The 47,950-nt window shown below is 57.9% G+C and carries 63 protein-coding genes and 3 pseudogenes; 21 read left to right on the top strand and 45 right to left on the bottom strand.

What is annotated here, in order from left to right:
- The 6 genes and pseudogenes from ACIOWA_RS18365 to ACIOWA_RS18340 form a co-directional block, all read left to right on the top strand.
- The coding region (locus ACIOWA_RS18365; RefSeq protein WP_401161175.1) for a hypothetical protein at positions 1–220 on the top strand (220 nt) is incomplete at its 5' end.
- Positions 221–467: 247 nt separating this feature from the next.
- Positions 468–965 (top strand): DUF4406 domain-containing protein, encoded by a 498-nt coding sequence (locus ACIOWA_RS18360; protein ID WP_401161172.1) that lies wholly within the window; start codon positions 468–470, stop codon positions 963–965.
- On the top strand, positions 965–1,630 hold the full coding sequence (locus ACIOWA_RS18355) for a hypothetical protein (RefSeq protein ID WP_401161170.1): 666 nt from the start codon (positions 965–967) through the stop codon (positions 1,628–1,630). The genes ACIOWA_RS18360 and ACIOWA_RS18355 overlap by 1 nt, the downstream gene beginning before the upstream one ends.
- On the top strand, positions 1,627–1,806 hold the full coding sequence (locus ACIOWA_RS18350) for a hypothetical protein (RefSeq protein WP_401161168.1): 180 nt from the start codon (positions 1,627–1,629) through the stop codon (positions 1,804–1,806). The genes ACIOWA_RS18355 and ACIOWA_RS18350 overlap by 4 nt, the downstream gene beginning before the upstream one ends.
- A gap of 46 nt (positions 1,807–1,852) precedes the next feature.
- Positions 1,853–2,416 (top strand): hypothetical protein, encoded by a 564-nt coding sequence (locus tag ACIOWA_RS18345; RefSeq protein ID WP_401161166.1) that lies wholly within the window; start codon positions 1,853–1,855, stop codon positions 2,414–2,416.
- A 332-nt stretch (positions 2,417–2,748) separates the two neighbouring features.
- Positions 2,749–3,651 (top strand): annotated as a pseudogene (locus ACIOWA_RS18340) (tyrosine-type recombinase/integrase); the annotation flags it as partial.
- 304 nt (positions 3,652–3,955) lie between these two features.
- On the opposite strand, the gene ACIOWA_RS18335 reads toward ACIOWA_RS18340, so the two are convergent.
- From ACIOWA_RS18335 to ACIOWA_RS18235, 21 genes and pseudogenes are all read right to left on the bottom strand, one after another.
- Complete coding sequence (locus ACIOWA_RS18335) at positions 3,956–4,459, bottom strand: lysis system i-spanin subunit Rz (RefSeq protein WP_401161164.1); 504 nt, start codon at positions 4,457–4,459, stop codon at positions 3,956–3,958.
- Positions 4,459–4,881, bottom strand: coding sequence for a cell wall hydrolase (locus ACIOWA_RS18330; protein ID WP_401161162.1), 423 nt, complete (start codon positions 4,879–4,881; stop codon positions 4,459–4,461). The genes ACIOWA_RS18335 and ACIOWA_RS18330 overlap by 1 nt, the downstream gene beginning before the upstream one ends.
- A gap of 42 nt (positions 4,882–4,923) precedes the next feature.
- Positions 4,924–5,469 carry a phage tail assembly chaperone gene (locus ACIOWA_RS18325; protein WP_401161160.1) on the bottom strand — a complete coding sequence of 182 codons (546 nt, stop codon included), beginning with the start codon at positions 5,467–5,469 and terminating at the stop codon, positions 4,924–4,926.
- Between the two features lie 7 nt (positions 5,470–5,476).
- Positions 5,477–6,853, bottom strand: coding sequence for a phage tail protein (locus ACIOWA_RS18320; RefSeq protein WP_401161158.1), 1,377 nt, complete (start codon positions 6,851–6,853; stop codon positions 5,477–5,479).
- 26 nt (positions 6,854–6,879) lie between these two features.
- Positions 6,880–7,542: a hypothetical protein gene (locus ACIOWA_RS18315; RefSeq protein WP_401161156.1), complete on the bottom strand. Its 663-nt coding sequence runs from the start codon at positions 7,540–7,542 to the stop codon at positions 6,880–6,882.
- Positions 7,539–7,847, bottom strand: a complete 309-nt coding sequence (locus ACIOWA_RS18310) for a hypothetical protein (RefSeq protein ID WP_401161154.1) — start codon at positions 7,845–7,847, stop codon at positions 7,539–7,541. Before ACIOWA_RS18310 ends, ACIOWA_RS18315 begins: the two co-directional genes overlap by 4 nt.
- A 51-nt stretch (positions 7,848–7,898) precedes the next feature.
- A complete protein-coding gene (locus ACIOWA_RS18305; RefSeq protein ID WP_401161152.1) occupies positions 7,899–11,462 on the bottom strand; it encodes a host specificity protein J in 3,564 nt (1,187 codons plus the stop codon).
- A gap of 420 nt (positions 11,463–11,882) precedes the next feature.
- Entirely contained in the window at positions 11,883–12,476 is a 594-nt protein-coding gene (locus tag ACIOWA_RS18300; RefSeq protein ID WP_401161150.1) for a tail assembly protein, read from the bottom strand.
- Positions 12,477–12,536: 60 nt separating this feature from the next.
- Positions 12,537–12,881 carry a hypothetical protein gene (locus ACIOWA_RS18295; protein WP_401161148.1) on the bottom strand — a complete coding sequence of 115 codons (345 nt, stop codon included), beginning with the start codon at positions 12,879–12,881 and terminating at the stop codon, positions 12,537–12,539.
- A 2-nt stretch (positions 12,882–12,883) separates the two neighbouring features.
- Positions 12,884–13,210 carry a hypothetical protein gene (locus tag ACIOWA_RS18290; RefSeq protein WP_401161146.1) on the bottom strand — a complete coding sequence of 109 codons (327 nt, stop codon included), beginning with the start codon at positions 13,208–13,210 and terminating at the stop codon, positions 12,884–12,886.
- A 377-nt stretch (positions 13,211–13,587) separates the two neighbouring features.
- Positions 13,588–13,986: a hypothetical protein gene (locus ACIOWA_RS18285; protein WP_401161144.1), complete on the bottom strand. Its 399-nt coding sequence runs from the start codon at positions 13,984–13,986 to the stop codon at positions 13,588–13,590.
- A gap of 74 nt (positions 13,987–14,060) precedes the next feature.
- Positions 14,061–14,825: a C40 family peptidase gene (locus ACIOWA_RS18280; protein WP_401161142.1), complete on the bottom strand. Its 765-nt coding sequence runs from the start codon at positions 14,823–14,825 to the stop codon at positions 14,061–14,063.
- Position 14,826: 1 nt separating this feature from the next.
- Entirely contained in the window at positions 14,827–15,576 is a 750-nt protein-coding gene (locus ACIOWA_RS18275; protein ID WP_401161140.1) for a phage minor tail protein L, read from the bottom strand.
- Positions 15,577–15,585: 9 nt separating this feature from the next.
- The gene (locus tag ACIOWA_RS18270; RefSeq protein ID WP_401161138.1) at positions 15,586–15,924 is read right to left on the bottom strand and encodes a phage tail protein; all 339 of its coding nucleotides are present in this window, start codon (positions 15,922–15,924) and stop codon (positions 15,586–15,588) included.
- Positions 15,924–17,024, bottom strand: a pseudogene (locus ACIOWA_RS18265) (phage tail tape measure protein); the annotation flags it as partial. The gene ACIOWA_RS18270 and the pseudogene ACIOWA_RS18265, both read right to left, overlap by 1 nt.
- Before the next feature lie 969 nt (positions 17,025–17,993).
- Positions 17,994–19,082: pseudogene (locus ACIOWA_RS18260) on the bottom strand (phage tail length tape measure family protein); the annotation flags it as partial.
- A 310-nt stretch (positions 19,083–19,392) separates the two neighbouring features.
- The gene (locus ACIOWA_RS18255; protein WP_221729493.1) at positions 19,393–19,686 is read right to left on the bottom strand and encodes a DUF1799 domain-containing protein; all 294 of its coding nucleotides are present in this window, start codon (positions 19,684–19,686) and stop codon (positions 19,393–19,395) included.
- Between the two features lie 17 nt (positions 19,687–19,703).
- Positions 19,704–20,093, bottom strand: a complete 390-nt coding sequence (locus ACIOWA_RS18250; RefSeq protein ID WP_365068885.1) for a phage tail assembly chaperone — start codon at positions 20,091–20,093, stop codon at positions 19,704–19,706.
- Positions 20,094–20,096: 3 nt separating this feature from the next.
- A complete protein-coding gene (locus ACIOWA_RS18245) occupies positions 20,097–20,753 on the bottom strand; it encodes a phage tail protein (RefSeq protein WP_401161136.1) in 657 nt (218 codons plus the stop codon).
- Positions 20,754–20,825: 72 nt separating this feature from the next.
- Positions 20,826–21,245: a phage tail terminator-like protein gene (locus tag ACIOWA_RS18240; protein WP_401161134.1), complete on the bottom strand. Its 420-nt coding sequence runs from the start codon at positions 21,243–21,245 to the stop codon at positions 20,826–20,828.
- Positions 21,242–21,838: a hypothetical protein gene (locus ACIOWA_RS18235; RefSeq protein WP_401161132.1), complete on the bottom strand. Its 597-nt coding sequence runs from the start codon at positions 21,836–21,838 to the stop codon at positions 21,242–21,244. The genes ACIOWA_RS18240 and ACIOWA_RS18235 overlap by 4 nt, the downstream gene beginning before the upstream one ends.
- Before the next feature lie 125 nt (positions 21,839–21,963).
- Between ACIOWA_RS18235 and ACIOWA_RS18230 the strand changes: the two genes are divergently transcribed.
- The gene (locus ACIOWA_RS18230; protein WP_397479707.1) at positions 21,964–22,308 is read left to right on the top strand and encodes a hypothetical protein; all 345 of its coding nucleotides are present in this window, start codon (positions 21,964–21,966) and stop codon (positions 22,306–22,308) included.
- 75 nt (positions 22,309–22,383) lie between these two features.
- Here the strand turns inward: ACIOWA_RS18230 and ACIOWA_RS18225 are convergent, their stop codons facing one another.
- From ACIOWA_RS18225 to ACIOWA_RS18170, 12 genes are all read right to left on the bottom strand, one after another.
- Entirely contained in the window at positions 22,384–22,776 is a 393-nt protein-coding gene (locus ACIOWA_RS18225) for a hypothetical protein (protein ID WP_401161130.1), read from the bottom strand.
- A gap of 2 nt (positions 22,777–22,778) precedes the next feature.
- Positions 22,779–23,156 carry a hypothetical protein gene (locus ACIOWA_RS18220; protein WP_401161128.1) on the bottom strand — a complete coding sequence of 126 codons (378 nt, stop codon included), beginning with the start codon at positions 23,154–23,156 and terminating at the stop codon, positions 22,779–22,781.
- Between the two features lie 10 nt (positions 23,157–23,166).
- Entirely contained in the window at positions 23,167–23,472 is a 306-nt protein-coding gene (locus ACIOWA_RS18215) for a HeH/LEM domain-containing protein (protein WP_401161126.1), read from the bottom strand.
- Positions 23,473–23,527: 55 nt separating this feature from the next.
- Positions 23,528–24,505, bottom strand: coding sequence for a major capsid protein (locus ACIOWA_RS18210; protein ID WP_401161124.1), 978 nt, complete (start codon positions 24,503–24,505; stop codon positions 23,528–23,530).
- A 3-nt stretch (positions 24,506–24,508) separates the two neighbouring features.
- Positions 24,509–25,282: a hypothetical protein gene (locus ACIOWA_RS18205; RefSeq protein WP_401161122.1), complete on the bottom strand. Its 774-nt coding sequence runs from the start codon at positions 25,280–25,282 to the stop codon at positions 24,509–24,511.
- An 82-nt stretch (positions 25,283–25,364) separates the two neighbouring features.
- On the bottom strand, positions 25,365–25,850 hold the full coding sequence (locus ACIOWA_RS18200) for a DnaT-like ssDNA-binding protein (protein ID WP_401161120.1): 486 nt from the start codon (positions 25,848–25,850) through the stop codon (positions 25,365–25,367).
- Between the two features lie 8 nt (positions 25,851–25,858).
- The gene (locus tag ACIOWA_RS18195; RefSeq protein WP_401161118.1) at positions 25,859–26,971 is read right to left on the bottom strand and encodes a minor capsid protein; all 1,113 of its coding nucleotides are present in this window, start codon (positions 26,969–26,971) and stop codon (positions 25,859–25,861) included.
- Positions 26,889–28,349: a DUF4055 domain-containing protein gene (locus ACIOWA_RS18190; RefSeq protein WP_401161116.1), complete on the bottom strand. Its 1,461-nt coding sequence runs from the start codon at positions 28,347–28,349 to the stop codon at positions 26,889–26,891. Before ACIOWA_RS18190 ends, ACIOWA_RS18195 begins: the two co-directional genes overlap by 83 nt.
- Positions 28,349–29,686: a hypothetical protein gene (locus ACIOWA_RS18185; RefSeq protein WP_401161114.1), complete on the bottom strand. Its 1,338-nt coding sequence runs from the start codon at positions 29,684–29,686 to the stop codon at positions 28,349–28,351. The genes ACIOWA_RS18190 and ACIOWA_RS18185 overlap by 1 nt, the downstream gene beginning before the upstream one ends.
- Positions 29,683–30,198 (bottom strand): DUF2280 domain-containing protein, encoded by a 516-nt coding sequence (locus tag ACIOWA_RS18180; RefSeq protein WP_250884707.1) that lies wholly within the window; start codon positions 30,196–30,198, stop codon positions 29,683–29,685. The genes ACIOWA_RS18185 and ACIOWA_RS18180 overlap by 4 nt, the downstream gene beginning before the upstream one ends.
- A gap of 111 nt (positions 30,199–30,309) precedes the next feature.
- Complete coding sequence (locus ACIOWA_RS18175; RefSeq protein WP_401161112.1) at positions 30,310–30,831, bottom strand: NUMOD4 motif-containing HNH endonuclease; 522 nt, start codon at positions 30,829–30,831, stop codon at positions 30,310–30,312.
- Positions 30,831–31,463: a putative metallopeptidase gene (locus tag ACIOWA_RS18170; protein ID WP_401161181.1), complete on the bottom strand. Its 633-nt coding sequence runs from the start codon at positions 31,461–31,463 to the stop codon at positions 30,831–30,833. The genes ACIOWA_RS18175 and ACIOWA_RS18170 overlap by 1 nt, the downstream gene beginning before the upstream one ends.
- A 91-nt stretch (positions 31,464–31,554) precedes the next feature.
- On the opposite strand from ACIOWA_RS18170, the gene ACIOWA_RS18165 reads away from it, so the two are divergent.
- Positions 31,555–31,806, top strand: coding sequence for a hypothetical protein (locus tag ACIOWA_RS18165; RefSeq protein ID WP_401161110.1), 252 nt, complete (start codon positions 31,555–31,557; stop codon positions 31,804–31,806).
- 39 nt (positions 31,807–31,845) lie between these two features.
- On the opposite strand, the gene ACIOWA_RS18160 is transcribed toward ACIOWA_RS18165, so the two are convergent.
- Positions 31,846–31,977, bottom strand: coding sequence for a hypothetical protein (locus tag ACIOWA_RS18160; protein ID WP_401161183.1), 132 nt, complete (start codon positions 31,975–31,977; stop codon positions 31,846–31,848).
- Positions 31,974–32,165 (bottom strand): hypothetical protein, encoded by a 192-nt coding sequence (locus ACIOWA_RS18155; RefSeq protein WP_401161108.1) that lies wholly within the window; start codon positions 32,163–32,165, stop codon positions 31,974–31,976. The genes ACIOWA_RS18160 and ACIOWA_RS18155 overlap by 4 nt, the downstream gene beginning before the upstream one ends.
- Before the next feature lie 114 nt (positions 32,166–32,279).
- Here ACIOWA_RS18155 and ACIOWA_RS18150 point away from each other — a divergent pair, with 114 nt between their 5' ends.
- Positions 32,280–32,627 (top strand): hypothetical protein, encoded by a 348-nt coding sequence (locus ACIOWA_RS18150; RefSeq protein ID WP_401161106.1) that lies wholly within the window; start codon positions 32,280–32,282, stop codon positions 32,625–32,627.
- 32 nt (positions 32,628–32,659) lie between these two features.
- Here ACIOWA_RS18150 and ACIOWA_RS18145 read toward each other — a convergent pair whose 3' ends face one another.
- Positions 32,660–32,992, bottom strand: coding sequence for a phage holin, lambda family (locus ACIOWA_RS18145; protein WP_401161104.1), 333 nt, complete (start codon positions 32,990–32,992; stop codon positions 32,660–32,662).
- A gap of 223 nt (positions 32,993–33,215) precedes the next feature.
- Here ACIOWA_RS18145 and ACIOWA_RS18140 point away from each other — a divergent pair, with 223 nt between their 5' ends.
- Positions 33,216–33,956 carry a hypothetical protein gene (locus tag ACIOWA_RS18140; RefSeq protein ID WP_401161102.1) on the top strand — a complete coding sequence of 247 codons (741 nt, stop codon included), beginning with the start codon at positions 33,216–33,218 and terminating at the stop codon, positions 33,954–33,956.
- Positions 33,957–34,509: 553 nt separating this feature from the next.
- Here ACIOWA_RS18140 and ACIOWA_RS18135 read toward each other — a convergent pair.
- The 8 genes from ACIOWA_RS18135 to ACIOWA_RS18100 form a co-directional block, all read right to left on the bottom strand.
- Entirely contained in the window at positions 34,510–35,187 is a 678-nt protein-coding gene (locus ACIOWA_RS18135; RefSeq protein ID WP_401161100.1) for a hypothetical protein, read from the bottom strand.
- Positions 35,184–35,786, bottom strand: a complete 603-nt coding sequence (locus ACIOWA_RS18130; protein ID WP_401161098.1) for a recombination protein NinG — start codon at positions 35,784–35,786, stop codon at positions 35,184–35,186. The genes ACIOWA_RS18135 and ACIOWA_RS18130 overlap by 4 nt, the downstream gene beginning before the upstream one ends.
- Entirely contained in the window at positions 35,783–36,253 is a 471-nt protein-coding gene (locus ACIOWA_RS18125) for a hypothetical protein (protein WP_401161096.1), read from the bottom strand. The genes ACIOWA_RS18130 and ACIOWA_RS18125 overlap by 4 nt, the downstream gene beginning before the upstream one ends.
- Positions 36,246–36,473, bottom strand: coding sequence for a hypothetical protein (locus ACIOWA_RS18120; protein WP_401161094.1), 228 nt, complete (start codon positions 36,471–36,473; stop codon positions 36,246–36,248). The genes ACIOWA_RS18125 and ACIOWA_RS18120 overlap by 8 nt, the downstream gene beginning before the upstream one ends.
- Positions 36,470–37,267, bottom strand: coding sequence for a hypothetical protein (locus ACIOWA_RS18115; protein WP_401161092.1), 798 nt, complete (start codon positions 37,265–37,267; stop codon positions 36,470–36,472). Before ACIOWA_RS18115 ends, ACIOWA_RS18120 begins: the two co-directional genes overlap by 4 nt.
- Complete coding sequence (locus ACIOWA_RS18110) at positions 37,254–38,180, bottom strand: helix-turn-helix domain-containing protein (RefSeq protein WP_401161090.1); 927 nt, start codon at positions 38,178–38,180, stop codon at positions 37,254–37,256. The genes ACIOWA_RS18115 and ACIOWA_RS18110 overlap by 14 nt, the downstream gene beginning before the upstream one ends.
- A gap of 268 nt (positions 38,181–38,448) precedes the next feature.
- Entirely contained in the window at positions 38,449–38,871 is a 423-nt protein-coding gene (locus ACIOWA_RS18105) for a phage regulatory CII family protein (RefSeq protein WP_401161088.1), read from the bottom strand.
- 81 nt (positions 38,872–38,952) lie between these two features.
- Positions 38,953–39,156 carry a Cro/CI family transcriptional regulator gene (locus tag ACIOWA_RS18100; RefSeq protein WP_095118653.1) on the bottom strand — a complete coding sequence of 68 codons (204 nt, stop codon included), beginning with the start codon at positions 39,154–39,156 and terminating at the stop codon, positions 38,953–38,955.
- 116 nt (positions 39,157–39,272) lie between these two features.
- On the opposite strand from ACIOWA_RS18100, the gene ACIOWA_RS18095 reads away from it, so the two are divergent.
- The 6 genes from ACIOWA_RS18095 (at position 39,273) to ACIOWA_RS18070 (ending at position 43,576) form a co-directional block, all read left to right on the top strand.
- Positions 39,273–40,061 carry a S24 family peptidase gene (locus ACIOWA_RS18095; RefSeq protein WP_401161179.1) on the top strand — a complete coding sequence of 263 codons (789 nt, stop codon included), beginning with the start codon at positions 39,273–39,275 and terminating at the stop codon, positions 40,059–40,061.
- Between the two features lie 30 nt (positions 40,062–40,091).
- Positions 40,092–40,316, top strand: coding sequence for a hypothetical protein (locus ACIOWA_RS18090; protein WP_401161086.1), 225 nt, complete (start codon positions 40,092–40,094; stop codon positions 40,314–40,316).
- A gap of 58 nt (positions 40,317–40,374) precedes the next feature.
- Positions 40,375–40,644 (top strand): hypothetical protein, encoded by a 270-nt coding sequence (locus tag ACIOWA_RS18085; RefSeq protein WP_221729465.1) that lies wholly within the window; start codon positions 40,375–40,377, stop codon positions 40,642–40,644.
- A 471-nt stretch (positions 40,645–41,115) separates the two neighbouring features.
- Positions 41,116–42,681 (top strand): methyl-accepting chemotaxis protein, encoded by a 1,566-nt coding sequence (locus tag ACIOWA_RS18080; RefSeq protein WP_401161177.1) that lies wholly within the window; start codon positions 41,116–41,118, stop codon positions 42,679–42,681.
- A 436-nt stretch (positions 42,682–43,117) separates the two neighbouring features.
- Entirely contained in the window at positions 43,118–43,315 is a 198-nt protein-coding gene (locus tag ACIOWA_RS18075; protein WP_401161084.1) for a hypothetical protein, read from the top strand.
- A 60-nt stretch (positions 43,316–43,375) separates the two neighbouring features.
- Positions 43,376–43,576, top strand: coding sequence for a hypothetical protein (locus ACIOWA_RS18070; protein ID WP_401161082.1), 201 nt, complete (start codon positions 43,376–43,378; stop codon positions 43,574–43,576).
- A 597-nt stretch (positions 43,577–44,173) separates the two neighbouring features.
- Here the strand turns inward: ACIOWA_RS18070 and ACIOWA_RS18065 are convergent.
- Entirely contained in the window at positions 44,174–44,524 is a 351-nt protein-coding gene (locus ACIOWA_RS18065) for a hypothetical protein (RefSeq protein WP_401161080.1), read from the bottom strand.
- A 196-nt stretch (positions 44,525–44,720) separates the two neighbouring features.
- On the opposite strand from ACIOWA_RS18065, the gene ACIOWA_RS18060 reads away from it, so the two are divergent.
- From ACIOWA_RS18060 to ACIOWA_RS18040, 5 genes are all read left to right on the top strand, one after another.
- Positions 44,721–45,125 carry a hypothetical protein gene (locus tag ACIOWA_RS18060; RefSeq protein WP_401161078.1) on the top strand — a complete coding sequence of 135 codons (405 nt, stop codon included), beginning with the start codon at positions 44,721–44,723 and terminating at the stop codon, positions 45,123–45,125.
- Entirely contained in the window at positions 45,122–45,313 is a 192-nt protein-coding gene (locus ACIOWA_RS18055) for a hypothetical protein (protein ID WP_401161077.1), read from the top strand. Before ACIOWA_RS18060 ends, ACIOWA_RS18055 begins: the two co-directional genes overlap by 4 nt.
- Positions 45,310–45,504, top strand: coding sequence for a hypothetical protein (locus ACIOWA_RS18050; RefSeq protein ID WP_401161075.1), 195 nt, complete (start codon positions 45,310–45,312; stop codon positions 45,502–45,504). The genes ACIOWA_RS18055 and ACIOWA_RS18050 overlap by 4 nt, the downstream gene beginning before the upstream one ends.
- 156 nt (positions 45,505–45,660) lie before the next feature.
- Positions 45,661–46,548 carry a recombinase RecT gene (gene recT, locus ACIOWA_RS18045; RefSeq protein WP_401161073.1) on the top strand — a complete coding sequence of 296 codons (888 nt, stop codon included), beginning with the start codon at positions 45,661–45,663 and terminating at the stop codon, positions 46,546–46,548.
- On the top strand, positions 46,545–47,950 hold a 1,406-nt coding region (locus ACIOWA_RS18040), incomplete at its 3' end, for a YqaJ viral recombinase family protein (protein WP_401161071.1). The genes recT and ACIOWA_RS18040, both read left to right, overlap by 4 nt.

The following is a 47,950-nucleotide window of genomic DNA, read 5'->3' as shown; positions in this document are numbered from 1 at the left end:
GGGCATTTCAACCGTATTCATGGCTCAGATGAATGGTGGGTTCAATACCACGGCCGCCAAAAGCATCGAAGATCCGATGACCACGGTGACCAACAAGCCTTTCACTAAGACCCAGCAGGTGCACATGTGCGGCAACAGCGTCAGCCCGCCGCCGATGGCTGCACTGGCTCGGGCCAACGATCCGTGGCGCGCTGTCGAGCAGCAGGCAGCCGCGGCGTAGTCAAAGCCACGGCAACGCCGACAACCAATCAGCTAGGCGCATCAGCATCTGGCTGAGCAGTTCGACGAGTACTTGGTACATCACTTCAGCGATGAGTCGCTTCATTCGGTGGAACTCTGGCTTGTTTGATAGCCAGATCATTCCGTCACGACTCTTCGAAAAGCCGGCTTTATAGGGAATTTTCTAAGCCTGCGATCTTTTCCCTCACCCCTCCACCGCCCGGGCATGCCCCGGCATAGGACGCCCCATGCCCACAGAAAACATCCGCACCGTTGTCACGGAATCACTGATCGGGATGATCTCGGCAGTAACCGATCTGACACCACCAGCGAACGAGCCAATGCCGGCTTTCATTCAAGGCCCGATTGACCGGGCAGTTGCGCGAATCAGTACCGTTGTTGTCCAGGGCGTCACCCTTCAATCAGACCGCACCAACCGCCTGTACCTAACCGGGCCTACGACCGGCATCGAGGACTTCAACTTTCCCGCCTTCAACGATATGGCCGCCAAGCTGCGCGCCCGTGGCTACCGCGTTGAGAATCCTGCCGAGCATGGTGTAGTCGAAGGCGCCGAATGGGGTGACTACATGGCGTACGACCTCACGCGTCTTGGTCTTTGCGGGATGGTCGCTGTTATGCCGGGATGGGATGCATCAAGGGGCGCACGCCTCGAAGTGCACATCGCCCGAGAGCTGGGCATGCCGGTAGTGAATGCCCATGGGCTGGTAACGATGGAGATTGCATGATGCGCAACATACAAACGCGTGAAGGGTTTGAGTTTTGGGACAAGCTGAACGCCCTGCCGCGCTACGCCTTCCTGCTTTCGCCATCCGGCAAGTCGGTGCAGAAGTTCGAAGACCAAGCCATGGGTAACTGGATCGACGTGCACGAAGCGCAGAAGGTCGTAGACCAGGCGCAGGAACGGATCAGCGAGTTGCAGGACGAACTGGAGCACCTGAAGGGCTACGTGGAAATCAATGCCAATTCAGCCCAAGGCAAACATGCGGAAGGTCAGCGGTACCGAGACGAGCGTGACGCCCTGCAGCAGCGCCTGAACGCAGCGGATCAGCGGATTGATGATTTCGCCGGCGGCGATTGTGAATGGAGCCAAGACGGCGAAAGCGGAATCTGGAACACCGGCTGCGGCTCTACGTGGTCATTTCACGATGACGGTCCGGAAGAGAACGGCATGAACTTCTGCCATTCCTGCGGCAAGCACCTGGTGGTTGAGGTGGCTGAACAGGAACAGGATGACGACTGGCACATGAACCCGTGCAACCAAGGTCACCGCGATGTCGGTGCGGCCGGCGGTGTGGCGGCGTGCAACCAGTGCGACGAGAAGATCGAAGCCACCACCACGCAAGAAGCCTTCGAGCGCTGGAACGCGAGCCACCCGGAACCGCAGGCATGAAGCGCTTCGTCCGCCGCAAGTTCGAAGCCTGGCTGATCCTTCTGGCCGCGAAGATACTGAGCGGCCGCAACGTTCAGCGATCCCCAGTTGTGTCCCGACGCGACAACAACCAAATGTTTGAAATTGCCGGTGAGCTCGAAGAAATAGCCCAGCGCATCAGCACCAACTACCCGTAACTCCCTCCCCCTTCAAAGTCAGCCGCTATAGCGGCAAGGACGACTCATGTCTCAAGTTCACCCAGATTTGGCCCGGATGTACAACGTGTTCGGCCTGAGCAGCAATCACTCCTTGTCGACTCTGCTCGCAAACGTCGAGGGGCTCAAGCGAAGTCATGACGAAGATCGCCCGCTTGCTGATCGGTACCGCTTTCTGCGCGAGCCAAAAGCCAGCGCGCCCGTAACGCTCCCGGAAGAACAATGGATTGTCGTTGGTCTGGCCAGCCATGAGGACGTTCTGTTCGGCACCGAACTGGACAAGGCCATCGACAACGCCATGAATTCCAAAAGCTACACCTTCGAGCCTGAGGATGGGCCGCTGCTTTGCTACCAAGTCGGTGATCAAGACTGGGTTGCCGCACAGAACCCGGAACAGGCCCTGGCAGTTTTGGCTGAATACAACGGCGATTGGCTGCGCGAGCACTCCGACGACTACGACGTGGTTCTGACGGGCGATTCGGAGCTCGACCAGCAGTGGCAGGACGAAGACGCACCCGGTACTCCAGCGGGTTCTCTCCGGCAGTGGCTGGCTGAAGCCACGGAGCCTTGCTACCTGAACGGGGTGGAGTGACGCCATGATCACCAAGTGCATAGCCGGCTGCACCCTCTTCTTCTGGCTTCCATTGGTACTGACCATAAAGGCGGTGATCGGATGAGCAAGCGAGCGATTCACCTTTACCCGTGGGACGGCGGCACCGAGGCCGACCAGGATCCGCCCGAAGACGTTTACTGCGGCACCGACGGCGACATGACCGACGACCAGCTCACCAATGACTGGCGGTACGTCACCTGCAAGCGCTGCCTGAAGATTCGGGAAAAAGAACTGGCGGCGCGGGCGGCGGACGACCGAGACCAGAAGGTCAAGCTGTTTGACGAGGCTCAAGCCATCACGATCACGCTCGGTCATCCGAATCATTCGCCGGTTTCCTGGACACATACGAGCGCGACGTGCTCCCGCCGCGCGAACTGGCAAAAGGGACCTTGGGGCTGTATGCAGTCCACTTTCGGCGTTTTCGGAAACACTTCGAAGGCAAGGCCGTGGACCAGATCACGATACGCATGATCGCGGAAATGCTGGACGCCCTCACGCCGCGCACTGCCAACCAGTGCCGCGCCCTGCTGATCGACATATTCAACCACGCAGCAGCCAAAGGCCTGTGCCCGGACAACCCAGCGGCCAGCACCATCAACCGAATCGAGGAGAAGCAACGCAAGCGACACACCATCGAAGGCCTGAAGGCCATCCGGGAGAAATCGCCGTTCTGGCTGCAGAACGCGATTGACCTCGCACTGATCACTGCGCAGCGCCGGACGGACATCTTGAATATGAGGTTCGATGGTGTTCGGGAAGGATTTTTGTATGTGGTGCAGCAGAAGACGGCCAAAGCCAGCGACGCAGCATGGATTCGGTTCAAAGTGACCGAGGAACTCCAGGCAGTGATCAGCCGGTGCCGGGATGACATCGTCTCGCCTTACCTGATCCATCGCCGGCCTGACCGCAAAAAGCAGAAGCAGGCGCAGACGAAGGATCACTGGACTCAGGTTGAAGAACGATATTTGACGCGAGCCTTCAAAGAGGCCCGGGAAGCGGCGGGTTGTTACAAAGGATGGAAGGAAGAGGAAATGCCAGGCTTTCATGAAGTGCGGGCGCTGTCGCTGCACCTGTACCAGAAAGCCGGAAAGGACGGTCAGAAGATCGCCGGACACGCCAGCGAGACAATGACGAAGAACTACCAGAAAGACCACGCCGAAATCGTCTGGTCGGAAGCCATTCCAGACCTGAATATCAGCGAAATCACCGGGTAGTTTTGCGCAAGTTTTGCGCGGGTTTTGCGCAGGCACAAAAAAGCCGATCTAAATAATCGGCTTAAGTGTCTGATTTTACTCAGGAATAATGGTCGGGACGGAGTGATTCGAACACTCGACCCCTAGCACCCCATGCTTGCAGGAGTGCTAAAAAGCTATACGGAACAGTCCTTTGGAACGGCGCCCACTGCAATCGATGCCTAACCGTGACTAGCCGTATTTCACGAATCCCCGCAAAAGTCCCTACAGGCTTTCGACCAGAGAGTCCTTGTCACCCGGCGTCCTGCCGAACGAACACCAATCCCTATTTATTCAATTCCCGGACATACGCCTGACAAGCCTGCAGCGCGATCAGTCCCCGGTCACCTTCGTCGGTGATGGCGACAATTCGTTGAGCATGCGCTGGGTCAAGTCGGGCGCGTACGGCTGCATGATCCACGCTGCCGGGGCCGGAGGCGGCAGACACTGAACAGCCACCGGCTGAATCCGCGTCGATGAGGACTGACAGCCGCAGATCAGCAGTGGCAAGGCGATCGCGCAGGCGATCTTGGTCACGTTGGGCATCTGTCATTTTCCTGAAGTGGGTTTGCTCACTGGCCGCCAGCCGCTGCTCGAGCGCCAGCCGCTTGTCCTGCTCAGCCTGTTGCGCGGTTGCCGCAGCCTGGGTCAGTTGATTGAGGGTTTCGGCGTGCTGCTGGGCCTGCTGGGCCAACTGCTTCCCGTAGCGCCAGTCCTGGAACTGCCAAGCGCTACCAAAGCCGGCGAGAACCAGCGCCAGCACGCCGATCAACTTCCACGGGACGACCATTACGGTACATCCTTAAAGAAGACGTGCCCGCCCAACTTGAGCGTCTGCTTTGCCCTCGCCGCCCAGGCCGGCGCCCTGATGCTGGTCGCATAGTAATGCGTCGCGCCTCCAGTGGGATCAGGCACCTTGCCATCGATCACCTGGTCAGCGGCGATTCGGCATTGCGCCAGCTCGCGGAACGGGATCTGCTTCGCGCCGGACAGGTACGGGGAGTTCGGGTCGGTCTTGTTCCAGCAACTGAACTGGTACTTGGCCTGGCACACGCCGGCGTAGCCTTCCCCCCACCACGAATTGGTCTTTCCGTCGAACACGCGGTTTTTGATCGTCCACGCAACAGCAATCTGGCCGGCGGTACCTTCCCCGCGCGCCTCACCCCACAGAGTGCGTGCAAGCACGTCGCGGTCTTTTTCGGTTGCAGTCATCACGTTTCTCCATGCATAAAAAAACCCCGAATAATCGGGGCTTCACTTGATTTTTTCGGCAAACCACGCGGGCGGTTCTGGTCGCTGCTGGATGGGCGGTTGTGCTGAGGCCGGCCAGTCCCGCAGCGCCTGACGATAGCCGTACAGTTCGACACGCTGTTCAGCGGTTATTGGGTAATCCGGCATAGCCAGAAAATCGCTTTCCGCAATACGAGCGCTTCGCCAGTCGCGCTCAATGGCCAAGGCCTCTGCTGCGACCGCCTCTTCGTCCTGACGCCATTCGGTACCTGTCCAGACAAAGTGGCGGCCAGGCCATGGGAGCGCGGTAAGGGTAGGCGGGAGATCGCCAAGGACGGTGTAATTCTGCTCGGCGCCGGTTTCAACGCTGTACACCACGCCCCGGCTGTCTGCGATCTGCCGTACCTCAGCATCGACCCATGCCCAGACCTTGCCGGCCGCCGGCGGATCAAGCACGAAGTCCAGTGCAACGGCATTGCTTGGCGGTTGAATGCCGATGCCTGGAATTATCGGTAGTTCGACCGGACCGTCGATAGCCCCGCTTGGGTCAATCAGATAGATGTAGCTCATGAACACCTCAGATCATTTTGATTCGGCCGGGCCACGCGATGTTGCGCGGACGGTTTTCTGTCGCCGTTGGCACCTGGCGGGAGGCGTCGAAGTTGACCGATGCGCTGTCGCCGGGGTCAGCACCTAACGATCCAGCCTTGGGAGGCGTGGAGCCGTATTGCGCGATACCCATGGCGCCAGAGGATCCGGCGGCGGCCGGGCGGTAGAGTGCCGAAACACTGCCGGTGATGTTGCGAATGGCGTCCCCCTGAGAGGATCCCGCGACGCGGCTGGTGTCCACCCCACGGGTTTCATCCAGGATGCGAATAAACTCCCCTCGGCCTTCAGGCCCGCGAAAAGTGGCTGATCCATCACCGCTGGTCCATCCGCCCTCGCGGCCGACTCGGGCCGCCTCAGTGGTCAGCATCCCGGACGCCTGCGCGTGGTCCCAAAGCCATGGCCATTCAGACCGCTGAAGCACCGGACCAGCCAAGCCGCCATAACCACCTGGTGGGAATGTCATTGTCGTTTCAAATGACGGACGGCCAAGTGGAGTGGTGTCTGCGCGTGCGATCGGCCACCAGCTGCCCGCGCCATCGCTGCGAAGGTGCCAGAAGTCACCGACCCCCATCAGAACGAAGAACGCATAGCCAGCAGAGTTCAGGTGCGTGTGAAACTTGATCTTGTCCGTGCCGTTCGCCTGGATGGCGAGCCTGTTTCCCGAGTTGTCGACTCGTCGCAGAACCACATCGCGCACGCCAAGTGCGGATGTGGCTGCCGGCAGTGTAATTGTGGTTGCTGCCACCGAAGCACTGGCCAATACCAGCCCCAGTTCTTCTGGCAGCAGTGCCCGGCTGGAGGAAATCGAGACCACCACCTTTTTCACGTCGACCACGTCCGCCTTGCTGGCCTGCAGCTTGCCGAACGCCGCAAGGATCGTATCAGTGGCCACAACTGCAGTTGACTGCGTCAGATCCAGGCCAGTGAGCGGGATCGCCCGCACTCCCGCACTACTCATGTACTTGTTGGTCGCCCCTTCCGGCAGACCGTCTGTGCTGGCGAGGTTGAGGGAGGTTCGGACGCCAGCCTGCGTGGGCACCTCCCCCAGCACTGAAAGCACTCCGCCGAACTGGTTGACCAGCGCTCGCAATGCATCTGCCGAGTCTTTGATGTAACCCTGCATGGGCGCCAGTGCATAGGCCCCTGATGCGTTGGTTACACCTTGATAGGGAGGCGCAATCGACATAGCTCCATCGGCGGCGATGTTGGTCACTTCGTACCAGCCACCATCCGGCCCACGAAAAGCGTCACCTACCCTGCCATTGGAGAGAAAGGCTGTACCCGTGCCAATCACAGCGTTGGAATTTTGGACGACAGAAACCGTCCCGGCCTTGTACCAGGGCATCGTGTATCTCCAGAAAAGAGTGAGGATCAGGCCAGCAATTTGGCGCAGAGAAATGGCCTGTGGCCCTGATCGGTCCAGGCTGTAAAGGCAAGGCTGTACATCATTATTCGCCCGTTTGCGTAATCGACCCCAAGAGCGCAGCCGCCACCAGTGCCGTCGTTGTGACAATTCATCGTGAACGGGTTGAGCGATACGTACTCCCCTACTCCGAGGCTTTTGTTGATACCCCAAAAGTACCGGCGTCCGACGCTTAGCTGCTCGGTTCCGAGGTAAGTCCAGTTGCCGGCGGCGTATGTCACAACAACTGCCGGCGCTCCGCTGTCGTAAACCAGTGCACCATCTGGGCCCCAAAGACGCATTCCGTAAGTAGCCGTCCCCATCGATGCCCACGCCACGACGAAGTACTGACCACTCAAGGTTTCATTGACCCTTGAGGCGTTCATTGAAAAGCCGGTCCAGTTACCCGGGCCACCGGTGAACCACACCGATATCGGCACCTGAATCGCGCCGGTCTGGGTCGGGCGAATGAAAACCAGAGGTGGATCTTGGCTGGTTATCGCCCGTGCAAACGTGCCAGTTGCGGTAGCGACACCTGAATATGTCCCTTTGGTGAGCAGGCAAAGCCTTGGCGCTTCAGAGTCGATCTGCACAAATGAATTGTCATTGATGCTTTGAAATCCATATGTCACGTCGAGTACCTGATCGCGTATCCCTTGGCGACAATCCTCGACTGAGTCGTCCCGCCCGGGGATGAAGGGTTTTTGGGGAGAACAACCACCTGGCCTGCGAATGTCGATACATACGGGTACGACTTGCTGTTCCCTAGCCCGTCCGTTTCAGACGCCTGCACGTCCTGCAGTCTCGTCGGGATGATCATGAACACGCAGTTCGCCGGGTTGAAGCCGGGAATGTTCAGCGTGTAGCTGGGCACGGATCCACTGAAGTCGATCACGCCCTGCCACAGCACCTGATAGGTGAAGCTGTTGGTGTCCATGGCGAGAAATCCATTCTCGTCAAAGACGCGAAGCCCGAATAAAGCCATTGATTACCCCAGATAGCCGAGCCGGACGCGCAATACGTTATTGGCGTCGTAAACCGAGACATTCAGCGAGTTGATCACCAGCCGACCTTGGCCGGGCACGATGCCGTTGATCTCAAGCGTTCCGTCTTTATTGAGAATCCAGCCCTGCTGGCCGGCGATGTAATTGGTCGAGCTGATGTAGCTGCCAATCTTGGCGTTTGTAATCGTGCCGTCAGCGATGAACGCGGAGTTCATAAACACCTGACCACCCTGCACTGCAAACGGAACCGAGATGGCGCCGCCGGCAATGGTGTTGACGATCGCGAAACGGTCAGCGGCGACCAAAAACTGGCTTTGCAAGCCGGCACCAGTGTTTTCGATGCCAAGGCCGATCCCGGCAGCGACGTACTGTCCGTTCGCCGTGATCTGCATCTTCACCGACCACATGGTGCTCAGCTTTCCACTGGTGTCTGCGTAGGCCGTTGAGGTCTCCTGAATGGCGGCAGTGTTTTCGCCGACCTTCACATTGACCTGGGTGATCGCTTCCGCTGTTGCGGCCTTATCGGTCACCACTACCTGGCGCAGATCAGTGACTGCCGCAGAGTTCTCACCGACCTCTGCCGTCACCTGCTTCAGTGTTTGCGCCGTTGCGAGGTTTTCCGAAGAGCGGACCCGATCCTCGCTCGCGATGGCCGCTGTACTGCCCCATTCCTTGAGCGCTCCGTCCAGGTCACCCTGGCCATCGTCATCACGCCAGGCCGCGCGCAGGGCCTGGAACGCCGTGGCTTGTGCCGTGACCACGCCGTCGAGCTCGGTGATCTCGGCGGTGTTGGTCGCGACCTGCTGGGCCAGTCCATTGGCCGTCTGCACGGTCTGGCCAACATCCAGCCAGTAGGCAGGATTTGGCGGCGGCGTATCTTTCGGTACCGGGCCGGCGGCCTGATAGATCCGCTTACCCACCACAACAAGGTCGTACTCCTCGTAGGTGTCGTCCGGGTTGTAGGTCTTCAAGCCGTCCAGCGCGTCGATCTGGGCCTGCAATCCCGGAATCTTGTCGATCTCGTCGAGGATATCCTTGCCCAGCTCCGTGCGGCCGATCTCGCCAGCGATCATTTCCAGAATCGCCGCCGCGTCGGCGCTCGACTGCCCCTGCACACCGATTCCGATCGGATACCACGGCCCGATGTTGCCGATCTTGTCGACGATCCGGCCCCAGAAGTAGAGCGTCACGCCGGCGCGCAGGCCGAGCATCGAAAAGTCACTCTGCGGGTAGGCCAGATCCGTCAGCTTGGTGGCAGCCTCAAGGCTTGTCGTAGGGCCGTACCAGATTTCAGTCCGCTGACTGTCCTCGGCACCGGCCGGGAATCCCCATTTCAGGTAGATGCCGAACAGCAGAGGCGTGGCCGTCAGATAGCTGAGCGCCGGCGGCAAGCCCTGCTTACCGCTGAGATTGGTCAGGATCGAGTTGCGCCAGATCGACGTGATGTCATACGCGCTTACGGCCCGGACGCGGGCCACGTAGGCACCAGCGTAAATCCCGACCACGTCCACGTTGGTCATGCCGGTCCGTTGCAGTTTGATCCAGTTGCCACTGTCCTTACGCCATTCCACGTCATAACCGATAGCTCCGTCCACGGCTGGCCAGCTGATGGTCATGGTGGCCACGGACAGGCCTTGAATGACCGAAGACGCCGAGGCGACAGTCACACTCGCCGGTGCCGGCACCACGGTGATCGGAATCACGCTGATTGGCCGCTCTTCCAAGCGAGCCCCGGTATCGATGTAGGCGAATTTGCTCGGTTCGTACTGCAACGCGCTGATCTCGAAGTCGCCCTCGGTCGTCCGCTTGGTCCGGAGCACACGGTAAAGCGGGATCGCCAGATCATCCGCATCAAGCGCCCATTGCAGTTGCGCGATCGGCGGCTCGCTGTAGTTGGTCGTGACCGTCACAGCGCGGCCGTTGACGCTCTGCACGGTGCGCCCCTCGGCGCGACCACCGGGCAAGTTGATGATCAGCCGGTCACCGGCCTTGGCCTGGGTGTCGCGATCAAGCGTGACGACGCGGCCAGCTGCTGACGAGATCCGTCCGCCGACCTCCCGCCCAGCCAGCAGCGAATCCGCCACCGGAATGATGTGGCCCGGCAGCGGAATCACGCCCTCCATGCCGGTCTTGAACGACACGGTGCGGTCTTGATTGTTGCTCAAGATCGCCCACTTGCCGCGGCGCTGGGCCTCGGAGGCGCGGGTACAGCCAATGGCGCTCAGCTCGGTCGGCCGGTCGCCATACCGGCGCTGCAGATCCAGATCCGCGAACGGGATGACGTCGGTGTCGTAGTTGTTGGCGGGGTTGTCGTAGCTGACCAGCGCCCGGGTGTATCGGGTTTTCGCCGAGGCACTGCCGTACGAAAATTTGCCGTCGATGACGTTGGCCCGGGTGAAGACGTAGTCGAAATCCTGCGCGCGCGGCATGTCGGCCTGCATTACCAGCTGGCCCTGAGCCCAGTAGGTCATGCCCCGATAAATCGCCGAGATATCGCGCAACAGCGACCAAGCGTCAGCCTTGCCTTGTAGGTTCATGTCGCAGAGGAAGCGTGGTTCCTGACCGCCGAGGCCGTTCGGCACCAACTGATCGCAGTACTGGGCGATCCGGTACAGCTCCCACTTGTCGACCATGAACGGCTTGATGCGCTTGCCCAGGCCGAAACGGTCTTCGGTGCAAATGCCGTAGGTGATCCACGCCGGGTTGTTGGTCCAGGCCGATTTCATCGAGCCGTCCCACGTCCCGGTGTAGGTGCGCAGAATCGGGTCGTAATTGCTCGGCACCATCCAGCGCCGGGCCTTGCACTTCACGGTCACCGCCGGGATGTTGGTGAACTGCTCGGCGTCGAACTCGATGTAGAGCAGCGCGGTGTTTGGGTAGCGCAGCTTGGCGTCGATGACTTCGGTGTAACCGGCCATCAGCATGGTGTCGGCGACCTTGTTGCTGTTCTGGTTCGGTGTCAGGCGGCGAACGCGGATCTGCCAGCCAGTGGTGGCGTCCGGCAGATCGATACGGCGCGAGCGCTCGTAGCGCGTAGTGGTCTTGCCGTCGACAGCATCCACCAGCACCTGCTGATAGGCGCCGCCATCGGTGGCCACGTCAATTGCGTACTCAATGCGGTAGCCGCCGACATTACCCTGGTCATCAGAGCGCTGCAGCGCTGGCCAAGCCAAACGCATACGCACCGCCGACAATTGGGTGTTGGTGACCGAGCGCACCCACGGCGAATCGCTGCGCAACTCGATATTCAGCGACGTCTCGTTCTCCACCGACGGAATGCCGGGGATGTACGTCTGATCCACAGAGCCCGGGCGCCAGTCCCACTTCACGTTCGGGAAGTTGTAGTTGCCGCTGGCATCACGGATCGGCGTGTTGTCCAGGTAGATGTCGTATTCGGTCGGAACGCTGTCGAACTCGCCCTCGCCCACCGCGATCAGCAGCTTGGCCAGGTTGGTCGAGCGCAGGCTGTCGCTGGCTTCGGTCGGCGACTTCGGCTTGCTGCTGCCGCCCTTCTCGCCGTGGATATCGATCTGTGCTGCTGCGCCCATGCTTTCCTCCAGGCATAAAAAAACCGCCTCTTGGGCGGCCTAATGGCATTTCTGTAAAAGTCGTGATGATAGAATTCGCATGCTAAGCCCTCCTACGATAAGGCGCTCGACTCAGTCATCAAGGAAATAAGTGCTGATGAAAAAAGCTCCAATTTGGCTACGAACAACCTTTTCGCTTCCGGTGTACGCAATTTCAGCCGTGTTGTGGATTTTCACTGCATACACAATCATCACATCTTCGGTAAAAATGCTCTCCAGATATGTAACGCCCCAACAGATTGGTCAGGGATTGGCCGAATTGCTTTTCGCTCTAGTGTTTGCCGCAGTTGGTAGCGGACTATGGATGCTTGCTAGATACATTCGGACGTCAAACTTTAAGAAGCAACCGCGCCCTTCCGTCTCCCCCCAGCCATAAACTTTTTACACTTTGTCTTCAGCCAAGATCGAGGCCGAGATGATCATCCCGCCCCACCGGCGCTCGCCGATGCAGATCGGTACCGGATTGCCGCTGGCTGTCGTGTTCTTCGCGCTGCCGAAGGCGTAGGACGGGGCGTTTTCGGGGGAGGCGCTCTGCTTCAATCCCGTCGCCTGCGGACTGAGAAGCTGCACTACACCACCGATCGTCAGACCAACGCCGGCTGAAAAGAGACTCGGCCCAGCACCGCCTGCAAAGAAAGAAGCAGCGATCAGCACCACTCCAATAATCGTTTGGAGTACTCCGGCGCGCTTGCTTCCCGTAATTACCGGGACGATACGGATTTCCTGTGTGCCCCCCAAAGAGAAATCCTTTTCGCCGACGTTCTTTCTGTTGCGGAAAATCGCGAAGCGCATGCCACGCAGATCTAAATCTTTGATCGCCTGCTCAAATCCATCGAGCGTGCATTTCAAAGCTTTGAAGGCCTCGCCAACTGACTTGGTTCCGAGCTCTCGGTAATGAGTTCGCCCGAACAGTTTTGCCAGCGGCCCAGATAGTAGGATGGTTGTCATTAATGGATTCGAAGCTGTCGCCGCCATTACGCTTTTTCTCCTGACGAAAAAAAACCGCCAAATGGCGGTTTGATTGAATTGATTGTGTCACAAACACTCGCGGACAGCGGCTTCCAGCGCGCCTCGCCCCCACATCTTAGACCAAGGCATCCGCTGGTATAACGCGACCTTGCTACCGGATCCAGCGCTGGAGATCTCGAGAACCTCATCGGTCATCATGTCGGTGGCAATCACCAAGCGAAATCCATTTTCGGTTTCAGAAATTGTCGCCGTCGAGCGCTGCTCTTGCCATTTTGGGAAGACGCAAAGTGCGTACTTCTTGGCCGACTTAGCAGTTGATGTGCTGATTGTCGGCTCATTCTTCTTTACGTCGCCGGGCGAGGCACACCCCGCCAACAGCGCTACCGCCAGCGCTCCTATCACAACCCGCATATTTACTCCTTATGGTCTCGCACGCTGAAGGTGCAGAAATAGAACGAAATTTTTTCGTCCTCGATATCCCTTAGCTCGTAACGGATTCTATCCAGACCGCGGTCGATGCGAGTTACGACGAGGTCCATGAATTGGGTTAGTCCGCCACCGAAGCCGCTTAGATTCAGTGAGCTGACATCATGAAATACAGCCGTCACACCCTTGGTTTCTGGATCCTCCGAGGAAGACATAGTCAGGCTGAGGTTGTACTTGAAATCCATCATTTCGAGCTTCATCGCAGCTACGCAATTGTGCTCGAAAAAGAGTTCGTTTAAGCGAAACAGCTCCATTTACGGCTCCGACTGCAGATCGGCTGAAGCACGCAGCGCTACTGCTCCAATACCAATTACAGTTGCGCTTGTGGTTTCGAGTCAGGGATCGACCTTCTCATCGAAAACTATTTGATACTGTTTTCTACCAGTGCCCTCAAGCAGGTCCTTCAGAGCTTGGGCTCGACGATCTAAGCAAGCTTTAAAACCTGAGCTTTCAGGGGGGCCGAAATCTAAGCAAGGGTCACGATTATCGAGTGGTTGCCTCTTTGGAGAACACCCCAACAAGAGCGCTATCGCCAACGCTCCTACGATGAATTTCATTCAAATCACTCCTGTGAAAATGCTGGCAATGTAACCTCCGCTGGAAGCGTGCAAAAATTTGTGCACTGAAAGGGTCAGGGTGCTGCTGTCTGCGCATGAGGGCTCGCAGGAACCGACTCCATATAGGCTTTAATGCAGATCAGCTTTGCCGACTTCATAAAGTCCTTAAGATCGTTCTGTTTTTCTTCAGCAGTGTCTCGTACGGGGTAGGTAAGCACCATCCGTGACAAACTTTCCCGCATGCTTTTTCTCGCCGCTGATGGCACTTCATATTGGTCCCGATCAAAATAAGGCGGCTCATTTGCCTGCCTGCCGAGCATTATCGCGCCAGCGTCGAGGGCTAGTTGCGAGCAATGGTCTATTTCGCCACGACTAAAAACTATCTTCCCACCGTCATCAGTCCAAGCCATTGCAGATGGGGAGCTGAGCAAAACAGCGCATGCAAGTGCAGTAGTTAGAAGCTTGTCGAGCATTGCGATTCATCGTCTGAAAAAAATGAGATTATCATTCGACGGTCTTTGCCTCCACCACGGAAAACTCTTCGACATTATGTGCTTAATCCTGCCCCCCTGTGCCTGAGAATCAGGCGTGTTCGGTCCAGCCACGGGCCACCGAAAACAATGACCTCCGACGGCCTGCCATACAAGTGATGCAACACAAACGGGCCGGGGCCGAAGGTCGCGGCATCCTCGCCGGACAACGCTGGATCGGCGCCGAGAAAGATCCCGGCGTGATTCGGGTAAACCGTCCGACCCACTTCCATCACAATCATGTCGCCGCGCTGCGGCTGGTCGACCCGATAGAAGCCGGCAGCTTCGTAGTTCGCCTCGTACAGACTGGTGTTGTCTTTGCTCTCCCACCAGCCGTCGGCGCGCTTAAAGGCTTCGAACTCCAGCCCCCACTCGCGCTTGTACCAGTCGGCGCAGACCTGCCAGCAGTCCCACGCGCCGTGCACGAAAGGCCGCTTCAGTAGCGGCACCTCACCGGACGGTATGACCGTTCGAAGATCGCCTTCGGGCCAGCTCAGGATGTGCCAGGGTAGCGCGGTGGCCTCGCACATGGCCAGGTCGCGCGGTGACGGGCGGCTGGTGGCATCCGGATGCGAATGCACCACACCGATCACCTCGCCGATGTCCTCAGCTGCCGCGTAATCCTCCGGGTCGATTCGAAACTCTTCGTTCGGCTCGGTTGAAACATTGCGGCACGGGTAGTACTGCTGCTTGCGGCCCACGGCCAGCAGCAGCCCGCAGCACTCTTTCGGGTACTCGGCCGCCGCGTGTGCCTGGATCGCGTTCAAAATGTGTTTACGCATATTAGCTCCGTGCGATCAGCGAAACGGCCGGGAAGCCACCGAACGGCAGCGGGTTACCCTCGCCGAAGCGAGGTATGCAGCCCTTGCCCAACGTGGCATCGCATTCATCCAGTTCCGGGTTATCGGTGATGACGCCGTCCTTCGTGACATGCGGGCCGGTGTAACCACAGTTAGGCCCGCGATAGCCGCCGGTGAGACACCAGTGGCAAAGGGTTGTGGCCTGCCGGCCAATCGATTCGTTGCCGACGTCGCCCGGGCTGGCCAATTCCCAACTGACGTTTTCCCCGTCCTCGTTCGTTTTCTGGTCGATGTACCAGACCTCGATCGTTTCTTGGGTGGGGTCTGCCGTAGGGTTGCCGGCCGGGAAGTTCGCCGCGTCCAGGTAAGTGCCCAGCGTGTGGCGCATCGTCAGCTTGAACTCGAGCAGATCCTCGAATGCCAGACAGAGCGCGGTGATGCGTCCGTTGACGTTGCCGACCGACAGCGTGGGCCGTACCGCTGTGCCGTCGCCGTTCGCTTCAATGCCGTCGATCTGCATCGGCCAGGCGCTGTATTCGTTGCCCTGCCAGTAGATCGCCTTCGCCGGCAACTGGTCCGCGTTGTCGCCGGCGGCGATGAGCTCGGCCGCGGTGTGCGGGATCGCGTGCCCATGAAAGCGCAGCACGTCCGCGCCATAGTCCGTGCCGTCCAATTCAAAGAGCAGCACTTCGCTGCCAGGTTCAAGCACCTGGATGTCACTGATCAGCGGCATGATTGCCCCTTATGGTTGGAATGCCCGTTCGAACGTGGCAGTGAGTTTGAAGACCCCGCCGCCCATTGGTGTGGGAGCGGGATTTTTGCAGGTGAACAGACCGAGTTCGCCGAGCGGTGTTGTCCAGAGAAACGCCCTCGCACCAGCGTGCCGGTCGAGGAACTTCATGATCTCCAACACCTTGGCCTTTTGACCTACGCAGGTAACCGGGTACGAGTCCTCCTTGTTGTTCGGTCCGTCTCCGACGTTTTGCGCGTAGCCATTGCCGAATTTCGAGGTGCGCACCCGATAATTGATATCGGGTGTTTCCCCGCGCTCGGTTGGCCAGGTGAATTTCTCGATGGCCATCAACCCCTCCCATTTGTCAGGCGCCAGATCGAACCGCCTGGCTGTAGCGCTCGGGCAATTGCGGTTTCCGCTTCAGTTTTTGCAGTCTGCTGGATACCTTTACCGAGCTGGTTCGATACCTCTTGCGAAACCCCGCCGCCCTCGCTGCCGGACGTCTGCACCGAGACAGCCACAGGGAAGTTGTAGGTGTTGCCGCCACCGGTACCGGATATTGCGGCCAGCGCCGGCCCACCACCGGAAGTCAGTGGCGTTACGCTGCCGCCATTCGCGCCAGTCATGAGGTAAGACCTGCCGCCCTGATTGAAAAGCTCGGGCCCCTTTTCGTTCACTTCGTAGAAAGTGTTCGGATCGACACCGCCGCCAACAGCACGACCACCACCGAAAGACACGGATGCAGAACTGGCATCAAACTGACTACCAAAACTCTGCGCTCCAGACTCCGCCGCGCCAGCCGTTGCAGCACCTGTAGCGCCGCTTCCACCAGTGAAATAACTCGTCGCTGCACCCACTACACTGCTCAGCAACGCCGAACTGGCCTGCCGAGTGGCAATGCGCGCCATATCCGCCAGAATCGATTTGGTGAAGTCGGCGAACGACAGCTTCCCGGTCATGGCGAAGTTGACGATCGCGTCCTCCATCGAGCTAAAGGCGTTGGTGAAAAGGCTTTTGGTTTGCCCGGCAACATCTCGCGCCGACTCCAGGTAGTTCTGCCACGCCGACGATGCACCGGAGCTCCAGTCCCCTTGGGCCGCCGTCATCTCGTCGTAATTGGCTTGAACCGTATCGTGCAGATCCTGTTGAGTGGTTTTAAGCGCTGCCAGCTTCCGGGTGTACTCGTCTAGGCTCATGCCTCGCGAGCCATCGCCATACTGGTTGGCCAGATCGAGCTTCTGCTGGTTGAAACGGTCGTCGATGGCGTTCTGCTGATCTGTCAGCCCGCGCTGCCGATCACCCTGGCCAAGCCCTGCCGCAGCTCTCTCCCCCTGCTGACGCAACGTTTCGACTTGCTGCTGCAATGCGTTGGTGTAGGTCTGAACCGCCTGCTCCTGCTTCCTGAGCCGACCTTGTTCATTCTTCGCCAGCACATCCAGTTCGCTGTCCGCCGCCTTCTGCGCCTTGATCATGTCAGTGCGCGCGTCGGCGATCTTCTGGTCGAGTTGAATGCGCTGCTCGGCGGAGGTGCTGGCCTTGGCCTTCGCCGCTTCAAGCGCCGCAATCTCGGCCTCATAAGCGGACGTGACCTCATCCCGCTCGTTGCCGATCAGCGCCTCGCGCTTCAATAGATATTCCTGCTGCGAGATCAGTCCGGCCTTCTGCGCGGCATCCAGTTGTTTCTGGGTGTTCGCATATTCGGCCTGGATTTCCTTGAGGGCATTCTGTGCGGCGTTGTAACCGGTGAGGTCGACCGCGCTGGCAGACGGCCCCTTCTGATCCTTGTTCTTGTCCTTGATATTCTGAAGCGTTTTCGCGACGAAATCGGCCTGGACCTTAGGGTCGTCAGGGTTGGCCTTTCTCAGCACCTCAACATCACGCAAATAGGCTTTCGTAAGCTTGTCGCGTTTCTCGGCGTTGGTCAGATTCGAGTCGCTGATCTGCTTGAGTCGCTGCTCGGCTTCGATACCCTCTTTCTGGGTTCGAACTTCATCTTCTTGAACCTTTACCCGCTGCTCGCCGGTGTAAACCATGAGCTGGAGTTGATAAAGCTCCTGTTTCGAATCCGCCAGTTTCTTTGCAGCGTCAGTGTCGTAAGGCGCAGCATTCACGGCGCTCTGTGCGTAAGCAACACTTTGCTTGAGTTCGGCGATACGTTTTGCCGGCCCTTCGTCACGCCCGATGTTCTTGAGCGCATCGAGCGACTTCTTGGCTTCATCAGTGATGCCCTTCCAGGCCTTTTCGATGGTCCCAAGGTTTTCGGTGATCTCGTTCGATCGACTTTTGACCGTATCGGCGTAACTGTCAGTCAGCAGTTTCGCGGCACCGATGGTGTCGCCCTGTTCCTTCAACGCGACAATCTGCGAGTAAACGGAAGCAGTCAGGAAGTGATACTGATCGTTCAGCTCTTTCGCCGCAGCGACCGGGTCTTTGGCGATTTTGACGAACTCGGCAATAGTCGCTTCGACCGACTTTCCGGTGGCATCCTCCATGGCTGCCGCTGCATCAGCGATATCCTTGAAGCTTCCGCTGGCAATCACGCCAGACGAAGCTAGCAGCGTGAGCGATGCAGCGGCTTCACCAGTGGTGCCATTGGTGACACTTACCTGCTGGGCCAGATCTGCCAGTTGCCCGGCAGTCGTTCCAGCAGCATTGCCGGTAAGAATCAGAGCCTTGTTGTATTCGTCAGCCTCTTTGCTGCCCTGGCTGTATCCGTAAATCAACGACCCGACGGCGGCGGCTGCCGCAACTACCGCGAGCGCCATCCCTGCGGCTCCCAACGTTACGCCGCTCATTGCTGGACGGATTGCGCCTACCGCGCGCTGCGCGTTCTCAGCCGCTTCAGCCGCTGTGTTGGAGCTTTCAGCAAGATCGGACAGACTCTCCCCTGCTTCGCCCGCATTCTCGGCGACCCCCTTCGCATTTATGGCGATATCGGCGAGCGATTCGCTCAATACCGCAGCACCGGCGCCGCCAGTGAAAAGCGAGCGGAATTTATCCTTCAGCGCCTCAAGAGTGGCACCTACACCACCGAACGAATCCTTGATCTGCCCGCCTTGCTGGATGAGCACCAACAAAGGGTTTTGCCCGCCGGCCAGGCTGGTGAAAATGTCCGTGAATTGCGCAGGCAATTGGCGCAGAGCCGCTTCGGTCTGCTTCGAACTGACGCCAGTCTTTTTCAGGCCGTCATCAAAGTCACCAAGCTTCTGCCGTGAGGCATCGATGCGGGTCGAATACTCGCGAAAGGTGTCCGCGTCGATCAGGCCGGCCGCCTTGTACTTCTGAAGTTGTGCCTGCTGCTGATCCAGCTTATCGAGAGCCGCGATGGCGGGATTGATTTTGCCTAGGAGCGCTTGCAGCCCTTCTGCTTGCACTCCCGTGGCAGCCGCTGCTTTCTTGGCCGCTTCCGCCTGCTTATCAGTCGACCCAACCAACGCGTCGGAATCAGCTTTCAATCTGCGGGCGAGTGCAGCAAGACTAGCTGCCGACGAACCAGTCGCATCCATCGCAGTCGAGCTTGTGCCTACGCTGGTAGTCAGGCGCTGGTAATACTCGCTCGAATCCAGAGAGGCCTTGGCCATCGCCGTCAGACGCTTCATAGCGTCGTCGGTGGACTCGGACAGTTTGCCTTCGGCCGTGGCCAGACCAGTGGACGCGGCAGCCGCTTTATCGAAACCAGCCGCCACACCATCTGCTGCTTTCTCAGCCTTCGCGCCGGCCTGCGCCAAGCGCTCCAGATCAGTAGCCGCCTGGACGGCCTCACCTGAATCTACGGCAAGGCCTAATTGCGCAATTGTGCCCGACATGAGTGCTCCATTACTTCGATTCGCTCATGACGAGCAGGGCCTCGACCTCCATTGCCTGAAGGTCTGGGAAAATCTCTCTGAGTTGTTTTCTGGATGTGCCGACGAAGTCGGAGACGTCTCGAAGAGCTGTGTAATCAAGGCCGGTAGCCCCGCCCATGCCGGTGCGCCATTGAGTAGTCATGGCGTTGAAGAGCACGAAGGCCGGCCAGTTTTCAGCCAGCACTTCGCACTCTTCTTCAGGGATGTCAGAGAGCGACAACCCGAACGCCGCCAAGTCCGCTTCAGATGGACTCGGCTGGTACATCAGGCGGGCGACCTTCGTCAGTTTCCCAAGCGTACTGCTGAGAAGGCCTTTTGGTAGGCATCGACAATCGCATCGCCGGCGCCTGCGGACGTTTCAACGAGTGCGCGAATCGATTCAGGGCTCAGCTTGTCTTCAAAGCCCCAGCCCGTGACCAGTTGGGTCACCTGCTCAATCTGCCGTTCGACGTGAGAGTCGGTGATCTCGATCAGAGTGAGGTCGTCACCCTTGGCCTTGAAACGCTCCTGATCTTCCTTCGCGCTTTCCTGCCAGCCAGCGAAGAGCTTTGCGAGCTCCTTGCGATCGCGATACTTGAACTCAAACGGCACCTTAATCGTGGTTCCGCCGACCCGAGGAATATCGACGTCGGCTTTGAAGGTAGGATTTTGGGCAATCTTAAACTTGGCCATGGGTTATACCGCCGCCGCGTAACGAGCCGGGCGACCAGTCAATGCGACACTGATAACGCGAGTCATCAGGTTGTTGCGCGACATGGTCGGAGTCGACGTGATCGACACGTAGCCGTTGTAAACGATGCTGCTGCCTCCCGGCAGGTTCAGGCGCAGAACACGGGGCTGCTTATCATCGTCGGCGGCCTCGCAGACATCGACATAGGGTTTGGAAGGATCGTCAGCGACCGTGATGGAAAGCGTGATCGGGTTCTTGGTGGTCGGCATCTGCCGATCATCATCGTCAGCCAGGAAGCCGTAAGTCAGGAACTGCTGATCGCCACCGGTGGAGTTCAGTTCGGTGATCTGTGAGATCTCGGTGAACGAGGTCACTTCGCGCGCAGAGCCGACGCCTGAACCTGCTGGGTATTGCTGCACGTTGGTGGTGTTTACGCCGCCCAGTGCGAAGGTGCCGCTGGCGATGTCCGCAACCCGAACGGCGCGACCGTCGAGACGGGTCCAGCCGGAGTTCACGGCGATGATGTCACCTTCGGCCAGGCCATGCGCCAAAGCTGAGGCCACCGCCGGGTTCGCGTTGCTCAGCGTGGTGAATGGGATTGCCGACCCGTAGGCGGAAGCAATTTCGAAAGTTGCGCCGTTGGGCATTTGGATGCCGGCCATGGGTGTTTCCTCTTTTCAGAAATGACAAAACCCGCACAGAGGCGGGTTTCAGGGTTTGCCCAACGGGCGTAATCAGATGGCGATGTCTGCTCGGTATTCGAACGACACCGGCACGGTAAATGTGGGTGGATCGGGGATGCCCGGGCCGGGGTCGACCGGCGTCATGGTCACCACTGTCAGCGCGCCCTTTGTGTTCCGCTCGTACAGCGGGAACAAGGCGGCGATCTGGTCAGCCAGCGCACCGGCCGCGCCACGGTACTTGCCGGATGGAATGACGATGCTGACCTGAAACACTCCGGTGTACAGCTTGTGGTCGCCGGCAAGCGTGTTGCTTGCGGTGTCGGCTGGCAGAGTGAATGCTCGCAGGTAAGTGACGCCGTTGACGGGCGTGTAAGCCTCGTTCTCCACGACGACCTTCAGCGGTACCGGCAATGCTTTAGCCCAGTTGATCAGCCTGGCTTCGAATATCGAAGCGATGAGGTTATGGCTCATACCTGGTTGTTCCTGATGGCCTCCAGCACGATCTGCTGGAAGCGGGCCACGGTAACGCGGACCATCCCGCTCGGTGCCTGGGTCGAATGCCCAAACTCCAGCGGGATGGCGTATCCAAGGCTGTTGGTGATGTAGCAGGTGTCACCCGCCTTGAACTCGATTGCGCCGGAAACGATCCGCGCCGTTGATTTGGCCCCGCTGGGGTCAACCTCTTCGGTAGTGGTGCTATCTGGCGCGCCGATGTTGAACATCCAGTTGCCCCGGAACCGGCCGCCGACGTAGCCACTCGGCGCGCTGATATCCATGCCGTCGTGAAGCTTTCGCCCGGGCTTGAGCCGGCCGGCCTTCGTCAAATTGGCCGGATCATTCCGCAGTCCGCTGTTGTGATCCTCGACAGCCTTGTTGTACTGACTCGCGACGGCGTTCTGCGCCCAGATCTCGGGGTTTCCTACCGGTGACATGCGAATGAGGCTGTTGCCAACCTTGATGATGATCTCGCGAAGGCTGGCGTCGATGGCCTCCTTGGCCTGCGCCGCGAACTCGGCGAGACTCAAAGCGAAACTGCCGGACTGTCCGGCGCCTGCCCGGCTCACGACCGCGCCTGCAGATACAAGATCGGGTTGTTATGCAGATTGAGCTTTCTCGTGCCTCGACTGATAATTCCTGAAGCCAAGTTGGCCAATCCCTCATAGAACCATCGCATAAGGAAATCCTCTCTATGAAAAAGCCGCATACTCAACGATCTAGCATCCCTAGCCACGGACGCAATTTTGGCGAACAGGCAGCCAAAAATATCGAGAACGCAAGGAAGCAAGTACTCGCTGACACGGCCAAGGGCAAAAATCTTACTCAGAGCGTAAAAAACCTCCGGGATGCCGTTGCGGCTAGTTGTAGAGAATCTCACCCAGAATGGGTAACAAAGTTTGCAACAGGTAAAATGCCTGCTGACCTGCAACTTTCTGACGAAACCATCGAACTTTTAATTGTGCTTGAGCAAGAACTCAGGGATGGACAGGTGAATCCAGAAACGCTAGACAAGCTGGACGAAATGCTTAGTTATTAGGCTTTCAAAATCACGCGCAGATTGAGTAAGCAGCGGAAAAAGTCTAAATGAAAGGTATCAGTTTCCTATTGTCTTTCACTTCCTCAGTTGCGCCGTCCACGTTGCATCAGCAGGGTCCGCAGACACGTTCATCACCCGCAGCCCGTTGACGATATCGCCGATGGCCGGCGCTGCCGGTACCGCCGTAGGCACACCGCCCTCTAACACGAATAGCTCGTTTTGCAGCACCAGCAGCTTCTTGTCGGTGGTCTGGATGAGGGAGCCGTCGATTTCCTTGGACAGATAGCTGCCCAAGACGCCGCGTCCGGTATAAGTCACAATGGTCTCCGGCGTTTCGCCGTCCAGGTCCGGGTCATACTCGCCAGCGACCTTGCGAACGCCTGTCACCGGCTTGACTGCATCGGCCAAGCCATCTGGATCATCGAACGCTTCAGCCAGTTCAGCCTGGATCTCTTCGCGCATGCCCATGATCAGATCCTTTTCAGCATCATCACGCCGGAGCGCTTGATCCACGGCGCAAGCAGCGCCAGCGCGAAGTTCACGCCCGCCGACTGATCGGTAGAGCCTGCCACGTAGGTCTTGCTCACCGACGTGCCGGACTGCGCCGATACCGTCTTGCTCTGCACTTCCTTCTGCGTGGACGTGTACAGCTTGCCCGCCGCCGCCTCTTTGGCGACCTGAGCGCCGGCTGTTTTGATCTCGTCCGGAACCGGATCTGGAACAGCCCGCTTAATCTTGGTCGTGAGCCAGGCGTTGGCCATGGTCACGGCAAGGACTGGATCACCGGTGCCGGCCCAGCCAGAACCGAGCTTGGCGTCAACATCGGCGACGGTGATGAAGTCAGTCATGTGCTTGTCCTTATTCAGCCGGCACCAAGGCCTGCAAATCTTCTTTCTTGGCGGTCGGATCGAAGGCGATGCCCTTCTCGGTCAGCCATTCTTTCAGCTGGGAAACTTTCATTTTCAGAGGGTCGGTTTCCGGGGCTTCCTGCTCATTGCCGTCGGATACCGTAATGCCAACCGCTTGGTATGCATCGACGATTCCCGGGGCATCGCCATCGACGACCACCTCGGTAGCGGAGCCGATGACACCAAAGAATTCGCTCAGCAGGCGGTAGCACACGCCACGCTCTTTGCCCGGCTTGTCCGTGTAGATCACTTTCATAAGTCACCTCAAAAGCATCCTGGCGCCATACGGGCGCCAGGCTTTGTGGGCCGAGTTACGGCGTGGTGGTACCGCTGATCACGGCGGCGAACGGAACCTGCTTGCGGCTGAACACGCGCTGCCAGTTGGCCGCGGCGGCGTATTGGGTCGCGGTCGGGCTAGCGTTCTGGGCTTCAGAACCCTTCCAACTGAAACCAGCAGGCTGGAGGATGTAAGTCTTCCGCTCCCACAGAACTTCCGCACCGCCACCGTTGCCGCCACCTGGCTTACGCTCCAGCTCGACCGGCACCTTTGGAGCGCCTTCGCCGTAGCCGAAAGCGCCTTGGCCGAAGAACACCGACAGGTATTTGCCAGCGCCATAGACCAGACCGTCATCCATAAACACAGGCTTGCCCAGGTAGGTGGCAAGGATGATCTTGCCGTCGGAGTCGCGCAGGTACTCGATCAGGTTTTGCTTGACCATCTGGTTCATCACGACCGAGTGCACGCCGATCGCGCCGAACTGATCAGCAGCATCGCCCGCCGTGAACGCAGCGTCTTGGAAGGCATTGGCGTTGATGGTCGCGCCCGCGTCGATGACCATGTCACCGCCGTTATTGGCGATGTTCGAGGCGATGATGCCGCGAGCGGCACCCAGGGTGTAGCGCTGCCACTGACGAGTCCAGTAGGTGCCGAAGCGGTTGCGGATCTGCTGTTGTGGTTCGGTGTTGGCCAGCTCCGCAGTCAGATCGGTTACGCCGTAGCCTTTGTTGAGGTACAGGACACGGGCGCGCATGCTGTCCTGCTCGACTTTGCCTACCTCACCCTGATCGTTCGGGTCATCGTTGCTGATGTTCGGGGCTTCATCGGCGTTGAGATCTTGCCAGTAGCTGATCTCGGCGGTGCCTTGGCTTCCGGAGGCGATCGCGTCCAGCACAGGCGAGCGAGTCACAATGCCCGACTCGTAAACAGCGGTCTTTTCCGGGCTGTTAACCGGTGCCAGGGAGGCGTAGTAGTCGCCGACGAAGATGTCGGTCAGTTGGGTAGTTGCCATGGATTAGGTTCCTTTGGTGGCCTGGATTTTCTTGAACAGCTCGGGGTTGTCACGGGCGATCGCAGCGCGCTCGGTTTCCGTGTACTCGCCCCATTTTTTCGTGGCCTTGCCACCTTGATCGCCGGTAGGGCCGGCACCCTGAGCCCTTGGCCACAGGTGTGTTGCTGTTTCACGCAGCGATTCCGCCCATTCGAGCGGCGACAGCGGGGTTTTCCCGTCCTTCCCGTAAACGACCTCGCCGTCACGGTCCGTGGCAATCGCCTCGCCGTCTTCACTGAGTTTAAAAGTGCCCCGGGCGCGCAGGATTATGTCCTCGGCAGCCTCAGGGAGTGCGCCGGCCTTGATGGCAGCTGCGCGGATGGAATCAGCCAGCACCTTGTCGCTGTACTTGGCAGCGAACGCCTCGGCCTTGTCGGCGCGCTCATTGGCGGCCTTGATTTGCTTATCGGAGTCGGTGCGCAAGCGCTCGGTGCGGCGGTTGATCACCTCATCGAGCTTGCCTTCGGCAATCAGCTTCGTTTCTTCGTCTTGGCCGACCTTTGTGAGCAAGCCTTTCACCGCGTCAATATCCAGGCCTTCAAACTGACCTTTCAGCTTGTCCAATTCGGTCTTGATGGTCCGATTGGAACCCAGCAATTCCTGATTCTTGGACTTGAGCCCGTTTACTTCCTTGTCCAGATAATCCTGAACCTTTCCGCCAAGCGCCTCCTGAAGGGCTGCGGTCTGAGTTGCGTCGAGGGTGAGGCCAGCGGCGGCCGGGTCAAATTCAAATGGCATGGGTATCCCCTGGGGATTGGTTGGCCCGCCTGACGGGCATAAAAAAACCGCCCATTGGGCGGCTTGGTGTGAATTCTGTGGTTTATCGGACTAGCGAAAGCCCGCGCATGACCAGGTAATCAGCGAACTGCGTCCTGCTCGGGGCATATGGCGGCGGGCGCATGCGCAATCCGGGCGTATCGCGGCTCAACCGCGTGCGCCGGCCGTTTGGTTCAGTGCAGTGAGTTGGCTCTTCGATCTGGAAGCCCTGCTCGGCGGCGAACAACTCGACCGCCAGCCGTACTTGGCCCCATTCGAGTTCAAAGGGCACGAATGTCTCTGAGAGCGTCTGGTATTCGATCTTGCAGTCGCGCCGCGGCCAGGCCATAGCCTGATCGGGATTGGCCTTACCGCCCTTCCATTGACGAGCGTTGATATCGGCTGCGGCGCGCAGCAGCAGTTCGACCTGATCGGCCTCGGCTTCAGGAATATGGAACCCGTAGTAGTCGCGGTAGAAGGTCAGCTTCTCCAGCGGCACGAAGCTATTCGCGTCTGGCCTGCCCTTCCCGTCCTCAACGATGATCTGCATGCGCTATCTCAACTCGGTTGAGCGCCGAGTGTAACGCCTGCTCGGGTGAACATGTCGGGTTCCACATCTTTCAGTTGCGCCAGTGTCAGCGGTTTGAACGACTTATCGAGTTGCAGCTTGGCGAACTTCTCAGGAGTCAGACCGCCATTGCGGAACAACTTGGCCCGCACCGGGCCGAGCGCATGATCCTGAAAGCTCGCCGGCTGCGTTGCCAGCCACTCGTAATAGTTCAGGCTGGCATCGACCTGCGCGCCGCCGTTCTCGCCTACCGAGGCGCGCGTGGCGTCCTTGGCAAACGTCTCCGAAAGCTTGGTGGTCGGCACCGTAGTCGACCGGCAGTTGATGTGCGCCGGCGGCAAAGGCCCCTTGCCCAAATCGAAGCGCATGCCGTCCAGGCCCTTGCACTGCTGTGAGGTCTTGCGGTCGAGCGTCGAAACCCACCGATAGCCCAGCACCACGTCACTATTGGCCTTCAACGTTTCCATCCGTGCCGTGGTGGCCACATGCTGGATCGCAGTCTGCACCACAGAGGCGGCGTTGCGATTGTTCACCGCAAGAATGCCGTCCGTAAAGTTTTGCGCTGCGGTACCGCGAATAGCCTGGATGATCTGAGCGTTGGTCTGGCCCTGGCCGAAGCCGAGGCGGATGGTGTTCGTGACCCGCATCGTCTCGGTGCGCGACCAGCCGCCGATGAAGCTCTTCAGCAACTTGCCGCCATCGATGCCCTTCACCTGCAGCGGATAGGAGAACACCGCCGCTCGGATCACGGCGTTGGTCGGAACGACCGCGTCAATTGACAGCGCGTTGCTCAAGCTTTTGGCCTCGAAGGTCGACTCATACAGCGCGATGTCGACCAGATCGGCCTGCACCAGGTCGCCGTAGGCCTTGTAGATGCCCAGCAGTTTGCCGTCCACCCGGGCCAGAAACTGCTCAAGACGGTCCCGGCTGTAGGTGGTCAGCTCCTTGCGGGTCAACTGCTCCCGCACCAGCTTGTCGATCTGGCGCAGGTACTTCTCGAATTTTTTGACCTCGCCAGCCTTAAGCCGCTCCAGCATTACCGAGTGACGGGTCGTCTGCTCCAGAAGTTGGCTGTCCGCCTGCGCTTGGCTTGTCGTTGGCATCTTCTTTGTCCAGGTTGATGCCGGCCGACTCGCGCTCATCGCTGATCAGGTCGGCTTCGTCTTCATATGGGCGATCAGGCAGCTTGCCGGTCGTGAGGTACTGCCAGTAGGTGTCGACGCTGATCGTTCCGGCCATCACACCTTTCAGCAGCTCGGCGAGCACCTGGGCGTCGACCACCGGGGTCACGAACTCAGGGTTCACCTTGAACTTGACCTGCTTAGGGTCGTAGCCCTTCCACTCGGCGGCGTATCGCAAGCCCTGCTCCACCGCCTCGGCCACCGTGATGACGATGCTGTGCAATGTGGCGTGCTGGTCGTTCTGACGCGTCTTGCGCGCCTCGCCCGACTCGGTGCCGGCCACATCCATGACCTTGGCGCCTGCCTCAAGCGCGGCGTTCTTCTGGTCATCCATGGCTTTGCGGTTGGCTTCAATGCCGGTGCCCTTGAATTCAAGGTATTCAGCCTTTCCGTTCGGCCCAAGATCCCAGGCAGCGGATGGACCGGTTACGCTCAACTCCACCGCCTCATCCAAACCCGACACCCACGGCTGCGGATGACTGGTCTGGTGCAGAGAGCTGAAATAGTCAGCGCTGATCTGATAGGACTTCAACGCGGCCCGCGCCATGGTGAGCAGCGGCACCTCGTCTACGTCCGGTGAATTGTCAGTCGAGCCGCAGTAGATGACGGGCAAATAGGCCAGGCCTTTGACGAGACGGTTGTCGGTACCGGTGGTGCCCAGCGGGCGTTCGTCGTCGATCAGCTCGCCAGCCTCGTTGCGCACGGCCGTGTAGCAGACCTCGCCCAGCATGAAGAACTCACGGAAAACCGTGATGCAGTCATGGCTGTAGCGATCGCCGCCCTTCTTGCGGAACTCGCGGAATACAGAAAGCACCAGGTCCTGCCGGCCGCCTTGATCGGCGGTGTCCCAGTTGATCGCGTTGCGCGTTGCGTAGGTCGAGAAGTAAGGCTCGCCGCTATCATCGATGTTCACCACCAGGGGCACCCGGCCATGGGAAATGGCCTGGCGCACTAGGCGGAAGAACAACTGCTTCAGGCCGAAGCCGTCGGCTGTGGCGTTGTCCTCCAGCCCCTTCAGCCCGGCGGGTAGCTCAATCTCCGGGATAAGCCGCGAGACCAGGCCCATCATCGACCGCAGCGAGTCGCGCACCCAGTGCTCGTACTGAGCCCGGTTCGTGTAGCTCTCGTACAGGTACTTGTTGCCGGCGCCGTCGATCTTTTCAGCTTCGACCATGCCGCTTGGCTTTGGCAAGTTGCGCTCGTTGCGCTTTACGGCGCACTCACCCTCGAGCGCGTCGTCCATCATCTCCCACTCAGCGATGTGCGCGTCGTAGTCGGGGTTTGTCGATTGCACTGGCATCAGGCCAAGCCTCCAATTCGGCGTGTTCCGCCTGTGCGTTTGATGCACGGCCACTCAACGTCGATGCAATAGCCGATCGCCGTAGTGATGTGCTGGTAGTCGTTTTTCTGGTCTTCCTGAAACGTTGAACCGGCCTGAAGCTGAACCGTGCTCAAGCCCTTGTGGCACCAGGGCGCGGTAACTGGGTTGATGAACAGGCTTGTTTCGCCTGAGGCGGTCAGGATCTTCGCCCGTACGGCGTTCTGCCGGTCCTTGATGGACGGGTGCGCCGGCTTGACCTTGCGCGTGTACGTCCAGCCATTGGCCTTCAGCACGCCCTCGATGTCGGTGTAGTCGGATGCGTGGCCGTGCTTCTCGCCCGCCTTGCCCGCCGGGTCGCCGTAGATCAGGACGTGTTTGTTCTTGTGATCCTTGAACTTGTCTACGAACTCAGCAGCTGACTGCTTCGAAACGGCGCTGATCAGCACGATCTCATCCAGCAGATAGAGGTCTTTGCCTTCATTGCGCCGGACACCGATCGCTGATGACAGAGGGGTATAGTTTTGGTCGTGCATCCACATCAGTTGCTCATGCGGCTCAATGGCTGCATCGGTGATGTTCGCCTTGCTGTAGTCCTCGTAGATCCGGCCAGACGCCGTTTCGAACGATGCTTCAAATTCCTGCTTGAACTGCTTGGCCGACATGGCCCGCTTCATTGCGTCCATTACGTCAGCCGGCAGAATCTCGGCCGATTTCCAATGGAACACCCGGAAGTTTGGGTCATTGCCCGACTCAGCCTGCATGCACAGGTCGTAGTAGTGGTTCAAGCCGTCAGGTACGCCGAGCAACCAGCACCAGGCCCGGTAATCCGGCATGGTTGGGTTGACGGTGTTCAGCGCCGGGAGAATGTTTGCCTCCCAGGCGTCCGGCTTAATGTCGGCGAATTCGTCAATTCCCCCGCCAGTCCACGGGATACCCTCAATCCGCTGCGGCTTGTCCAGGCCGATGACGTGAATCTCGCTACCGTTGTCCAGGTAGATGATCAGGTCCGACTCGGACGGCCGGCGACTGTGCATGCAGCACAGCGTGAAGGCCTTGAGGTCATCCCAGAAGATCTTCTTGGCTTGGGCGTGCGTTGGTGCGGCGGCGAAGTACATGCCGGTGTACGCTGATGCCTGCTTCACCACGAAGCGCTTGAAACGCTCAGTCTTGCCGCTACGACGACCAGCAGGCACCAGCGGGAAGCGAATGCCTTCTGACACAGCGGCCACCAAGGCGAGCTGCACCGGGTGATCCTTGAGCGGGTACCAACGAGACAACTGACGATCCAGCATCAGGTTGCCAGTGTTCGCGATCATGACGGGAGCCTCGCGATCAGGTCAGCCAGCAGCTGGGCATTGGAGTTGCCACCGCCCTTCTCTATCAGCTTGAGTTCGGCCTTACGCTTCTCGATCTCAAGACGTTTGATTTCTTCATCTAGCGACTTGTCAGGCTCAACGCGGCGATTGACGTAGACGTCACCCGTCTCTTTGGCTGCTTGCTCGTAAAGCTGGGCAGTCAGCGCCAGGTTGCGCATGCTCTCGGCTTTCTCAGCCATACGCCCAAGACCGCGAAGCCGGTACGCACGGTTGGCAATGGGGATATCGGTTGTCTCTTCACGGAATCGCTTGCGAGCAGCGTGGAACAGGTCCACCCAGGTCTTGCCAAGCTTCTGCCCGGCAAACTTTGTCGGGTCGTGCGTTTCGCATTGCTGGCGGGTGATCTCAATCCCGAATTCTGTCTTGACCGCTGCTACCACCTGGGATGGCGTATCGAAGCAGGCCAGAGCCTGAACGATAAAGGCTTTGACCTCGCTTCGTAGTACTGCCATAGGGTTGTCATCCGTCAATACCTGTCATGGAATCAGGCCGACTTGAGCAGACAGGTTCCGCAGGCCCTCGATATGTTCATTTTCCCTACCTCGGCAGGATTGTTTGCAGCGTCATATGTGCGCCCAAGAGCGTCGCGTCACCACATCGAGAGCTGTCCGCTTGTGGATTCCATAGCGATCAGCAAGCGACTCAATGTCCACTGCCGATTCAGAGTTAAGGACGCGCATCTCCAGCACCTCAATCTCGCTCAGCTTGGCCTGACCATTTGATTCGCCCTTAGCTGTCTGCAAGCCGGACGCGTAGGCGTGCAATTGATTCGCAGAGGATGTCACCCACTCCAGATTTGAAGCGATCGCATTCCTTCGGTCAGCGTCTTTGTGATTGACCTCGGCTCCAAGAAACGGAGGCTCTCCCAGAAATGCAACTGCAACTAACCGGTGAACAAGTTCGGTACGCTTACCGCCCGGATAACAAAGATCGACGCTGAGATACGGCCGAGACTTGCTACGCCCTGGAGTTTTGAGGATGCTCCCGGCTTTCGCGCAGGTTCTGGTGGTCAATCTCTTGATCCGACCCATGTTGCTTACTGCGTAGTCCGGATAGCCTTGAATCGTCTTCCACTGCTCAATCATTACGCAGACCTCATTAGACATGTGCCACATGCACTGGCGATAGATGCGTGACTTACCGATGGGGTCTTCTTGGCGGCATCAACCATGCGAGCCAAATCGCCGTCGGGATGCCCTACGCCGTATCGCTCAACAACCGCAACGAACTCGCTGACGTCATGGCCGCGCATCTCAAGCTTGGGCAATCCTTCCTGGGTGAACTTGGGCGCGCCGTACTGATCGATCGCTTGAGCGATGTGGTACAGCTCATGCTCGACCAGTGCGCAGAAGTCAGCGTCACTGCACTGAGCGCAGTAGTCGGCTGCCAGGGTGATGATGTAGGCCGGCACGTCGCCGAACCAATCCAGCATCTGCTGCTCCATCCGCGCTTTCTGCCAGCCACCGGCGCGGAACGCTACCTGCTCAGCCTGGCCTACAACCGTTCGCCCCTTCTTCGTAAAGGCCGCAGACGCCCACATCACACGAATGTCCGCATCGATCAGATGGGCGTGCTCTTCGTTGTGGATACTTCCGGTGTCGGCGAGGATTTCGGCCTGGAGCCATTCCCACACTTCCGGAGCAGGGATCAGGCGGATACCGAAGTCGCTCAGGTCGGACAGCTCAAGCAGTGTCGATGGAGGGTATGGGCGAGCTATTGTCATATCACCCTCTTGAAAGCTCCGCGTAACTTGATGAGGCGACCAATTACCAGTATTGATGTTGCTCTACTACCAAAGGAGCAAGACGATGAAATTCAAGGTAAGGGCTTACTACAACCATTCAAAACATCGGGCGCTAGCCATTCCAGAAGAAAAAACGCTGGACGATCTATCGGATGAAGAAAGGCTCTGGATAGGTCCGCAAGTGGAGGAGCAGATCAGAGAGCTCGACACATCAGAAAAACTCATCGGCTTCGACCCCCAAACTGTTTGGGATGACTTCCAGGCCAAGGGCTTCTCTACCTACGAGATCACCGCCACGGTGAAAGTGATCAAATAGTCTTAGTCTCAAAGCGTGCCGCACTTATCTGCGGCACACCTACCCTTCCCCGGCATCCAGCAGCACATCGATCAGCTGCACGCCGGCGTCGAGGTCATCTGCGACCTTGCGCAGGGTCTTGGCGGCGTCACGCCAGCCCTCACGCTTTAACTCAACAAGCTTTGCAGTCATGCCTTCACCATGTTGTGGGTCTGTGCGTGGGCGTGCCCGTGCAACTCGGCGACGATCAGGCCCTGTGGAAGTCCGGCAGCCTTGGCAGCGTCGATGGCCTTGGCGATCGCGCTATCCAGCTCGGTCAGGGCCTTGGTGATGTCCTGGCTTAGCGGGAGCGCGTGGCGCAGTCGGGTTACGTTGGTCATGCTTCACTCCAATCGGCGAGTTGGCTTTTTTGGGAAAGTGCATTACGCGAGTCGGGTATCATCGGTCCTCCTAGAATTTTCGAGAACGCAACGCTCATGCATGGAAGCCTTTTGTTGGCCGCGCTGGTTATGTCCCCTTCTCTCGCTATCGCAGCCCCCTCTTACTACGCCTACGACGAAGCCCCTACAGATGGCTTCATGTATGCCATGAGGTATCAACAGGCGAAATTGGCTTGTGGCACGCTTCCTGACGACCTTGAAGCGGACTATGCGAAGGCGATGCGATTGACCGCAGAAGCCAGCTCTGAATTTGAGAAGACCTACACGAAAGGTCTGGCAGCAAACCCGCGGTGGCGTAAACCTGCAACGGCTGAAGAACAGGAGGCAGAGTGCAATCAAGGACAGGTGGCGCTTCGTGTGACGGTCAGACTTGCACGCCAGTGGTTCCCTGGCGGCTGGTAACAACTAGCAGCGTTCGCAAAGTGCAAACTGACTTACTCACCCTTGCGGCTCGGCAACTTAAAGTCAGTCACCCGATCCGCGATGTTGCGGATCTTCTCCACTCCCAGAAAGCCAACCCAGCCGCCGGCGAAGGTGGCCATGCTCTGTGGCAGGCCGAAGAAATCCAGGCCGCTGATGATGGTCAGTGTAAGGCCGCCGCAAATGGCGCCCTCCACCAGCATCTGGCGACGTGTGCCGCCACCGTAAGTGATCCGCAAGACGGCCATGGCGCAGGAAAGCGCAGCCGCATAGAGGATCGGCGAATGCTGGCTCAACCACGCAAGCGCTATCGCCCATGTGTCTGGTTTGTCTGGCATGTTGGACATCTCGGTTCCTCCCCGTCAGGGAGTCAGGAATGTGGCAGGCCGTGACCTGCAGATTGAATCAGCTCCAACGGCACTCCCAGCTCGGAGCAATGGGTGTGGGGAGCCGAAAACGAAAAAACCCCTGCGAATGCAGAGGCTTTGAATATGGAAAAGGTAGCGCGTCAGCGGGCATACTGGGCGTTGAATAATCTCTATCACAGCAAATCATTACGAGGATGGCGGAGTGGCCAAAAGCAATCTCGGACATCTTTCGCTAGCCTTATTGGCTTGCCTCACTGGTCCCGCAAACGCGGTACCACTTGGCGTTTCACCCGAAGCTGAAGCGCTGTACTTCAAGGCATTACCTTACCTGGATGAAATTGACGACTTAAACAACGAACTATTCAGTCTTCAGCATCAGCTACCCAATAAAGAAAAAATCCCAGAGGAAAAAAAAGAAGCACTCAAAAACAAAATAAGCTCACTACTGATGGAGGCGACCCCGCTACTCAGGCTCTCATCTGATGAAGGTAATCCCGCCGCACAATACCGACTTGCTTGGCTTGCTATAGAATTTAATCCCAGAGAGCAGGTGGTAGGTCAGGTTTGCTCTTTGTTGAAATCAAGCCTGACAAAGGGCTTTGCTCCGGCTGGTCTACAGATGATCAGCTACTGCTTCGACGATGTAAAAACAGTCGAGTTTCGATCGCAGGTTGATGCCTTGCCTGAACCTACAAGCCCGTACAGTAAGTACTATCCGCAGCCAGTACTTTTGCCGAAATGCGACAGTAAGCACGCCTCCAATCGTGAAACTGCAATCGATTCACTCGATGAAAAAGCAGTTCGCGCGGATCTCTACATGAGCCTCTCAACTCAAATGTGGACGCAGAATCTTAAGCAAGAACAAATGAGATATCTTAAAAAGTCTGCAGAATACGGATGCACTCGCGCTATAGAGCGACTGAAGCTAGAAGCGGGTATCTAGGCCTTCCCGAGGGCTGCCTTGGCTACAGGTAAATCCGAGACATAAAAAACCCCCCGCTTGATAGCGAGGCTTCTTTGAAATTCTAATTAGAGGTCTGACTCTTTAACCCACTCGAATGGCAGAGCCGAGCTTCGGGTGCCATATTCGCTTTTGGTATGCGCACAAACAATGGTGCCCGACTTGACCTCCAGCCGCATACCTTCCGAATAGAATTGGTCTGCAGCGTAGCAACCCTTCATAGGGTCATTTTCCACTCGCTGCTTTTGGCCTTGACTGCTATCGGTTGCCTGCTGAGCGAATGCTTGCGAGGCGGCCAACGCGACAATAACTGACGCTACATAACGGAGCTTCAACATCGTTTTACCCTTGGGGTTTTTTTCGTCCATATACAATGAAGGCACATCGCCGTCATTTCAATGACGTCAAAAAAAACCACTGGTAAATCAGGCATTAAAAACCCGGCTTGATGGCCGGGTTCAGGGTTTCGTGTGCGTTTCGCGTTACTTGTGCACTATGGGAAAATTACCTCACAAACCCCAACATAGCAACACTTTTATGCCGCATCTTCAGATTTTTCATCAAAAATCACCTGCCATATAGGTTGCAATGCCTGAACATCAACTTCATGAATTGCCTCACGCAGGAAATTCCACACATCCTTCCAGTCGCGATCCCAGACTTTCGGCTCGATCCGCACGCCGTAAAGCTTCAGCATCCCCTCGGCCACTCGCGCCGGTCCCCACTGCTCCCCTCCGTGAGCCTCAATCTTGTAAGACTGGAGGGCCATGGTGATCATGTAGTGAGCTTTCGCAGCCTTGGCATCCGTCAGCGCGGAAAAGTCCACATCGTTCCAGATCAGCTTCTCGGCGTTGAGTACGTGAACCATCGTCATGCACGGGTGGTACAGGTAATGCCCGAACTGCTGTACTTGGAACGGCAGCGTGTCGATCGCGCGCAGCACTTTGCCAATCATCGCCAGGTGCGCGGCGCGAGCGGTAGAGCGGCCAACTGGCGTGCGACGCGTCTCGCTGATACTGATCCTTTCGCGCACGACCTGAATACGCTCTTCCTTATCTTCACCAAGTGCGGCGAATACGGCTTCATGCCGGCGCATCCGGGCACCCTTCTTCACCGGCGCAGACTCTGCCCGGTCAATGGCCGCAGCGCTGATCGACGCGTTCGATTCGTGCTGAGCCTCAGTCCACACCTGCCTTGCGTTGATCAGTTTCATGCGGCTTCCTTTTTCAGTTCTTTGGTCTTTGCCCGGTATTCGGCCTTGATGGTTTTGATTTCTTCGACGGTGTGCTTGCAGGACTGATGAGGTCCTTCGAGCCAGGCCACCTTGTCGGCGCCGATGCGCTGCACCAAACGGATGCGGTACTCAACCGCGTTGCCGGACAGGTTGCGATTGCACTTCACACACTGGCGGTGGATGTTCAGCGGCTCGAAGCGGAGCTCAGGACAGGCGCCGACAGAACGGTAGTGGCCAGCGTCCCAGCGGCTGCCGGTCATCAGGTCGTTGTCGTTCGGCATCGAGTCGCAGCTGATGCAAGGCAGGTGCGCGTCACGCAGTCGGACGTACTCGTTCACAGCGGCCTGTGCTTCGCGCAAGTGTTCCGCCCTGCTCTTCAGCTTCTCCTTGCGGACTTTGATCTCGCGGCGCTCACACTGGTCGATTGCCTTGCGGGCTTTCTCTCGGTGACGCGGGGCATCCATTGCCGCACAGGCCGGACTGCATACGGCCTGCCCCATGCGCGACGGGATGAAAGATTTCCCACAAGATGCGACACAACATTTCTTCGGCTTGGGCTGCTTCCGTTCAATCGTCATGCAGCCTCCTGGCTCAAGAGATCGTCGAAGTACACGCCCTGCTGAGAGAAGCGCGCGACGATACGGTCCGTGTACGCCACACCCTGAGCGCGATTGAACAGACTGGTAACCGGGAAGCCGTCCGGGCCGAAAAGCTTGCAGCCCCCCATCATTTCCAGCTTTGTCGCGTACGGCAGATGTCGCATCACGCGGTACCACTCAGCCTGAAACCCGGCGTCCTCGTTCAGCAGGATCTGCACGCCGACGTGCAACTTGCAGTACCGGCGAGCGTCGGCCGCGTCGCCGATCTGGGTCATCTCGGAAATCCGCTTGTACATCGCGAACCACAGCCGGTTCTGATCGAGCGTGCGATCCTTACCGGGGCGTAGCGAAACCACGACGAACTTCTTGTCGCGGTACATGGCGCTGAGCTTCGTGATGGCCTCGGAGAGTTTCGCCTGACAGTTCACGGAGATTTTGTCAGCCATGGGTGGCCACCTTGTTCGGCAATCCGTTGATCAGCTCGCCGAGTTGCTGTGTCAGTCGTTCGTTCTCAGCCAGCAGCTCCAGTGCAACCTCCTCCACCGTCCTCTCGCCGAGAAACTCATGTAACGCCTCAAGGTTCTGTGTCCACTCTGTGCCACCAGTCCGGTATGCACCAACTTCAGCCCAGAGCAATTTCTGAAGTTTTTGTTTGTCGATGCTCATTGAGCCGCACTCCTTGCTTCCAATTGTTCGGCCTGCCGAGTGAGCAGCGCCCGGCGATCTGCCAGTTCGTTGGCTGCCAGAATTCGTTGTTCTGTTTTTTCCTCGGCCGATGCTTTGCGCATGGCCAGCATCGAGTCTTTTACTGCGGCAAGCCTCTCGCGCAGCTTTGGTGAAGGCCGTGCTACCTCACCGGTGATCAGCGCGACCACTGCCCGGCCGTCCTCGGTAACTGGTGCCACGCTCAGGTCAGCCAAGTACAACTGCCCGCGGTCCTGCGGGATGCGCTGCATCTGCACGGCCTTGGTGATCGCCTGCGTGCGGCGGTTGGCGTCGAAGCCGATGGACACATGCCAGTTGACTTGCTTGTTGTCCTCACGGGCCTGCCCCACAAGACGCTCGTAAGCACTGATGAACGCCATCCGCGCCCCGACCTTGTCGCCGGCATCGAGGACAGGTTTTGCAGCAGCCAGAGCGAGCTGGATTTCGTCAGTGAGCACCACGGTTTCAAACTCGTCGTTCGAGGTCATGGCGATCGCCCATGCTTCGTCTTTTCCCGGGCGCCCGTCGCTTGTCTGCACACGCTGCAGGACCTCAGCCATCACTAATTTGCCCCTCACCTCGAAGCGGCAGGCCTTCAATGCGGCGCGAACTACTGGCACCGGGTAGGCGCTCAGGTCTTCCGCCATGATCGCCGCAGTGCCAGGGTTCATTTCCTGACCCATTGCTTCAGCGGTAGCGATGATGGCCGAAGCCAAGCCGGCGGCCTGAGCGTCGTTCATTTCAGAGGTATTCATTACGCTCTCCCGACTTGCGTCTGGCCAAGACCAACTGAGCGGCCTGTTCCGCAGCGGAAAAGTTCGCTTCAGTGCGCTCCATCTGGCGGGCGGTGGTCCCGTTGATACGCTGACCGGTCACCCATTGGGTGTGGTAGCTCTCGGCGTTGGCCAGCAGCTCGTTGAGGCTGTGGCACTTGCGCAGCACGGCGGCATCGGCGGTTTTCAGGAAGTGTGCAGCGACGTGGTGAGCGACATCGGCACCGAGGCGGTCAACCAGTTGCCCGAGCTGACCACCAACCTTGGCGTTCCACACAGGCCAGGTGCTGTAGCGCTTGCGGTAGGCCATGGCGTAGTTCGCCCAAACCTTGAAGGTTTTGCAGGACTGGTCTTTTGGGCCTGGCATGTCGGCAGGGATCTCGACCCGTGGCGCATCGGTTCGATCAACGACCAGCACCAAACCGCGGGACTGAGCCGGCACGACCTCGGCGGAAGCCGGGGGTGCAATTGGTTCAATGACCGGTTCATTGACTGGTTCAGAAGAGTGACTGATTCTGGGTGCAGCACCTGCACTACCCCCTAGTGCAGGAGATTCACTAGGGGGTGAACCTGCTGCACCACCCGGGTGAACCTGCTGCACTACCCCTGGTGCAGGAGGTGCACCACCATCAAGGGTCAGGAAGTAAACATTCGACGAATTGCCCTTCGGCCCACCCTTCCGGATTTCTTTGCGAAGTAGTCCCGAGCCGCACAAAGCGGCAATGTGGTTCATTACAGAGCGCTTGCTGATCTCGCACTGGTCAGCGATGTGTTGGTAAGACGGCCAGCATTCACCCATATCACTGGCATTGTCTGCCAGCTTGATGAGGACCAGCTTGCGCAATGGATTGCCGACGCGAAGCTTCATCGCGGCGACCATAAGGGCCATGCTCATGCTGCACCTCCAGCAAAGAGCAAGGCTGGCTGGTAGTTCACACCCAACATGAATGCCTTCACCTGGTTAATCGTGACGGTGGACCGCATGTCACGTGTTCCTGACGCGGGATGGGAAAACAAGCGTGCGCGACACGTTTTTCGAATTCTGAAAACGTGTCGCGACATTGTTCGGGGTATTGCTCGAAGTTGGTTGGCTCTGCATAATCGGGCCTCTCTAGTTTTGCGAATCAGCCGACCTTCTCCGTCGGCTTTTTTGTGCCCGGGACTCAGGCGGCCTTCACCGAGGCATCCATCACGTCTAGGCTCTGTCGAACGTGGTTGATCTCCTGGCGGATCAAGTTTTTCTCGAAAGAATTGACGTGGTTGTCATCCAGCGCCTGGTGCACCGCGATGGTCAGATCGGCGACCTCTTTGCCGACGTTCATCAGTGATTTGGTCAACGCTTGCGGCTCCGGCGCAGCTTTCGCAGCAAGGTCGAAACCAAACTCGCTCGCCAGTGCCGCTAGAGGACGCATGTCACCTGTGTGCAGCAGAATCCCGAACAGATGCTCCACGGTCAGGTGGTGTGCGTCGTTGTCCGGATTGGCGCGCTGAAGCAGGCCAACGTGAGGAACGCCCATCTTTGCAGCCAGGATCTTGGCTTCGTTGTCCAGGACAGCGCTCTGGCAGGCCCGCAGAAAATCTTCCATTCGTAAAACCTCAAATTTGTTTCCGTGGTGCCCTGCCATTACGTGAGCGATCATTTGTTCAGGCAGTTAGCGATGAACGTTTCAAGCGGCTGTGCGTTTGGGTCGCGCAGGGATCGGGCGAATCTCGCTCGCCTCAATGCGCCCGTCGTCATAAAGAGTGATTTCAATGCTTCTGCCGGCTCGAACCATTTGCGAGATCGCGCTCTGGTTCACGCCGAGAGCAGCAGCTAGCGCGGCTTGAGTGCCGTGCTCTTCTAGGTATTTGCTCAGGGGGATCTTTTTCATGGAATTTCCACGGCTTGATATCTGCCACGGATAGTAGCAGCGCTGCTTTTTATCAGCAACAAAATACTAGCAGCGCTATTTGCTTGGATATCAGCTCTGCTAATACTCTTGTCCGTATGAAAATACGCCGCTCACTTACCCCCGAAGAAGTCGCCGAGAGCGCCAGGCTCAAGGCCATCTACGAACAGAGGAAATCTGCTGCAAAAGCTGCCGGGCGCAGCCTGACGCAAGCAGATGTTGCCGAGGCGTGCGGATGGTCTGGGCAAAGTGCTTTCAGCCAATATGCCACCGGGAAGGTGCCGCTCAATGTGGAAGCGCTGCTGAAACTCGCAAAGGCGCTCAACTTCGATGCAAGCGAAGTCAGCTCTCGATTGTTATCCACTGTTGCTAGCGTGCAGCAAGAGCGCATCCAGCCAAGCGTGAAATTAGGAAATATCGAGACTTGGGACGACGAAACTCCGCTCGACGACGACGAGGTCTACGTTCCCTTCCTTCACGAAGTCGAACTGGCGGCGGGATCAGGCAGGTTCGCGATCGAGGAAAGCGCCAATTCACGTCTTCGCTTCAACAAGAAGGATCTTCGCCACAACGGCGTCCAGTTCAGCAACGCGAAGTGCGTGAAGGTCGGCGGCAACAGCATGGTGCCGGTGCTGCGCGACGGCGCCACGGTTGGCGTAAACGTGGGGAAAAACTCCCTGAGCGATATCGTCGACGGCGAGATGTACGCTATCAACCACAACGGTCAGCTTCGTGTGAAACAGGTCTACCGTATTCCGATCGGACTTCGCCTGCGCAGCTTCAACCGTGATGAACATCCAGACGAGGACTACACGTTCCAGCAGATTCAGGAGCAGCAGATCTCTATTCTGGGACATGTGTTTTGGTGGGCAATGTATTCGCGGTAGGCGTGATTTTTCATTTGGCAGAATGCCCAAATGGACACATCGCAGCTTGACGTGATCTGCAACCTTCTCAAGCAAAAAAAAATAGCCCGGCCAAATGCCGGGCTTTTTTTTGCCTTGACCTTGATCCTTCTAGGCGTCGATCTACACTCACTCGCACCGGCAGTAGCTCGTAACGGTGTTTTCTTAGGCCTCGTCTCGCAGATACAAGGCTCGTGGAAAACTTTTCAGGATTGGATTCCGGAAACCATCGAATAAACGGGGCGTACTCCGAAAAGCCAAATGAGTAGGAATTTTAAATAGGGAGATTTAATTCATGACAGCCCAAGAACATCTTGTAGGTGGATGGACCCCTTATCACAAACTGACTCCAAAGGATCAGGAGGTCTTCAAAGAAGCATTGGAGGGCTTCGTAGGTGTTGGTTACACACCTGAAGAAGTTTCTACCCAAGTCGTAAATGGCACCAACTACCGTTACAAGTCAAAAGCTACGCTTCCAGGCTCTCCAGGCAGCTGGCAGGCGATAGTGGAAATTTACGCTCCTATCAACGGCAAGCCACACATCACTCAAATTCACAGAATCTAACACCGCAGTAAACTTCGGGTCCTCACATTCGTGGGGCCCGAAGTCTGATTAGGTCCCGTCCACCAACCCTCCCCTTGCGTTAACAAACATCGCGTTGGCATCTCGAACGAGTTGTCTCGATTCCGTGCCCGATCACCCCCTCCTCCAACATGTCCGCCAGCTTAAGGAGATCATCGTAATATTGCTCAGCGTCCATCCGGATTTCGGACTCTTCAAATAATTTGCCCCCGGCGGCCAACGCCTTCCGTTTCCGGTCGTCACTCATGACGGATTACCTGGTGAGTGCCAATTTCACCTACGTGGACTTTTCCCGATCAAAATCAAAAGCATATCTAAGCGATCAACTTGGATCCAAAAAAACACCAAAAAAATAAATACAACTCATTGTTATTAAAAGATTTTTTTATAAAAAACACTCACCTTATTCAAGCTTTGGCCGATGACTTCTTAAGGAACCAGGGAGTCATCGGAATGAGAAATAATCAGCCCATAACACAGCGTGAGATTTCACTCGCACCACAGCAGAAGCTCATCTCGACGACAGATGCTCGAGGAGTCATTACGTACTGCAATGACGCCTTTGTAGAGATCAGCGGCTTTGACAAAGTCGATCTTATTGGTGCGCCGCAAAATATCGTCCGTCATCCTGACGTTCCCCCTGCCGTCTTCACCCACATGTGGGCTGCCCTTAAGCAAGGCAGGCCATGGATGGGCATCGTTAAGAACCGCTCCAGAAATGGAGATCATTACTGGGTCAACGCCTACGTCACTCCAATATTTGAAGGCAGCCAGGTGGTGGGCTTTGAATCAGTCCGAGTCAAACCAACTACTGATCAGATACGCCGCGCTGAATCCCTATATAAGCGCATCAGTCAGGGAAAGCCGGCAATCCCTCTTCATGACCGCTGGCTACCCGCTCTATCGAATTGCCTGCCGTATGTAGCCATCGGCTTGGCAGGCTGCTCATTCGGTTTATTCTTCAGTGCACCTATAGCTACAGTCTTGGCTATAGGCATAGCAGTGCCGATCGGCTTGCTCTCTTCGCGCTGGCAGACTCGAGGAACTCTGCGCCTATTGCAGATGGCCGAACCCTCTACCTCAGACTCATTGATCGCTCAAATGTACAGCGATGCAAGCGGGCCAGAAGCCCGTTTAGAGGCAGCCTTCATCAGTCAGACCTCGCGACTTAAAACTTGTCTGACACGCCTGCAAGACACGGCCGAGCAACTCAGTGCGCTGGCGGAGCAGTCCGACGTGCTTGCCGCTGACAGCTCGAAAGGCCTGGATCGCCAGCGTGTAGAAACAGAGCAGGTATCTGCCGCGGTCAATCAGATGGCTGCAACCACCCAGGAAGTTGCAAGCCACGTCCAGAGGACGGCTGATGCCACCCAACAAGCCAACCATCTGACCAGCCGAGGTCGTGATGTGGCTCGAGATACCCGTGAGGCTATCGAACGGCTCTCTGCTGTTGTTGGCGAAACAAGTCTGACGGTCGCACAGTTGGCCAAGGACAGTAGCGAAATAGGCACAGTCGTCGACGTAATCAAAGGTATCGCGGATCAAACCAACCTATTGGCACTAAATGCGGCAATCGAGGCTGCGCGCGCTGGCGACATGGGCCGAGGTTTCGCGGTTGTAGCTGATGAGGTTCGCCAATTAGCACAGCGCACTTCGCAATCGACTACTCAGATCCATGATCTGATAACCAAGCTACAGACTTCGTCCAACAACGCGGTACAGACAATGGAAAGCGGCCACCGCCAAGCCCAAGAAGGCGTTTCTTGGGTGCTTGAGGCAGACAAGGCCTTGGTGGGTATCAGCGAGGCGGTCTCCAACATCACGGACATGACCACGCAGATTGCTGCTGCCACGGAAGAGCAAAGCGCCGTGGCCGAGGAAATCAGTCGCAACATCACAACGATCGCCCACTTAGCCGACCAAACTTCCGGGCAAGCACACGAATCGGCAAACCTAAACAAGGAATTGACCAAGACAGCGTCTACGCAGTATTCGTTGGTTGAGCGCTTTAACCGATAGCTGAACAATTTCCGCGAGAAGCCCGCCCAGTGCGGGCTTTTTTACGCCTGCAGAAAATTTAATTAGCAGCGCTATTTACATTAAATAGCAGCACTGCTACTTTTATTCGCAAGCCATACAACAACGGCCCAGCAGCGAAAGCCGCGCCGCTCTTTAGCTCCACCGCTTCACCTTGCCGGATCACCACCGGCCCAGATTCAAAGGCAGCGATGAACCGGCCTCAACGGTTCAGAGGGTTGGCAACTGACCCGGGCGTGCAGCGTAAAACGCCAAGAACAGTTATCCAGCGGGAGAACAAGCCGAAAGGCCCGCGGCTGGAAGAACAACACGATTCAAGCCAGTGACGGCCGCCAGTAGCGGGTCACGGCGGAAAGCATCACTGAAGCCCGTTCACTGAGCGGGCTTTGGGATGACAACCAAGCAGGAGCAAGACGAAATGACTTATTCAGCCACCAAAGAAGCTTTCCAACGTCGCATGGTCAACGCCATTGAGCGCGATGAAATGTATTCGCTTCGCGACTGGACGACCTTTGAGCTTCACGATCTTGAATTTGCAGCCGAGCTGTGGAGCGCGCCAATTGCGCAAGCCGCAATCCTCGAAGAGTTGGAGCGCCGCGATCTGGCGGCTGCATGATGGGCCTTTTCCTGATGCACCTGGCGACGGGTGCATTGGGAAAACAACCGGGAGCAAGTGATGAACGACGTCCAGATAAAACGGGTAACGGAAATTGTTCAGGAGATCGCGACTGACGAGAGCATCTGCTTTGATGAGGCTTTCTCAATCGCGATGGGGCATTTGAAGCATTGGGCGGACGAAATGCCTAAAGGCAAGCCCTTCTCCGGAGGGGGAAAAGATCAGGCTGTTGGAAGCCAGGCCGACCAATTTTCGGACTGAGATACGAAAATCCAAGGGCCGCCGTGCGCTGAAAGCGGAGTTGCAAGAGTCCTGATTCTCTCGCGAAGATCGGTAATCTCAAGGCTACTCGTTCCGAAATAGGTTCCGATTGGCAGCTTTCGAATGCTCCCGTCCGAAAATACGACAGTCTTCTTGAGGCCCAACAATTCCATGCCTGCGTGAAGTTCATCGTAATCCTCCCAATCAGCCTTGAGCAGCTCAACTCGCACCATAAATTCAGCCATCAACGTATTCCTTGTCTCAACTGTGGATCCAAGATCCTACCTATTTCCCCCGACTGTGGAAAGCGAGGAAACAGGAAGCCTGCCCCTGTAAAAACAGGCGCCACGACAGCCTGTCGTTAACTGCCCGATCCTCTCTATGAGAGCGCATCGGGGTGTGATTTGGAGTTTGCCTCGGCGGATCAGGGGCGCCCTGCGTGCGGGGTGCGGTCGACTAGGTAGCGCTGCCGAAATCGACGTAATTCTTTAGGGTTCGAATCCCTGCCAAATCACACCCCGATGCGGACGAAACTGCGGCCTATAACCGCCCACCTGCATCAGGAATGAATCACAGCGAAGTGAGCAAGCGAGGCACTTACTTCGCGGTGATGAACCCGCCACAAAGGCTGTCCAGCAAGCTCTGGCCGCCTTTGGAATTGAAGAATTCCATCGACTGCTTCACTTCCATTTCGTACCGAGGATTTGTAGCAACATCACGGATGTGTTTCGCCATCTCGTCAGTCATGCCCTCTTTCTGCTCCGTCAGGAATTTTTCTAAAGTGATACCTGCTTCTGGATGTTTCTTCGCGCACGCCTGGGTGGATGCGACAGCCATAACCGCAGTGTTGTGGTCTGCGACAACGTCGGTGGCAGCCGGAGATGGGACAGCATAAGCGAGAGCAATCACCGCGATGGCTGTAGCACTGCGAACTTTACTCAGAAACATTCATATCTCCAGATCTCAATTATTTGGCATTAATGCCAAGACGTATCGGCCAAGCTCGCTGGTTCCTTTAGCGATTTAGTCACCCTTCCCCGACACCACCCGAATGCACTCCCCTCCGCGCCCAACGGCAACCAGCGGAGCGGATGAGTGCATCCGAGTTTTGTTGGATCAACGCCCCGCCACTCTGGAGACGACCATGTCAGCTCTACGCAAGCCCATCCCGGAAGACGACTTTCTCGAAACAGAGGCAGGTCAGGAATGGCTGGCCGAATCGGTCGACGATCTGCTTTATCGGCGCCACGTCGAGGCACCCAACCCGGTGGGCCGAAGCAAGGTCCTGGTCAACGCTGACCACTTGCCGGAAGCGCTGGCGGATCACATGGCAGCGAATCCGGATCCTGATCGGTACATCGAGAAGATTTTGATCGAGCTGATCAGGCGGAAAGAAGGCGGGATTCTGCACGCCTGGGCCATCGAAGCCGTCGGCGGTGATCCGCAGATCGTTCGGTCGCTCGCCAGCGACCTGGTCGCGGTGCACGCCAACGAATACCGAGATGCCAAGCGCGAAAGCGATCGCGTGGAGCGGGAGTGTGGGTTTTGAGCCCTCACATCCTGATCGATCAAGCGCTTGATGGAGTGTCGGCACCCGCCGGCGAAGAAGACATCAGCCTGCTGGTGCAGGCGCTAATCACCCGCCTCTTCACCGACGGCGCGATCACCACTGACGAGTTCAACCACTACTGCAAACGCCTGCGTGACAACTGTCAGCGGCGCAAGGAGGATGCATGAGTACGGCACCGGTTAAATCGCTGATCGACGAGCAACTCGAGGACATCGAAAACAAGATCGCCCTGCTCGGCTTCGGCCTTCCCTTCAACGAGGTGATCGGTCGCAAGCGCGAGGATCTGGTCGCCAATCTGCCACAGCGCCTGGCACCTTCCATGAAGGGCAAGCGGATTACGGTGAGAGTTCGGCCGTGACTGGTCGCCAATGGGCGCGTCGCTTGATCATCTGGCGCGGCGCGCTCTCCTCCCTCGCCGTTTTCACCTTCCTGATGCTGCTTAGCGCCCTCGCTGACCGAATCACCCAATAAACAAAGCATTCAATCGCTGCGCAGCGCGCGGCAAGGAACAGTCATGTCAGCTCAAAGCGTGGCGCCGGTGGCGCACGACCGAAACCTTCACGTCCTTCCGCACGCAGCGACCAGTACCAGCGCTTTGGTTCTGGATGGTGACAGCCTGGACAAGATGATGCGCTTGGCCGAGGTCATGGCGACCGGCCGTGCCACTCTGCCGAAGCACTTCAACGGCAACGCAGCGGATTGTCTGGCGGTCGTCATGCAATCGATGCAGTGGAAGATGAACCCGTTCGCCGTGGCGCAGAAAACGCACCTAGTCAACGGGGTACTGGGTTACGAAGCGCAGTTGGTCAACGCAGTGATCACCACCTGCGCACCAGTGCTGGATCGCCTGCATTACGAGTGGTATGGCGCTTGGGAAAAGGTGATCGGCAAATTCACCATCAAGAATGGCGACAAAGGCGAGTACCGCGTCCCGGGCTGGAAGCTTGAGGACGAGCAAGGGTTGGGCGTGAAGGTCTGGGCGACCTTCCGGGGCGAAGACGAGCCCCGAGTGCTTGAGTTGCTGCTGGCCCAAGCCCGCACCCGCAACAGCACGCTCTGGGCGGACGATCCTCGCCAACAACTGGCATACCTCGCCACCAAGCGCTGGTCGCGACTCTATTGTCCGGACGTGATCCTAGGCGTGTATAGCCCGGACGAGCTGGAAGAAACCGCGCCGACCATTCGCGACGTGTCGCCAGCGCGCGGCGCGGCATCGGTAGAGCTCCCGCCCTACCCCGACGAAAAGCTCGCAGAGAACTTGCCCAAATGGCAAATCGCTGTCGACGCCGGCCGCTCCGCCCCTGATCACCTGATCGCAACCGTCAGCAGCAAATTCACCCTGAGCGAAGAGCAGATCGCCAAGATCAAAGCGCTCGCGCCAATTGAAGGAGACCACGAATGAAAATCCACAATGTCGCTCAGGGCTCCGAAGCCTGGCACGCGCTCCGCGCCAACTACTTCACTGCGTCAGAAGCGCCGGCAATGATGGGCGCCTCGAAGCAAATGAAGCGCACCGAACTGCTGCATGCGAAAAAGACCGGGCTCGATCGGGACGTGTCGTGGTGGGTGCAGAAAAACCTCTTTGATAAAGGACACGAAGCCGAGGCACTTGCTCGGCCGATTCTAGAAGGACGAATTGGCGAGGACCTGTTTCCCGTCGTCGGTACCGAAGGTGATCTGCTGGCATCCCTCGATGGGTGCACGATCCTCGGCGACATCCTTTTCGAACACAAAATGTGGAACGAGCAGCTCGCTGCCGATGTTCGCGCCGGCATCCTTGATCCGCACTACTACTGGCAGCTCGAACAGCAACTGCTGGTCAGCGGCGCAGAGAAAGTAATTTTCGTCTGCTCCGACGGCACCGAGGAAAACTTCGTGTCGATGGAATACGCGCCGGTGCCGGGCCGCGCCGCAACGCTCGTCGCAGCTTGGAAACAGTTCCAAGCTGACCTGCTGGACTTCACTCCGGCCGAGGTGGTGCCGGAAGCCGTCGGCAAAACGCCGGAGTCATTGCCAGCGCTGCGCATCGAAGTGACCGGCATGGTCACCGCCAGCAACCTGGAGCAATTCAAAGCCCACTCGCTGGCCGTCTTCAACTCGATTAATACCGAACTGGAAACGGATCAGCACTTCGCCGATGCAGAAAAAACGCTCAAGTGGTGCAGCGATGTCGAGGAGCGCTTAGAAGCTGCTAAGCAGCACGCCCTGAGCCAAACCGAAAGCATCGACGCACTGTTCAAGACGATCGATGACATCGCGGCGGAGGCACGGCGCAAGCGCTTAGAACTGAACAGTTTGGTGAAAGCTCGCAAGCTCAGCATCCGTGAAGACATCGTCATGGATGCAGCCAAGGCGCTGCAGGTCCACATCGACCAGATCAACGCTTCACTGGCCGGCAAAGCGCGGATGCCTGCGGTACCAGCGAATTTCGCCGGAGCCATCAAAGGCAAGAAGACGATCAGCAGCCTGCGCGACTCTGCCGACTCCGAACTGGCGCGAGCGAAGATCGCTGCAAGCCAAATCGGCGACAGCATCCGGAGCAACTTGGCCAGCCTGGACGAGCTTGCCGCCGAATACATGTTCCTCTTCAACGATATCCAGCAGTTGGTGATGAAGGCGAACGACGACTTGGTCGCGCTGATCAAGGTGCGCATATCCGAACACCGGAAGACAGAGCAGCAGAAAGCCGAAGCGCAGCGCGAGCAGATTCGTCAGCAGGAGCTGCAGCGCATTGCGGACGAGGCGAAAGCCAACGCACCGGTTGAGCCTGCGCCAGTCGACAGCCCAGCACCGGTGAAAGCCGC

The sequence above is a fragment of the Pseudomonas sp. NPDC087614 genome, from assembly GCF_044743485.1.
Taxonomy (GTDB): domain Bacteria; phylum Pseudomonadota; class Gammaproteobacteria; order Pseudomonadales; family Pseudomonadaceae; genus Aquipseudomonas; species Aquipseudomonas baetica_A.
The sequence above is the reverse complement of the archived record's forward strand: the minus strand, read 5'-3'. Positions and strand labels throughout refer to the sequence as shown.

Excerpts from the sequence above, each read along its gene's own strand:
- ACIOWA_RS18360 (WP_401161172.1), top strand. The coding sequence starts at position 468 with ATGCCCACAGAAAACATCCGCACCGTTGTCACGGAATCACTGATCGGG.
- ACIOWA_RS18355 (WP_401161170.1), top strand. The coding sequence starts at position 965 with ATGCGCAACATACAAACGCGTGAAGGGTTTGAGTTTTGGGACAAGCTG.
- ACIOWA_RS18350 (WP_401161168.1), top strand. The coding sequence starts at position 1,627 with ATGAAGCGCTTCGTCCGCCGCAAGTTCGAAGCCTGGCTGATCCTTCTG.
- ACIOWA_RS18345 (WP_401161166.1), top strand. The coding sequence starts at position 1,853 with ATGTCTCAAGTTCACCCAGATTTGGCCCGGATGTACAACGTGTTCGGC.
- ACIOWA_RS18335 (WP_401161164.1), bottom strand. The coding sequence starts at position 4,459 with ATGGTCGTCCCGTGGAAGTTGATCGGCGTGCTGGCGCTGGTTCTCGCC.
- ACIOWA_RS18330 (WP_401161162.1), bottom strand. The coding sequence starts at position 4,881 with ATGACTGCAACCGAAAAAGACCGCGACGTGCTTGCACGCACTCTGTGG.
- ACIOWA_RS18325 (WP_401161160.1), bottom strand. The coding sequence starts at position 5,469 with ATGAGCTACATCTATCTGATTGACCCAAGCGGGGCTATCGACGGTCCG.
- ACIOWA_RS18320 (WP_401161158.1), bottom strand. The coding sequence starts at position 6,853 with ATGCCCTGGTACAAGGCCGGGACGGTTTCTGTCGTCCAAAATTCCAAC.
- ACIOWA_RS18310 (WP_401161154.1), bottom strand. The coding sequence starts at position 7,847 with ATGGACACCAACAGCTTCACCTATCAGGTGCTGTGGCAGGGCGTGATC.
- ACIOWA_RS18305 (WP_401161152.1), bottom strand. The coding sequence starts at position 11,462 with ATGGGCGCAGCAGCACAGATCGATATCCACGGCGAGAAGGGCGGCAGC.
- ACIOWA_RS18300 (WP_401161150.1), bottom strand. The coding sequence starts at position 12,476 with ATGGCGGCGACAGCTTCGAATCCATTAATGACAACCATCCTACTATCT.
- ACIOWA_RS18295 (WP_401161148.1), bottom strand. The coding sequence starts at position 12,881 with ATGCGGGTTGTGATAGGAGCGCTGGCGGTAGCGCTGTTGGCGGGGTGT.
- ACIOWA_RS18290 (WP_401161146.1), bottom strand. The coding sequence starts at position 13,210 with ATGGAGCTGTTTCGCTTAAACGAACTCTTTTTCGAGCACAATTGCGTA.
- ACIOWA_RS18285 (WP_401161144.1), bottom strand. The coding sequence starts at position 13,986 with ATGCTCGACAAGCTTCTAACTACTGCACTTGCATGCGCTGTTTTGCTC.
- ACIOWA_RS18280 (WP_401161142.1), bottom strand. The coding sequence starts at position 14,825 with ATGCGTAAACACATTTTGAACGCGATCCAGGCACACGCGGCGGCCGAG.
- ACIOWA_RS18275 (WP_401161140.1), bottom strand. The coding sequence starts at position 15,576 with ATGCCGCTGATCAGTGACATCCAGGTGCTTGAACCTGGCAGCGAAGTG.
- ACIOWA_RS18270 (WP_401161138.1), bottom strand. The coding sequence starts at position 15,924 with ATGGCCATCGAGAAATTCACCTGGCCAACCGAGCGCGGGGAAACACCC.
- ACIOWA_RS18255 (WP_221729493.1), bottom strand. The coding sequence starts at position 19,686 with ATGTACCAGCCGAGTCCATCTGAAGCGGACTTGGCGGCGTTCGGGTTG.
- ACIOWA_RS18250 (WP_365068885.1), bottom strand. The coding sequence starts at position 20,093 with ATGGCCAAGTTTAAGATTGCCCAAAATCCTACCTTCAAAGCCGACGTC.
- ACIOWA_RS18245 (WP_401161136.1), bottom strand. The coding sequence starts at position 20,753 with ATGGCCGGCATCCAAATGCCCAACGGCGCAACTTTCGAAATTGCTTCC.
- ACIOWA_RS18240 (WP_401161134.1), bottom strand. The coding sequence starts at position 21,245 with ATGAGCCATAACCTCATCGCTTCGATATTCGAAGCCAGGCTGATCAAC.
- ACIOWA_RS18230 (WP_397479707.1), top strand. The coding sequence starts at position 21,964 with ATGAAAAAGCCGCATACTCAACGATCTAGCATCCCTAGCCACGGACGC.
- ACIOWA_RS18225 (WP_401161130.1), bottom strand. The coding sequence starts at position 22,776 with ATGGGCATGCGCGAAGAGATCCAGGCTGAACTGGCTGAAGCGTTCGAT.
- ACIOWA_RS18220 (WP_401161128.1), bottom strand. The coding sequence starts at position 23,156 with ATGACTGACTTCATCACCGTCGCCGATGTTGACGCCAAGCTCGGTTCT.
- ACIOWA_RS18215 (WP_401161126.1), bottom strand. The coding sequence starts at position 23,472 with ATGAAAGTGATCTACACGGACAAGCCGGGCAAAGAGCGTGGCGTGTGC.
- ACIOWA_RS18210 (WP_401161124.1), bottom strand. The coding sequence starts at position 24,505 with ATGGCAACTACCCAACTGACCGACATCTTCGTCGGCGACTACTACGCC.
- ACIOWA_RS18205 (WP_401161122.1), bottom strand. The coding sequence starts at position 25,282 with ATGCCATTTGAATTTGACCCGGCCGCCGCTGGCCTCACCCTCGACGCA.
- ACIOWA_RS18200 (WP_401161120.1), bottom strand. The coding sequence starts at position 25,850 with ATGCAGATCATCGTTGAGGACGGGAAGGGCAGGCCAGACGCGAATAGC.
- ACIOWA_RS18195 (WP_401161118.1), bottom strand. The coding sequence starts at position 26,971 with ATGCCAACGACAAGCCAAGCGCAGGCGGACAGCCAACTTCTGGAGCAG.
- ACIOWA_RS18190 (WP_401161116.1), bottom strand. The coding sequence starts at position 28,349 with ATGCCAGTGCAATCGACAAACCCCGACTACGACGCGCACATCGCTGAG.
- ACIOWA_RS18185 (WP_401161114.1), bottom strand. The coding sequence starts at position 29,686 with ATGATCGCGAACACTGGCAACCTGATGCTGGATCGTCAGTTGTCTCGT.
- ACIOWA_RS18180 (WP_250884707.1), bottom strand. The coding sequence starts at position 30,198 with ATGGCAGTACTACGAAGCGAGGTCAAAGCCTTTATCGTTCAGGCTCTG.
- ACIOWA_RS18175 (WP_401161112.1), bottom strand. The coding sequence starts at position 30,831 with ATGATTGAGCAGTGGAAGACGATTCAAGGCTATCCGGACTACGCAGTA.
- ACIOWA_RS18165 (WP_401161110.1), top strand. The coding sequence starts at position 31,555 with ATGAAATTCAAGGTAAGGGCTTACTACAACCATTCAAAACATCGGGCG.
- ACIOWA_RS18160 (WP_401161183.1), bottom strand. The coding sequence starts at position 31,977 with ATGACTGCAAAGCTTGTTGAGTTAAAGCGTGAGGGCTGGCGTGACGCC.
- ACIOWA_RS18155 (WP_401161108.1), bottom strand. The coding sequence starts at position 32,165 with ATGACCAACGTAACCCGACTGCGCCACGCGCTCCCGCTAAGCCAGGAC.
- ACIOWA_RS18145 (WP_401161104.1), bottom strand. The coding sequence starts at position 32,992 with ATGTCCAACATGCCAGACAAACCAGACACATGGGCGATAGCGCTTGCG.
- ACIOWA_RS18135 (WP_401161100.1), bottom strand. The coding sequence starts at position 35,187 with ATGAAACTGATCAACGCAAGGCAGGTGTGGACTGAGGCTCAGCACGAA.
- ACIOWA_RS18130 (WP_401161098.1), bottom strand. The coding sequence starts at position 35,786 with ATGACGATTGAACGGAAGCAGCCCAAGCCGAAGAAATGTTGTGTCGCA.
- ACIOWA_RS18125 (WP_401161096.1), bottom strand. The coding sequence starts at position 36,253 with ATGGCTGACAAAATCTCCGTGAACTGTCAGGCGAAACTCTCCGAGGCC.
- ACIOWA_RS18120 (WP_401161094.1), bottom strand. The coding sequence starts at position 36,473 with ATGAGCATCGACAAACAAAAACTTCAGAAATTGCTCTGGGCTGAAGTT.
- ACIOWA_RS18115 (WP_401161092.1), bottom strand. The coding sequence starts at position 37,267 with ATGAATACCTCTGAAATGAACGACGCTCAGGCCGCCGGCTTGGCTTCG.
- ACIOWA_RS18110 (WP_401161090.1), bottom strand. The coding sequence starts at position 38,180 with ATGAGCATGGCCCTTATGGTCGCCGCGATGAAGCTTCGCGTCGGCAAT.
- ACIOWA_RS18105 (WP_401161088.1), bottom strand. The coding sequence starts at position 38,871 with ATGGAAGATTTTCTGCGGGCCTGCCAGAGCGCTGTCCTGGACAACGAA.
- ACIOWA_RS18100 (WP_095118653.1), bottom strand. The coding sequence starts at position 39,156 with ATGAAAAAGATCCCCCTGAGCAAATACCTAGAAGAGCACGGCACTCAA.
- ACIOWA_RS18095 (WP_401161179.1), top strand. The coding sequence starts at position 39,273 with ATGAAAATACGCCGCTCACTTACCCCCGAAGAAGTCGCCGAGAGCGCC.
- ACIOWA_RS18090 (WP_401161086.1), top strand. The coding sequence starts at position 40,092 with ATGGACACATCGCAGCTTGACGTGATCTGCAACCTTCTCAAGCAAAAA.
- ACIOWA_RS18085 (WP_221729465.1), top strand. The coding sequence starts at position 40,375 with ATGACAGCCCAAGAACATCTTGTAGGTGGATGGACCCCTTATCACAAA.
- ACIOWA_RS18080 (WP_401161177.1), top strand. The coding sequence starts at position 41,116 with ATGAGAAATAATCAGCCCATAACACAGCGTGAGATTTCACTCGCACCA.
- ACIOWA_RS18075 (WP_401161084.1), top strand. The coding sequence starts at position 43,118 with ATGACTTATTCAGCCACCAAAGAAGCTTTCCAACGTCGCATGGTCAAC.
- ACIOWA_RS18070 (WP_401161082.1), top strand. The coding sequence starts at position 43,376 with ATGAACGACGTCCAGATAAAACGGGTAACGGAAATTGTTCAGGAGATC.
- ACIOWA_RS18065 (WP_401161080.1), bottom strand. The coding sequence starts at position 44,524 with ATGTTTCTGAGTAAAGTTCGCAGTGCTACAGCCATCGCGGTGATTGCT.
- ACIOWA_RS18060 (WP_401161078.1), top strand. The coding sequence starts at position 44,721 with ATGTCAGCTCTACGCAAGCCCATCCCGGAAGACGACTTTCTCGAAACA.
- ACIOWA_RS18050 (WP_401161075.1), top strand. The coding sequence starts at position 45,310 with ATGAGTACGGCACCGGTTAAATCGCTGATCGACGAGCAACTCGAGGAC.
- recT (WP_401161073.1), top strand. The coding sequence starts at position 45,661 with ATGTCAGCTCAAAGCGTGGCGCCGGTGGCGCACGACCGAAACCTTCAC.